The sequence below is a fragment of the Bacillus sp. 0209A genome, from assembly GCF_036765095.1.
GTDB lineage: Bacteria > Bacillota > Bacilli > Bacillales > Bacillaceae > Bacillus > Bacillus subtilis_G.
Genome location: NZ_JBAIZV010000005.1, coordinates 1 through 57,671 on the forward strand (window position 1 = coordinate 1; position 57,671 = coordinate 57,671).

General features: G+C 41.9%; 58 protein-coding genes, 2 tRNA genes, 3 pseudogenes and 1 riboswitch. Of the genes and pseudogenes, 20 read left to right on the top strand and 43 right to left on the bottom strand.

Annotation, left to right across the window (positions count from 1 at the left end; genetic code table 11):
* Positions 1–140 precede the first annotated feature (140 nt).
* The 10 genes from V6D44_RS16820 to V6D44_RS16865 all read right to left on the bottom strand — a co-directional run bounded on the left by V6D44_RS16820 (position 141) and on the right by V6D44_RS16865 (position 7,916).
* Positions 141–214 (bottom strand) — tRNA-Gly (locus V6D44_RS16820).
* Positions 215–228: 14 nt separating this feature from the next.
* Positions 229–305, bottom strand: a tRNA-Arg gene (locus V6D44_RS16825).
* A 375-nt stretch (positions 306–680) separates the two neighbouring features.
* On the bottom strand, positions 681–1,769 hold the full coding sequence (gmuG, locus tag V6D44_RS16830; protein ID WP_253268862.1) for a mannan endo-1,4-beta-mannosidase: 1,089 nt from the start codon (positions 1,767–1,769) through the stop codon (positions 681–683).
* Positions 1,770–1,786: 17 nt separating this feature from the next.
* Positions 1,787–2,734, bottom strand: coding sequence for a mannose-6-phosphate isomerase, class I (gene manA, locus V6D44_RS16835; RefSeq protein WP_202329048.1), 948 nt, complete (start codon positions 2,732–2,734; stop codon positions 1,787–1,789).
* Entirely contained in the window at positions 2,731–3,630 is a 900-nt protein-coding gene (locus V6D44_RS16840; RefSeq protein WP_253268861.1) for an ROK family protein, read from the bottom strand. The genes manA and V6D44_RS16840 overlap by 4 nt, the downstream gene beginning before the upstream one ends.
* Before the next feature lie 28 nt (positions 3,631–3,658).
* Positions 3,659–4,372 carry a transcriptional regulator GmuR gene (gene gmuR / locus V6D44_RS16845; RefSeq protein WP_148964486.1) on the bottom strand — a complete coding sequence of 238 codons (714 nt, stop codon included), beginning with the start codon at positions 4,370–4,372 and terminating at the stop codon, positions 3,659–3,661.
* Positions 4,373–4,510: 138 nt separating this feature from the next.
* Positions 4,511–5,908, bottom strand: coding sequence for a glycoside hydrolase family 1 protein (locus tag V6D44_RS16850; RefSeq protein ID WP_333516752.1), 1,398 nt, complete (start codon positions 5,906–5,908; stop codon positions 4,511–4,513).
* 17 nt (positions 5,909–5,925) lie between these two features.
* Positions 5,926–7,254: a PTS cellobiose transporter subunit IIC gene (gene celB, locus V6D44_RS16855; protein ID WP_202329034.1), complete on the bottom strand. Its 1,329-nt coding sequence runs from the start codon at positions 7,252–7,254 to the stop codon at positions 5,926–5,928.
* 18 nt (positions 7,255–7,272) lie between these two features.
* A complete protein-coding gene (locus V6D44_RS16860; protein ID WP_087993592.1) occupies positions 7,273–7,605 on the bottom strand; it encodes a PTS lactose/cellobiose transporter subunit IIA in 333 nt (110 codons plus the stop codon).
* On the bottom strand, positions 7,605–7,916 hold the full coding sequence (locus V6D44_RS16865) for a PTS sugar transporter subunit IIB (RefSeq protein ID WP_087993591.1): 312 nt from the start codon (positions 7,914–7,916) through the stop codon (positions 7,605–7,607). The genes V6D44_RS16860 and V6D44_RS16865 overlap by 1 nt, the downstream gene beginning before the upstream one ends.
* A gap of 175 nt (positions 7,917–8,091) precedes the next feature.
* A riboswitch (purine riboswitch) is annotated at positions 8,092–8,191 on the top strand.
* Positions 8,192–8,245: 54 nt separating this feature from the next.
* Between V6D44_RS16865 and pbuE the strand changes: the two genes are divergently transcribed.
* Positions 8,246–9,412 (top strand): purine transporter PbuE, encoded by a 1,167-nt coding sequence (pbuE, locus tag V6D44_RS16870; RefSeq protein WP_087993601.1) that lies wholly within the window; start codon positions 8,246–8,248, stop codon positions 9,410–9,412.
* A 214-nt stretch (positions 9,413–9,626) separates the two neighbouring features.
* On the opposite strand, the pseudogene V6D44_RS16875 reads toward pbuE, so the two are convergent.
* Positions 9,627–10,246 (bottom strand): annotated as a pseudogene (locus V6D44_RS16875) (YdhK family protein).
* A 158-nt stretch (positions 10,247–10,404) separates the two neighbouring features.
* Positions 10,405–11,382, bottom strand: a complete 978-nt coding sequence (locus V6D44_RS16880) for an HD domain-containing protein (RefSeq protein WP_087993589.1) — start codon at positions 11,380–11,382, stop codon at positions 10,405–10,407.
* Between the two features lie 36 nt (positions 11,383–11,418).
* Between V6D44_RS16880 and V6D44_RS16885 the strand changes: the two are divergent.
* From V6D44_RS16885 to V6D44_RS16900, 4 genes and pseudogenes are all read left to right on the top strand, one after another.
* A pseudogene (locus V6D44_RS16885) lies at positions 11,419–11,662 on the top strand (GNAT family N-acetyltransferase); the annotation flags it as partial.
* A gap of 17 nt (positions 11,663–11,679) precedes the next feature.
* Positions 11,680–12,168: a DUF4944 domain-containing protein gene (locus V6D44_RS16890; RefSeq protein WP_087993588.1), complete on the top strand. Its 489-nt coding sequence runs from the start codon at positions 11,680–11,682 to the stop codon at positions 12,166–12,168.
* 254 nt (positions 12,169–12,422) lie between these two features.
* On the top strand, positions 12,423–13,811 hold the full coding sequence (phoB, locus tag V6D44_RS16895) for an alkaline phosphatase PhoB (protein WP_087993587.1): 1,389 nt from the start codon (positions 12,423–12,425) through the stop codon (positions 13,809–13,811).
* Positions 13,812–13,876: 65 nt separating this feature from the next.
* The gene (locus V6D44_RS16900) at positions 13,877–14,587 is read left to right on the top strand and encodes a DUF4352 domain-containing protein (protein ID WP_087993586.1); all 711 of its coding nucleotides are present in this window, start codon (positions 13,877–13,879) and stop codon (positions 14,585–14,587) included.
* Positions 14,588–14,624: 37 nt separating this feature from the next.
* On the opposite strand, the gene V6D44_RS16905 is transcribed toward V6D44_RS16900, so the two are convergent.
* The 3 genes from V6D44_RS16905 to V6D44_RS16915 form a co-directional block, all read right to left on the bottom strand.
* The gene (locus V6D44_RS16905) at positions 14,625–15,812 is read right to left on the bottom strand and encodes a macrolide family glycosyltransferase (protein ID WP_087993585.1); all 1,188 of its coding nucleotides are present in this window, start codon (positions 15,810–15,812) and stop codon (positions 14,625–14,627) included.
* A 148-nt stretch (positions 15,813–15,960) separates the two neighbouring features.
* Positions 15,961–17,223 (bottom strand): glycoside hydrolase family 18 protein, encoded by a 1,263-nt coding sequence (locus tag V6D44_RS16910; RefSeq protein ID WP_087993584.1) that lies wholly within the window; start codon positions 17,221–17,223, stop codon positions 15,961–15,963.
* Positions 17,224–17,347: 124 nt separating this feature from the next.
* Entirely contained in the window at positions 17,348–18,022 is a 675-nt protein-coding gene (locus V6D44_RS16915) for a GntR family transcriptional regulator (RefSeq protein WP_087993583.1), read from the bottom strand.
* Between the two features lie 248 nt (positions 18,023–18,270).
* On the opposite strand from V6D44_RS16915, the gene V6D44_RS16920 reads away from it, so the two are divergent.
* On the top strand, positions 18,271–19,008 hold the full coding sequence (locus V6D44_RS16920) for a sulfite exporter TauE/SafE family protein (RefSeq protein WP_087993582.1): 738 nt from the start codon (positions 18,271–18,273) through the stop codon (positions 19,006–19,008).
* A gap of 25 nt (positions 19,009–19,033) precedes the next feature.
* Here V6D44_RS16920 and V6D44_RS16925 read toward each other — a convergent pair whose 3' ends face one another.
* The 3 genes from V6D44_RS16925 to V6D44_RS16935 all read right to left on the bottom strand — a co-directional run bounded on the left by V6D44_RS16925 (position 19,034) and on the right by V6D44_RS16935 (position 21,477).
* A complete protein-coding gene (locus tag V6D44_RS16925; protein ID WP_087993581.1) occupies positions 19,034–20,242 on the bottom strand; it encodes an MFS transporter in 1,209 nt (402 codons plus the stop codon).
* Positions 20,243–20,431: 189 nt separating this feature from the next.
* Complete coding sequence (locus V6D44_RS16930) at positions 20,432–20,755, bottom strand: AzlD domain-containing protein (protein WP_087993580.1); 324 nt, start codon at positions 20,753–20,755, stop codon at positions 20,432–20,434.
* On the bottom strand, positions 20,752–21,477 hold the full coding sequence (locus V6D44_RS16935) for an AzlC family ABC transporter permease (protein ID WP_087993579.1): 726 nt from the start codon (positions 21,475–21,477) through the stop codon (positions 20,752–20,754). Before V6D44_RS16935 ends, V6D44_RS16930 begins: the two co-directional genes overlap by 4 nt.
* A 119-nt stretch (positions 21,478–21,596) precedes the next feature.
* Here V6D44_RS16935 and V6D44_RS16940 point away from each other — a divergent pair, with 119 nt between their 5' ends.
* The 3 genes from V6D44_RS16940 (at position 21,597) to V6D44_RS16950 (ending at position 23,374) form a co-directional block, all read left to right on the top strand.
* Positions 21,597–22,154, top strand: a complete 558-nt coding sequence (locus V6D44_RS16940; protein ID WP_289346560.1) for a helix-turn-helix domain-containing protein — start codon at positions 21,597–21,599, stop codon at positions 22,152–22,154.
* Positions 22,155–22,234: 80 nt separating this feature from the next.
* Positions 22,235–22,729, top strand: a complete 495-nt coding sequence (locus V6D44_RS16945; protein WP_333516753.1) for a MarR family transcriptional regulator — start codon at positions 22,235–22,237, stop codon at positions 22,727–22,729.
* Between the two features lie 15 nt (positions 22,730–22,744).
* Positions 22,745–23,374, top strand: coding sequence for a nitroreductase family protein (locus V6D44_RS16950; RefSeq protein ID WP_087993576.1), 630 nt, complete (start codon positions 22,745–22,747; stop codon positions 23,372–23,374).
* Between the two features lie 96 nt (positions 23,375–23,470).
* On the opposite strand, the gene V6D44_RS16955 is transcribed toward V6D44_RS16950, so the two are convergent.
* Positions 23,471–26,128, bottom strand: a complete 2,658-nt coding sequence (locus V6D44_RS16955; protein ID WP_333516754.1) for an MMPL family transporter — start codon at positions 26,126–26,128, stop codon at positions 23,471–23,473.
* Complete coding sequence (locus V6D44_RS16960; protein WP_087993600.1) at positions 26,125–26,583, bottom strand: MarR family transcriptional regulator; 459 nt, start codon at positions 26,581–26,583, stop codon at positions 26,125–26,127. The genes V6D44_RS16955 and V6D44_RS16960 overlap by 4 nt, the downstream gene beginning before the upstream one ends.
* Before the next feature lie 165 nt (positions 26,584–26,748).
* Between V6D44_RS16960 and dinB the strand changes: the two genes are divergently transcribed.
* The 3 genes from dinB to vmlR all read left to right on the top strand — a co-directional run bounded on the left by dinB (position 26,749) and on the right by vmlR (position 30,781).
* The gene (gene dinB / locus V6D44_RS16965; RefSeq protein ID WP_087993574.1) at positions 26,749–27,267 is read left to right on the top strand and encodes a damage-inducible protein DinB; all 519 of its coding nucleotides are present in this window, start codon (positions 26,749–26,751) and stop codon (positions 27,265–27,267) included.
* Positions 27,268–27,439: 172 nt separating this feature from the next.
* Complete coding sequence (locus V6D44_RS16970) at positions 27,440–28,816, top strand: amino acid permease (protein WP_087993573.1); 1,377 nt, start codon at positions 27,440–27,442, stop codon at positions 28,814–28,816.
* 330 nt (positions 28,817–29,146) lie between these two features.
* The gene (vmlR, locus tag V6D44_RS16975; protein WP_253268855.1) at positions 29,147–30,781 is read left to right on the top strand and encodes an ABC-F type ribosomal protection protein VmlR; all 1,635 of its coding nucleotides are present in this window, start codon (positions 29,147–29,149) and stop codon (positions 30,779–30,781) included.
* A gap of 39 nt (positions 30,782–30,820) precedes the next feature.
* Here the strand turns inward: vmlR and V6D44_RS16980 are convergent, their stop codons facing one another.
* The gene (locus V6D44_RS16980) at positions 30,821–31,387 is read right to left on the bottom strand and encodes a TetR/AcrR family transcriptional regulator (RefSeq protein ID WP_087993571.1); all 567 of its coding nucleotides are present in this window, start codon (positions 31,385–31,387) and stop codon (positions 30,821–30,823) included.
* A gap of 14 nt (positions 31,388–31,401) precedes the next feature.
* Complete coding sequence (locus V6D44_RS16985; protein ID WP_333516755.1) at positions 31,402–32,595, bottom strand: MFS transporter; 1,194 nt, start codon at positions 32,593–32,595, stop codon at positions 31,402–31,404.
* Between the two features lie 382 nt (positions 32,596–32,977).
* Between V6D44_RS16985 and V6D44_RS16990 the strand changes: the two genes are divergently transcribed.
* Positions 32,978–33,307, top strand: coding sequence for an HIT family protein (locus V6D44_RS16990; RefSeq protein ID WP_087993599.1), 330 nt, complete (start codon positions 32,978–32,980; stop codon positions 33,305–33,307).
* A 10-nt stretch (positions 33,308–33,317) separates the two neighbouring features.
* On the opposite strand, the gene V6D44_RS16995 is transcribed toward V6D44_RS16990, so the two are convergent.
* The 7 genes from V6D44_RS16995 to V6D44_RS17025 all read right to left on the bottom strand — a co-directional run bounded on the left by V6D44_RS16995 (position 33,318) and on the right by V6D44_RS17025 (position 37,894).
* Entirely contained in the window at positions 33,318–33,791 is a 474-nt protein-coding gene (locus tag V6D44_RS16995; RefSeq protein ID WP_333516756.1) for a GNAT family N-acetyltransferase, read from the bottom strand.
* A 163-nt stretch (positions 33,792–33,954) separates the two neighbouring features.
* Positions 33,955–34,299: a DoxX family protein gene (locus tag V6D44_RS17000; protein ID WP_333516757.1), complete on the bottom strand. Its 345-nt coding sequence runs from the start codon at positions 34,297–34,299 to the stop codon at positions 33,955–33,957.
* Positions 34,296–34,895: a TetR/AcrR family transcriptional regulator gene (locus V6D44_RS17005; protein ID WP_333516758.1), complete on the bottom strand. Its 600-nt coding sequence runs from the start codon at positions 34,893–34,895 to the stop codon at positions 34,296–34,298. The genes V6D44_RS17000 and V6D44_RS17005 overlap by 4 nt, the downstream gene beginning before the upstream one ends.
* Positions 34,896–35,252: 357 nt before the next feature.
* Positions 35,253–35,591 carry a thioredoxin family protein gene (locus V6D44_RS17010; protein WP_333516759.1) on the bottom strand — a complete coding sequence of 113 codons (339 nt, stop codon included), beginning with the start codon at positions 35,589–35,591 and terminating at the stop codon, positions 35,253–35,255.
* 188 nt (positions 35,592–35,779) lie between these two features.
* Positions 35,780–36,169, bottom strand: a complete 390-nt coding sequence (locus tag V6D44_RS17015) for a DoxX family protein (RefSeq protein WP_087993565.1) — start codon at positions 36,167–36,169, stop codon at positions 35,780–35,782.
* 138 nt (positions 36,170–36,307) lie between these two features.
* Positions 36,308–37,246, bottom strand: a complete 939-nt coding sequence (locus V6D44_RS17020) for a ring-cleaving dioxygenase (RefSeq protein ID WP_333516760.1) — start codon at positions 37,244–37,246, stop codon at positions 36,308–36,310.
* Positions 37,247–37,273: 27 nt separating this feature from the next.
* Entirely contained in the window at positions 37,274–37,894 is a 621-nt protein-coding gene (locus tag V6D44_RS17025) for a nitroreductase family protein (protein ID WP_333516761.1), read from the bottom strand.
* Positions 37,895–38,381: 487 nt separating this feature from the next.
* Here V6D44_RS17025 and mneP point away from each other — a divergent pair, with 487 nt between their 5' ends.
* The 3 genes from mneP (at position 38,382) to V6D44_RS17040 (ending at position 41,074) form a co-directional block, all read left to right on the top strand.
* Positions 38,382–39,275, top strand: coding sequence for a manganese transporter MneP (gene mneP / locus V6D44_RS17030; RefSeq protein WP_333516762.1), 894 nt, complete (start codon positions 38,382–38,384; stop codon positions 39,273–39,275).
* A gap of 205 nt (positions 39,276–39,480) precedes the next feature.
* The gene (locus V6D44_RS17035; protein WP_333516763.1) at positions 39,481–40,302 is read left to right on the top strand and encodes a MerR family transcriptional regulator; all 822 of its coding nucleotides are present in this window, start codon (positions 39,481–39,483) and stop codon (positions 40,300–40,302) included.
* 82 nt (positions 40,303–40,384) lie between these two features.
* Complete coding sequence (locus V6D44_RS17040) at positions 40,385–41,074, top strand: DUF554 domain-containing protein (protein WP_333516764.1); 690 nt, start codon at positions 40,385–40,387, stop codon at positions 41,072–41,074.
* 55 nt (positions 41,075–41,129) lie between these two features.
* Here V6D44_RS17040 and V6D44_RS17045 read toward each other — a convergent pair.
* The 7 genes and pseudogenes from V6D44_RS17045 to V6D44_RS17075 all read right to left on the bottom strand — a co-directional run bounded on the left by V6D44_RS17045 (position 41,130) and on the right by V6D44_RS17075 (position 49,094).
* Positions 41,130–41,775, bottom strand: a pseudogene (locus V6D44_RS17045) (HAD hydrolase-like protein).
* A 196-nt stretch (positions 41,776–41,971) separates the two neighbouring features.
* The gene (locus V6D44_RS17050) at positions 41,972–44,347 is read right to left on the bottom strand and encodes a heavy metal translocating P-type ATPase (protein ID WP_333516784.1); all 2,376 of its coding nucleotides are present in this window, start codon (positions 44,345–44,347) and stop codon (positions 41,972–41,974) included.
* The gene (locus V6D44_RS17055) at positions 44,344–44,481 is read right to left on the bottom strand and encodes a hypothetical protein (RefSeq protein ID WP_333516787.1); all 138 of its coding nucleotides are present in this window, start codon (positions 44,479–44,481) and stop codon (positions 44,344–44,346) included. The genes V6D44_RS17050 and V6D44_RS17055 overlap by 4 nt, the downstream gene beginning before the upstream one ends.
* Positions 44,478–44,813 carry an ArsR/SmtB family transcription factor gene (locus tag V6D44_RS17060; protein ID WP_202329015.1) on the bottom strand — a complete coding sequence of 112 codons (336 nt, stop codon included), beginning with the start codon at positions 44,811–44,813 and terminating at the stop codon, positions 44,478–44,480. The genes V6D44_RS17055 and V6D44_RS17060 overlap by 4 nt, the downstream gene beginning before the upstream one ends.
* Before the next feature lie 138 nt (positions 44,814–44,951).
* Positions 44,952–47,123 (bottom strand): MMPL family transporter, encoded by a 2,172-nt coding sequence (locus V6D44_RS17065; protein ID WP_253268854.1) that lies wholly within the window; start codon positions 47,121–47,123, stop codon positions 44,952–44,954.
* A gap of 116 nt (positions 47,124–47,239) precedes the next feature.
* The gene (ydfI, locus tag V6D44_RS17070; RefSeq protein WP_087993558.1) at positions 47,240–47,881 is read right to left on the bottom strand and encodes a two-component system response regulator YdfI; all 642 of its coding nucleotides are present in this window, start codon (positions 47,879–47,881) and stop codon (positions 47,240–47,242) included.
* Positions 47,874–49,094, bottom strand: coding sequence for a sensor histidine kinase (locus V6D44_RS17075; protein ID WP_253268853.1), 1,221 nt, complete (start codon positions 49,092–49,094; stop codon positions 47,874–47,876). The genes ydfI and V6D44_RS17075 overlap by 8 nt, the downstream gene beginning before the upstream one ends.
* A 244-nt stretch (positions 49,095–49,338) precedes the next feature.
* On the opposite strand from V6D44_RS17075, the gene V6D44_RS17080 reads away from it, so the two are divergent.
* The 3 genes from V6D44_RS17080 (at position 49,339) to V6D44_RS17090 (ending at position 50,186) form a co-directional block, all read left to right on the top strand.
* Complete coding sequence (locus V6D44_RS17080) at positions 49,339–49,488, top strand: hypothetical protein (RefSeq protein ID WP_087993556.1); 150 nt, start codon at positions 49,339–49,341, stop codon at positions 49,486–49,488.
* Complete coding sequence (locus V6D44_RS17085) at positions 49,485–49,661, top strand: hypothetical protein (RefSeq protein ID WP_087993555.1); 177 nt, start codon at positions 49,485–49,487, stop codon at positions 49,659–49,661. The genes V6D44_RS17080 and V6D44_RS17085 overlap by 4 nt, the downstream gene beginning before the upstream one ends.
* Positions 49,662–49,742: 81 nt before the next feature.
* Positions 49,743–50,186: a carboxymuconolactone decarboxylase family protein gene (locus tag V6D44_RS17090; protein WP_087993554.1), complete on the top strand. Its 444-nt coding sequence runs from the start codon at positions 49,743–49,745 to the stop codon at positions 50,184–50,186.
* A gap of 65 nt (positions 50,187–50,251) precedes the next feature.
* On the opposite strand, the gene V6D44_RS17095 is transcribed toward V6D44_RS17090, so the two are convergent.
* On the bottom strand, positions 50,252–50,932 hold the full coding sequence (locus V6D44_RS17095; protein WP_087993553.1) for an ArsR/SmtB family transcription factor: 681 nt from the start codon (positions 50,930–50,932) through the stop codon (positions 50,252–50,254).
* A gap of 89 nt (positions 50,933–51,021) precedes the next feature.
* Between V6D44_RS17095 and V6D44_RS17100 the strand changes: the two genes are divergently transcribed.
* On the top strand, positions 51,022–51,645 hold the full coding sequence (locus tag V6D44_RS17100) for a flavin reductase family protein (protein WP_087993552.1): 624 nt from the start codon (positions 51,022–51,024) through the stop codon (positions 51,643–51,645).
* Positions 51,646–51,769: 124 nt separating this feature from the next.
* On the opposite strand, the gene V6D44_RS17105 is transcribed toward V6D44_RS17100, so the two are convergent.
* The 6 genes from V6D44_RS17105 to pdxR all read right to left on the bottom strand — a co-directional run bounded on the left by V6D44_RS17105 (position 51,770) and on the right by pdxR (position 57,561).
* The gene (locus V6D44_RS17105; protein WP_202329003.1) at positions 51,770–52,552 is read right to left on the bottom strand and encodes a GNAT family N-acetyltransferase; all 783 of its coding nucleotides are present in this window, start codon (positions 52,550–52,552) and stop codon (positions 51,770–51,772) included.
* A 194-nt stretch (positions 52,553–52,746) separates the two neighbouring features.
* Positions 52,747–53,166, bottom strand: coding sequence for an arsenate reductase (thioredoxin) (arsC, locus tag V6D44_RS17110; RefSeq protein WP_087993550.1), 420 nt, complete (start codon positions 53,164–53,166; stop codon positions 52,747–52,749).
* Positions 53,167–53,190: 24 nt separating this feature from the next.
* Positions 53,191–54,489 (bottom strand): arsenic transporter, encoded by a 1,299-nt coding sequence (locus tag V6D44_RS17115; RefSeq protein ID WP_087993549.1) that lies wholly within the window; start codon positions 54,487–54,489, stop codon positions 53,191–53,193.
* A 12-nt stretch (positions 54,490–54,501) separates the two neighbouring features.
* Positions 54,502–54,816 carry an ArsR/SmtB family transcription factor gene (locus V6D44_RS17120; RefSeq protein WP_414958363.1) on the bottom strand — a complete coding sequence of 105 codons (315 nt, stop codon included), beginning with the start codon at positions 54,814–54,816 and terminating at the stop codon, positions 54,502–54,504.
* 317 nt (positions 54,817–55,133) lie between these two features.
* Positions 55,134–56,006 (bottom strand): YitT family protein, encoded by an 873-nt coding sequence (locus tag V6D44_RS17125; protein ID WP_087993548.1) that lies wholly within the window; start codon positions 56,004–56,006, stop codon positions 55,134–55,136.
* A 163-nt stretch (positions 56,007–56,169) separates the two neighbouring features.
* Positions 56,170–57,561 carry a MocR-like pyridoxine biosynthesis transcription factor PdxR gene (pdxR, locus tag V6D44_RS17130; RefSeq protein ID WP_253268850.1) on the bottom strand — a complete coding sequence of 464 codons (1,392 nt, stop codon included), beginning with the start codon at positions 57,559–57,561 and terminating at the stop codon, positions 56,170–56,172.
* Between the last annotated feature and the right edge of the window lie 110 nt (positions 57,562–57,671).

Here is a 57,671-nt window from a genome sequence, read left to right on the forward strand (position 1 = left end):
TCGCATCCTGCGATGACACCTGCGTGACCTGCGTCGTGCAGGTCTAGTTTGACTGACTACGCACATCGCTGTGCGATTTATAAAAAAATGAATTAACAGGTACGTTTTGTCTTGTTTAGTTTTCAAAGATCATTCAATAATGGAGCGGGTGATGAGAATCGAACTCACGACATCAGCTTGGAAGGCTGAGGTTTTACCACTAAACTACACCCGCGTGGTATTTTATAATGGCGCGCCCGAGAGGAGTCGAACCCCTAACCTTTTGATCCGTAGTCAAACGCTCTATCCAATTGAGCTACGGGCGCTTATCAAGCGACTTAACTATCATACTATCATTTGATGTTGAAGTCAAGAAGTTTTTTAAGAATGTTTTTTCGTTAATCGAATCTTTTTTAATTCGACTTCACTTATTATACACGTTTTTTAAAACTTGTAAACACCTTAGAAAAACTTTTTTTGTTTTTCGTGTTGTTGTGTGCTGTTCATCAGCGACGTTTAATAATATACCATGTGTATTTTATTAGGTCAACACCTTTTCTACATTTTTTTATTTCATTCTTTCACGCTTTGTTAGATGTATACTTTATCTGATCTTACAAATAGATATGAATGCCTGATCAGGGTGTGAAGATGCTCAAGACATTCATGAGCACCTTCTTAAAGTGTACAATGCTTCCTATTCATTCAACAATAGGCGTTAAAGAATCACCGTTCCATATCTCTCCCTTATTAAGTGTCCAGCTGTCGTTATATAAAGCTGAAGCACCCTTGTTTGCAGCTGGGCTCCACTCATCATTCCATGCCAGAAAGTAAATGGTTTTAGGATATTTTTGTTTTATTGCATTGATCAACAGGCTGTAATCAAAGCTGCCGTTTGCTGTTTGAGGGCCAACTTCTGTAAAGGCGAATGGTTTGTTAAGCGCCGTTAGCTGATCGTATCCGTTAATCGAATAGGCATCTTGAAAATACGCATCTAATCCGACAATATCCACGTAAGACGCACCCGGGTAGAAATCGGTTTTAAAATCTCGGTTGGCATCGGGGGAGTAAACCCAAAGCAAATGGTCAAGTCCTCTTGTGTCGGTCATATAATGATAGATTTTTTTATAGAGCTGTTTATAGAGGGAGATTCTTTCATTATCCTTTTGATTATATGAAGTAAGTCCCCACCAAAACCATTCACCGTTCATTTCATGCAGCGGCCTGAACAGAACAGGCACGCCTTGGTTCTCCAGTTCTTGAAGTCCGTCAGCAATTTTGCTGAGCATGGCATTCAGCCGCTTCCCTTCCACTGTTGAAGAATCTAATATTTTTTTATACTGATCGTTTGTAATTGATGTTTTAAAATGTCCTGATTGAAAAGCCGGATTCGCCAGGTGCAGACTGATTTGCGGAATTCCCCCGCTTTTCCAATACGATAGCAGATCTCTGTTGCAGCTTACATCTATCGAATCTTCAATATTTGCAGTGTCAAGCCATCCTCTGGCATAATCACAGCCGTAAATAGCAGGTGATTGTCCCGAAGCGTTTCGAATTCTTTCAGCTTCAGTCATAGAGAATGTGTCATGACTATAGCCTCCAAACGCTCCGGAAAGGGCTCTGTTTTCTGTTCGATTCGGCAGATGCGCAAGCCAATTCATTACTTCTTTTGTTGTCTGCTGTGCATTAGGATTAACAGGCGGCACAGTATGCGCTTCAATTGGTTTTGCCAAAGCAGCAGACACAAGTAAAAATAAGATGAGCAAACAAATCGTATGTTTCTTAAACAATGCAATTCCCCCATTCATTAAGGATGAGATATTATCAACTCACACGTTCCTTCTATTGAAAACTCGCCAAAATGCGCAGGCAGAATAAAGTGTGAGCCTGCATTACACTCATACTGAATATCATTATTTACGATTCGGCCTGATCCATTCAGGACACTCCCCAGCAAATAGGTTTGATGAGAAAGAAAAACAGCTCGGCCGCTAATCTTCCATTTGTACACGGAGAAATCATCCGATTGTACATAAACAGTAATTACGGCATTACCGACTTCTTTCACTGCCGGTGTATGCACTGTATCAATATGCGGTATCGTTATGACTTCCATGGCTTTTTCTATATGGAGAGTTCTTTTTTGGCCTTTATCATCGCAGCGGTCATAATCGTAAACGCGATACGTTGTATCAGAGTTTTGCTGGATTTCAAGGATAAGGGTTCCCTCACATAAAGCATGGAGCGTACCGCTTGGGACATAAAAGAAATCTCCGGGCTTGATTTTGAGGCGTCTCAGCAGCCCGTTCCAATCGCCGCTTTCCATTCTTTGTCTGAACTCTTCCTTTGTGCTTGCGTGATGGCCCAAAATCATTTCGGCGTCATCTTTGCAATCAATAATATACCAGCACTCCGTTTTGCCGAGATCGCCGTTTTCGTGCAGTATCGCATAATCATCATCAGGATGTACTTGCACGGAGAGATCCATATTGGCGTCCAGCAGCTTTACCAACAGAGGAAAAACCCTTCCATCTGGAAAACCGAAAATCTCCGGATGATCCTGCCATACTTGGTCAAGTGTCTTTCCTGCCAGCGGGCCGTTTTTAACAGCCGACGAGCCATGGGCATGTGCAGAAACGGCCCAGCACTCACCTGTTTTTTCCGAGGGGATCGCGTAGCCGAAAGCGTCACGAAGCTTTGTTCCTCCCCATATTCTTTCTTTAAAGACAGGCTCCAAAAATAAAGGGTGCTTCATGACCGCACCTCCCCGGATGCTGATGCTTCTTGTAAGGCCTGATCCGCTAAAACAAACGTGCCGATGATTCCGGCGTTACCGCCTAAACATGGAGGTACAATATAATCACTTATACTTTCTGACAATTCAGAAAAATCAAGATAACTGTTCATGATTTTCGGTACGTATTGATAAATATAAGCAAACACCTGTCGCTGATTCATCACGCCGCCGCCAAGAATGATTTTTTCAGGCGCAAGGATCAAAATATATTGAGACAGCGCTTGGGCAATATAGTACCCTTCCAGTTCCCAAACTTGGGTTATATCTGATAAATCAGCAGCTTTTTTTCCCCAGCGCGCTTCTATGGCGGGACCAGAAGCCAGGCCTTCAAAGCAATCCTTATGATACGGGCACTTCCCTTGGTATACATCATCCGGGTGCCGCCGGATATAAATATGGCCCATCTCTGGATGTGACAGCCCCTGAAGGAGCCGGCCCTCTACAATTGCTCCTGCACCAATGCCAGTTCCAATCGTTATATACAGGCAGCTGTCTAGGCCCTTCGCTTCACCGAAAAGGAATTCACCCAGCGCCGCAGCGTTGACATCCGTATGAAATCCGACTGGGATTTTCATTTCATTTTTAACGGTTTGCAAAAAGGGATAGTGTCTCCATCCGTCTTTCGGCGTGGCCATAATGGTTCCGTATGTTTTACTGGTTTTATCGGTATCAACGGGACCAAAGGAACCGATGCCGATAGCCTGTAATGAGAATTGGCGAAAATATTGAATCACTTTCTCTATCGTTTCATCCGGCATCGTTGTAGGGATCTCAACTCGGTCAATGATCGTTCCATCTTCTTTACCGACGGCACAAATAAACTTTGTGCCGCCTGCTTCAATACCGCCAAGCATTCAGATGGCCTCCTTGTTATCTCCGCGATCAGCGCCGTATGTTTACCGAAGTGACGACAAATTTGTCATGACGATGACGGGAAAAGGAATATTCAAATGGAATGCCGTTATCTAAGAAGCCCACATGTTCGACTTCCAGAATTGGATCATCCTTTTTGCAGCCCAGATGCTGCTGGTCAATATGATCAGATTTGCAGGCTCTGATTTTCCGGTGTGTTCCGGCGATTTTGAGCTGCAGCTCGTTTGTGATGTGGTTGTAGATCGAATCATGAAGGACATCGTCATTAATGCCCGGTATTAAATGAGTCGGCATATATGTTTTTTCCAATACATAGGGCTCGCCCTCTACAATCCGCAGCCGTACGACATAATAAACAGGTGTTTTCTGATCAATAGACAAATGGGCGGCCACTTCCTCTGTGGGAAATTGCACTTCAAACTGAATGACCTTGCTTTTGATTTTCTTATCTTTCAGCAAGTTGGTCAATCCGAGGATTTCATTGCTGACCACATGGACATGGTCATCCTGTATCGCTGATTGAATAATAAACGTGCCATGCCCTCGTTTTCTGAACAGCAGCCCTTCGGCAACTAAATTATCCAAAGCTCTTTTCATCGTCATGCGGCTTGAGTTGAACTCTTTCGCAAGAGATACTTCATCGGGAATCGGCTGATCGATCGGATAGACGTTATTTTTGATTCTATTTCTCATTTCATTTGCAATGATTTCGTATTTATTCATTGGTCTCCTCCGGCAGCTGTTAGAGTTTGATATCACATAAGCTTTTACGGATATCATAAGTTCTTTTGCCTATTTCATCAATGTTGCGGCTGATCGTGGACTCTAATCATCATGATAATTGCCGGAAGATCTGTAAATTTAGAAACCGTTTTGCTCAACAATCTCCTTGAACCATTTTCCGCTTTTTTTGATGGTCCTTTCCCCGTCTTTCTCGAGATTGACTGATACAAACCCATATCGGTTTTTATAAGCATTGGTCCAAGACCAGTTGTCCATAAACGTCCATAGGTGATAGCCTTTTACGTTTGACCCTTCCTGTATGGCGCGGTGAATCCATTTAAGGTGTTCTTTTATAAATTCAATCCGGTAATTATCTTGAATGATGCCTTGCTCATCCTTGAAGCGTTCCTCGCCTTCGACCCCCATGCCGTTTTCAGAAATAAAGCACTCGATGTTCCCGTAGTTTTCTTTTAGATTGATCAAAATATCATAAACGCCTTTTTCGTAGATCTCCCAGCCGCGATGCGGATTCATTTTGCGGCCCGGCATGACGTAAGGGTCAAAATACCTGTCCGGCAAAAAAGGAGAGTCGGGGTTCGGAAGATGTTCTTTTGCTTTTACACGTCTCGGCTGGTAATAATTCACCCCCAACAGATCAACCGTATTGTGTTTGATGACCTCAAGATCTTCTTTCTTATAGTCAGGAACAAAGCCTTCGCTCTTTAAAATGTCAACCAGCTCTTTTGGAAATTCTCCTTTAACAGATGGGTCTAAAAAGGATCTGTTAAAAAACGCGTCTGCTATTTCTCCCGCTTTCACATCCGCCGGATGGCTGCTTCTCGGATAGGACGGTGTCAAATTTAAAATGATGCCGATTTTTCCGTCCTGCTTCATCCCCTTGTAAGCCTGAATCGCACGTGCACTCGATAGCATCGTATGAAAACCGACCTGGACAGCCTCTTTAAAATCGACCTTGTTTGGATAATGGAAATCATATAAGTATCCGCCTTCTACGGGGACGATCGGTTCATTATGCGTGAACCATTTTTTCACCCGGTCTCCAAATAAACGAAAACACGTTCTCGCATAGTTTTCATAAGCGTCAACCGTTTCTCTGTTTACCCAGCCGCCGATTTTTTGAAGCTCCATCGGCATATCGAAATGAAACAAATTGACAAAAGGCTCTATTCCGTTCGCGATCAGCTCATCAATGACTCTCTTATAGAAATCTTCAGCTTTGGCATTGACCTCTCCTGTTCCATCCGGTATTAAACGCGACCAGGAAATCGACATCCGGAACGAGTTGTGGCCAAGCTCCTTCATCAGCCTGATATCTTCTTTATAATTGTCGTAAAATTGAGATGTCGCTGCGGGCCCGACATGATCAAAAAAGCGATGCGGTTCTTTTTCAAACCAGTAATCCCATATATTCTGCCCTTTTCCGTCTCTATCGGCGGCACCCTCCGTTTGTGTTGCTGAAGCGGATGACCCCCACCAAAAATCTTTTGGAAAACGATATTGTTCTGTTTGTGCCAAGTCTCTCTCCCCTTATGTCACATTTTGATACTGTTATCATTTTGCTGAGCAGCTGTTTCCTGGACAGCCTGTTCTTTTTCTTTTGCCAGATTTAATTTATCCATTGCTTTTAGGAACGGAAACCAAATCACGAAGACAATCAGCAGATTGACAAGCTGCATCACGCCCCCCATGATCGAGTTCGTCGCCATGATGCCATTAATGAATAAAGGAACCGTCCACGGCACCGTAACACCAGTCGGAGGCGGAACGAGCCCCGCTGACATGGCCAGATAGGTGACGAGCGTAACAACCATCGGCGCCAAAACCCAAGGCACAATAATGATCGGATTCATGACAATCGGAAGCCCGAAGATAATTGGTTCGTTTACGTTAAAAATACCGGGAGCAAGGCCAAGTTTTGATACTTGTTTCATCTGCCTGCTTTTCATGAATATGAGAATGGTAAAGACAATCGCAAGCGTCATCCCGGTTCCGCCCATGCCTACTGTATAAATCTCCATAAACGGTTTTGAAATAATATGAGGGATTTCTTTTCCCGCCGTGTAAGCAGAAAGGTTTTCTACCTGCAGTGTATTCCAAATCGGGTCCATCACGGAGTTGATAATAATCTGTCCGTGCAGCCCGAAAAACCAAAGGATTTGAATGAAAAACACGGCAATCAGCGTCGGAATGATACCGCTTCCAAGTCCGACAAGCGGAGCCTGAATCGCATGATAAATGACGTCGTGCATATTTGTTTTAAATAGCTGCGTCACCAGAACGTTAATCAGCAAAAACACGGTCAATGTAATAAATGCCGGAATAAGTGCGGCGAATGATTTTGCCACAGCAGGCGGAACACCCGCAGGCATTTTGATCGTCAGGTTTTTTTGAACGATTCTTCTGTAGACTTCAGCAGAAAGAAATGCCGTAATCATACCAAGAAACATCCCTTTTGCACCGAGACGATCGACCGGGATAACCCCTGTAATGGCATCCCCTGTTTCCGGTTGAACGATAAAAGGCGTTAAGAGCAAAAAGGACACCAAAGCGATCGCGCCCCCAAATACGGCTTCGACTTGATAGCTTTTTGACAGGTAATAGCCTATCCCGAACACGACAAAGACAGACATAATGCCCATAGTCGCCGTGGAGGCAATGCCGAATTGAGACTGAAACGATGTAAGCATTGACGCATTCATAATTTTGTTTAAGAACGGCAAGTTCGTTAACACCACAAAAATGGATCCGAATATCGTAAGCGGGAAGGCCAGCATAAACGCATCTCGCAGCACTTGCAAATAGCGGTTATTGTTTAACCTCCCTGCAATTGGAACAAGGAATTGGCTGATTTTCTCGAACACCCTATCCACCCCGATTTTTTATAGATTCTTTGTTTGAAAGAGATCAAGCAGTTCTTTCACTAATTCTTTCATGGTCAATGTTGACATCAGGTGATCCTCCGAATGCATGAGCAGCAAGGAGAAATCCGCCGCTTCCCCGCCTGATTCTTTCTGTATCATTTGAAAGTGAATGTCATGGGCCGCGGATAAATCCCGCTCCGCCTTGGCAATGAGGGCATCCGCCTCTTCCTTGTTCCCTTCCTTGTAGGCGCGCAGTGATTGTATGATGCAGCTGCGGGCATTCCCGCTGTGCAGGATAAGCTGAAAACTGATTTGTTCGTCTGTTAAATCCGTGATTTTTATGTGCTCCATTATTGATTCTCCATTAATGACACTGCCTGCTCATACGCTTTTTTGCCATCTGCCATTCCGTAGGCCATCATGTCAATAACTTCAACTCGAATATTGTATTGATCCGCCTCTTTTTGCAGTTCGCTTTTCAGAAAGCTCATTTGCGGTCCGATCAAAACGGCATCCGCTTTTCTCATGTCTTCTTTCGCCTTATCTTGGCCGACAGCCCAAATCTCTGCTTCCTCTCCGATGGATTGTGCGTATTCCTTCATTTTTGTCACCAATAAACTGGTGGACATTCCTGAACTGCACGCAAGTAATATTTTTTTCAACTGCTATCCCCCCTTGTGATTAAAACGCTTACAATCATTATTATAGTCATTATTTTTTAAATGTCTATACTTTTAAAAAATAAATATAATCATATATTGGTACAGTTCATCGCTTGTACATTTTTCTATGGAAGATTCATTCATAATGTGTTACACTCATCAACAGAAACGAATCAATTGAATAGCTATGATCACTTGTATAACCTCAATAATATGGTTTGAGGGTGTCTACCAGGAACCGTAAAATCCTGATTACAAAAATTGTTTATGACATTTTTTGTAATCAGGATTTTTTTATTTGTCAAAACATTTTAGTAAAGGAGTTTGTTATGAATTTTAAAGTTTTCCTGCTTGCAGCTTCTACAATTGCAGTCGGATTGGTTGAGTTAATTGTGGGAGGAATTCTTCCTCAGATCGCAAATGATTTAGATATTTCCATTGTCTCAGCCGGGCAGCTGATCAGTGTGTTTGCGCTTGGCTATGCAGTGTCAGGGCCTCTGCTTTTGGCATTGACTGCGAAGATTGAGCGGAAGCGTTTATATTTAATTTCCTTATTTGTTTTCTTCCTTAGCAATCTTGTGGCCTATTTCAGCCCTAATTTTGCAACGCTGATGGTGTCAAGGGTATTGGCTGCGATGAGTACGGGGCTGATTGTTGTACTTTCCTTAACGATTGCCCCGAAAATTGTAGCGCCTGAATACAGAGCGCGCGCAATCGGCATTATTTTTATGGGATTCAGTTCTGCTATCGCATTAGGTGTGCCGCTCGGAATCTTAATCAGTGATTCCTTTGGATGGCGCATTTTATTCCTTGGCATTGGACTTTTGGCGCTAGTCTCCATGCTGGTTATTTCAATCTTCTTTGAAAAGATACCGACGGAAAAAATGATACCTTTCCGAGATCAACTCAAGACGATTGGCAATCTGAAAATCGCGAGTTCACACCTTGTCACGATGTTTACTTTAGCGGGGCACTACACGCTATACGCCTACTTTGCGCCGTTTTTGGAAGAAACTCTTCACCTGGGCTCTTTCTGGGTCAGCATTTGTTATTTCCTTTTCGGGATATCTGCTGTGTGCGGAGGTCCTTTCGGAGGAGCGCTTTCTGACCGGCTTGGTTCGTTTAAGAGCATTTTGCTGGTGACCGGTTCCTTCGCCATCATTATGTTCTTACTGCCGCTGTCAACGTCATCTATGATTTTCTTTTTGCCTGTCATGGTGATTTGGGGACTTCTGAGCTGGAGCCTCGCCCCGGCTCAGCAAAGCTATTTGATAGAAATTGCGCCAGATTCGTCTGACATTCAGCAAAGCTTTAATACGTCTGCTCTCCAAGTCGGAATTGCCCTTGGCTCAGCCATTGGCGGTGTTGTTTTGAATCAGACGGATAGTGTTGTCTCAACGGCCTGGTGCGGCGGATCGATTGTCATTATCGCTGTCCTGTTTGCCTTAATTTCTTTAACAAGACCTGTCCAGACAGCAAAAAAATCCTCCTTGTAAAAAGAGGATTTCAGATTGTTGACAAAATCCTAAAACGGTTTAGTTTTAGGATTTTGTCATCTTTTCAGCGTGGTTGAAAACCCTTGAAGTCTAGGAAAGGCGAGCATTGGAGCGGAGCGAATGTCCTAATTCGTGAGCACCAACGCACAGGCTTGACAACGAATGCTAGGGTTTGTCGACACGCTGAAAATCCTCCTTGTAAAAGGAGGATTTTTTATGATTTAGCTGAAAGCTCGTCTTCGGTGACCCATTTGTGGTTTTTCACTTTTTCACCGCTAGTTGTCGATGTATAGTCAACCATGTATACGGTTGTTTTTTCGGCGGAATCGATCTCGGCTGTTGCTCCCTTCATGCCTTTCATATGAGAAGCCTCTAAGATCACCTGATCTCCGGGGTTTAAAGTTTTCTCTCCCGCATCTTTGATTTCTTCTTGGATCACCCATTTGTGATGATCTACACGCTGTCCTCCGTTTGTCGGAGTGTAAGAGACAACATACGCCGTTGTGTCATAGGCGCCTGTCACTGTAGCTTCGGCACCTTTCATGCCTTTCATATGAGATGCATTGATGATCACTTGGCTGCCTACTTTATATTTCGGATTTTTAGATTCCTGTAATCCCTCTGGTACGTCAGCTGATCCGGAATGGTCCATTTCTTCATGTGATGATGAATCTGAATGATTTTCATGTTTATTTTCTTTTGTGCTATTGTTATTGCCGCATGCTGATAAAACAAAAACAAGAGATAACATCAGGATTCCCAGTGCTTTTTTAGAGAGTTTCATGTTCATTCTCCTTTGCTTCATTTTTTACTGTTATTTTTGCCAGCAGACAATAAAACGAATAACTGCAAGCAAATATGTCCTTTCGATAATACTATACCCCCGAACGGTATGTAAATACGCTGATATTCTCATAAAACGATCCCACAGTTTGTCCTATTCCCCTTGATTTACATAGCCAAACATGAAAAAAGCCGCTGTCACGCGGCAACTAGTGATGCAACACTTTTATATACACACCTTTTTTTGCTTTTTGATAAGCCGCCTTCCCCATCTTTCTCACCTTTTCAGAAACGTCTGAGGCTTTGATCCATTCATCTTCATGAAAAATGGATGGATCGATGAGACGCATTTTCTTCTTTTGATGGAAATCGTACTGGATGTCATCTTCTTTTACTTGGATGCCGGGATGAATATGTTTAAGCAAGCTGATTACTTCTTCATGTTTTGATGCATGCAGAATGTGGAGTACCTCTTGATCCGTTTTTAGCAGATCTTCTGCGGATATGATATTGTGCCGCAGCGCAGCCTTCAACGTTCTTGCTAAGTATTCATAGCCATATACATTCACAGGATTCAAAAAGAAATCAATCACTTCCATGTAATACACCCCGACAAACCATTCGGCGGCTTCGATACCATCCGGAAACGTCTTTCCGTTTCTCACAATAAGATGATCTAAAAAGCTTTGCGCTTCGAGCAGGCTAATGTGTCCATATCGGTACATGTCGCGCAGCGTATAGTCTATCCGATCGGCACAAAGCTCCGGAGCGGGCTGTTCCAGCAATGTCCATCTCGTATCGTCTGATAAAAGTTCTTCGGCTTCATAACCGTGTTTTTTTAGAATACCCGGGATCTCAGAGTGAACAATGACTTGTTGAAAGATGTTTTCATGATAATCTTCCTCTTCATTTTCAAAGACAACATCGATTACATGAGAAAAAGCGGTGTGTGACACATCGTGGAGCAGGCCTGCAATCTGTTCCTCTATTGTTCCTCCAAGCTTTTTGATGAGGAGCATCACGCCGATGGAGTGCTCATACCGGGTCACATTCCACTTTTGATTGACTAAAAAGCTTGCTCCGCCTTGATAGATTCCTTTTAATCGTTGCACCGGCGAGCTTTTGATAAGCTCTTCCAGCACTCCGTCTATATGATGCCGCCCGTAAATGACATCGTTGATTTCCATACCGTCACCTCAATATTTATTTTCTTATCGTTATATATTGTATATTTAGATAATATTATTGAAAAGAATGGGATCGGCTCAGCTTTACTGCTGCAGGTTGAAAAGATGGCTAAAGCTTATCACAACGAACGATAATGTACCCGATGGCGTTTTATCAAAAGAGGGGCTATCAATTTGCCGCATTGTTTCCAAACGCAGTTGAAAAAGCGAGGCGGCTCAAACCGAAGAAAACGGCATTTTGATCCGGGATGAAATTCTTTTTTCAAAGGTAATTAATTAAACGAATAGGAGTTTATTATGTCCAGTCTTTATAAATACCCTCTCATTTTCACGGCATCCCTATTATTGGTTTTCTGCTTGATCTTTTTTTCGTATCAGCTTATTCATCATCTGCGATTGGAATATCCGAATTGGCGGGGAGAAAGCAAAGATCGGAATTGGGAAGCTGTTTTTACCAAAAATGAAGATGCCCTTAACGAATACAGCGGCAATCTTTATTGGATCGGTGATACGGCTAAAGCTGACAACACTTATGTGGAATCTCTGATTGTAAAAAAAGATGATGAGGTTCTGCTGAATTCTGATACAGAAATCCCCATCCGAGATTATTCCGGCGGCACTTCCCGCGATGGAAGCGCAAAAGAGAAGTCCGTTTCTTTTTTGGAGCGATTAGATGAACATGAGCTTGAAGGCCATGATATTACGGTTGAAGTGAAATGGAAGCAAGGTGATCATTATACTGCGAGTCAGTTTTCCCTTAATGAAAAGACCTTGTTTGATCATTAAATAAAAGCAGGGATTTTTATAGAGGTCCCTGCTTTCTTTTTGTAAATTGTCATATCTCCCAGTCTCTTGATCCCCCTTGTCCCCGGCATCCAGCTTTTCTATATGCTCATCCTCACTCAGCCTGAAGGCCCCCCATTGTCCCCCACTCTCTTATTCTTGTAAATCTAATCTTTATAATCGATTAATACTTGCTTAACACTTAAAAAATATAATGGGGTTGTCATTGAGATCATATATTATAGGAGGTTATCCAGTTGAAAAAATTCCCGAAGAAATTACTGCCTATCGCGGTTTTATCATGTATTGCGTTCAGCAGCTTAGCCGGAGGCAGTGTGCCTGAAGCCAGCGCCAAGGAAAAGAAAAAGGGGAATCAAGACGAAATTAAGAATGTGATCGTACTGATTGGTGATGGTATGGGTGTGTCGTATACGTCCGCTTATCGTTACTTAAAGGATAATAAAAAGACAAAGTTTGTAGAGCCTACCGCTTTTGATCAATACCTTGTCGGCCAGCAAACGACTTACCCTGAAGATCCAGAACAAAACGTAACAGATTCTGCAGCTGCGGCAACGGCTATGTCAGCTGGAGTGAAAACATATAACAATGCGATTGCGGTGGATAACGACGGGTCAGAGGTCAAGACGGTTCTTGAAGCAGCGAAAGAAAAAGGAAAATCAACAGGCCTTGTGGCTACTTCAGAAATTACACACGCCACTCCCGCCTCTTTCGGTTCCCACGATCACAGCCGGAAAAACATGAATTCGATTGCCGATGATTATTTTGATGAAATGGTAAACGGCAAGCACAAAATTGATGTGCTTCTTGGCGGAGGAAAAAGCAATTTTGACCGCAAGGACCGCGATTTAATCAAGGAATTCAAAAAAGCGGGTTACAGCTATGTGGATGACCGCAAGAGCATGCTTAGAAATAAAGACAGCCAAGTTCTCGGCCTATTCGCTGACGGCGGCCTGCCTAAAATGATGGACCGTACGAAGGATATCCCTTCATTAAAAGATATGACAAACACTGCGATTAAAAAATTAAGCAAGGATAAAGACGGTTTCTTCCTCATGGTCGAAGGCAGCCAGATTGACTGGGCGGGACATGACAATGATATCGTCGCCGCCATGAGTGAGATGGAAGACTTTGAACAAGCTTTTAAGGCGGCTATTGATTTCGCCAAAAAAGACAAACACACATTGGTTGTCGCAACGGCTGACCACTCCACAGGCGGATACTCAATCGGTGCGGACGGCATCTACAACTGGTTCAGTGAACCTATTAAAGCCGCAAAGCGCACACCCGATTTTATGGCAGAAAAAATCGCTGACGGCGCAGGTGTTGAAAAAACATTAAAAACGTATATTGACCAAAAGAAATTGGCTTTAACTAAATCAGAAATTCAATCTGTTGAAAAAGCCGCAAAAACGAAAGAAGTACTTGAAATCGATAACGCGATTGAGGAGATTTTCAATAAACGCTCCCACACTGGATGGACAACAGGCGGACATACTGGTGAAGATGTTCCCGTCTACGCGTACGGGCCGTCAAGCGATGATTTTGCAGGCCAAATTGATAATACTGAAATCGCGAAAAAAGTTTTCAGCGCTTTACAATACAAGATTAAGATTAACGATAAGTAAAAGAATACAAGGTGCCCCGTTGCTTGTATGAAGTAACGGGCTCTCTTTTTAATGGAGGAATCATGATGAGAGGAATTATTTCGATTGCTGTTTTTATCGTCATGCTTGCGGGCTGCTCATCAAACGTCAATACAGAAAAACAAAATGCGGGCGAGGAGCAAGCGGTAAAAGCCACACCGCAAAGCACGTCATCTCAAAAAGACAGCAGAGATGATTATCAGCCCAATTCACAAGTCACCGATGACCGATCTTTGATGAAGGCGGGCCAAACGTTTTCTGATGACAAGGGAAAAGCTGTTTTAAAGAATATCAAGCAAGTGAATCAAACCTATAAGATTGGCGACGTGGAGTTAACAGTAAAAGAAATGAAGCTGATCCACTTGCGCCCGGACTACAGCATGATTGATTATTTTCATGTATTAACACACGATGAAGAGTTTGATTTCGTTAAGGTCTTCGTTGACATCAAGAACACATCTTCAAAAAAAGTAAATGTTGCGCCGGTTGCCTTGATGAAAACAAATACAGGGGAAACCTTTGATTGGAACAAAGATATTTATCTTGAAGAGTTGAATGGCGAATTGGAAGGCGGAGCAGAAAAGTCCGGAAATCTCGGATTTATTGTAAATGCATCAAGCGGCCATGCTCATGATGAAGATGCTGATGATAAGAAGAAAGAAAAAGAGATCAAGTGGATCGAAATCACAACAAGTGACGTCTTTGACCACAACCATCAGAAAATCAGTGATGCTCAAAAGATCAAAATCGAGTTTTAAATGACGAACTCCCGTACCAGGTACGGGAGTTTGTTGTTTATTTGTTTTTTTGACCAATCAATTCATCAATCCGCTCCATCACTTCATCCATGTCCATACACTCTTGGAAGCTTTGATTGATTTTTTGAATGCCTTCCGTATATTGATCGTGATGCATAACCTCATCTACGCCCTGTTTTAATTTTTGTACATCGACGTCATCTTTAGAAATGACATAGCCTGCATGGAGTTCCGAGAGACGCTGCGCCACCATCGGCTGATCCTTGTCATGGGGCATTACAACCAGAGGCACATTGAAATGAATGCCTTCATTTACGCTGTTCATTCCGCCGTGTGTAATAAAAACATCAGCTTGCTCCAGCACTTCAAGCTGAGGGACATACGGGGCGATGATAAAGTTTTCCGGCGCCTGCTTTAGTTTGGTCAGATCCGCTTTTTCCCCGGCAGCGATGACGACTTTTCCGTTGAAGCCGGAAAATGCATCTATACAGTGATTGAAGAATTCTTCCGTATTGTCCAGAACAGTTCCCATTGAGATATAAATGACCTTTTCATCTTTTAACTGTTCAATCGGGAAATCTGTTTTTTCCGCTCTCTTTGGAAAGCTGGGACCGATAAACAGACAGTCATCCCCAAAGCGATCGCTTTCCGGCTGAAAATAACGGCTTGTATACACTACATTTAATTCCCCTTTATTGTTCATGAATTGCACCATGTTTTTCGGGGCAACACCGTACGTTTCTTTCATTTTTGCCAAAAGGTCTTCGCACTCTTGATCCAATTCAAGCGGCGCTCCGGATTCCGGATGCAGAGGCAGGATTTTCAGATGCTCTTCGCCAAACAGGAAGGACGCCGATGAAGAGACTCCAGGAATATCTAAGAAATCCCTCACCAATTCCCCCGCGCCGAATTTATCATAATAAACAAAATCAAATTGAATACTCTTAGATAAGTCTTTCACAATATGTAAAATATCCAGCGAGGTTTTGATATGGATTTTAAGAAACTCAAGAATTCCATTGGGTGAAGCGATTTGAATAGGTGTTGTTCGCAGCAGATCCTGATGTAGATGGACAGTTGCTCCCGCCGCTTCTAATCGTTTTTTATATTTTTCAGTTGAAATATAATGGACGTCATACCCCTTTTCGGAAAATGCTTTTGTGATGCCTAAAGTAGGGTTCACATGGCCTTCCGCGGGGAAATTTAAAATCAATACTGTTTTCATTTTGACTACTCCCTCTCACACGCTTTGTTTGATCAGACTACTACTAATCGTAAAATGGGGACGGAACGCCATGCAAGGGACAAATGATTGAATTATTCTGCGTCTCTTGTCTAAAACCTGAAAAGACACCTGGCTTTGGTGTCTTTTTTTATACCTTTCTGATCGTAAAAAATTTCCGCAAGAGCCATGGGCCTGGCGTGAAACCCAAGGTTAACTGCCAAGCGCCTATAGCTTGCAATCCGTATTCCCGGACGATCAGCATTTTCCGGCTCATGCTTCTGACATCTTCAAACCATACCTCATGCGTCCGCCCTTCTTGATCACTGTACCGGTAAAAAGGTGATTGATATTCGGCTGAATATTGGATCGGCGTTTGGTACCTCATCGCTCTTTCGATTGCGTTTTGATTTGAAATGGCTGAAGCAACAGTTCCCGGCTGGTACGGGATGATCCAGTCGTACCCATAAAGAGGGACTCCGATGATGATTTTTCTGCGCGGCACCTGCGCAATCGCAAACTCAATGGTTCTCCTGATCTCAGTAATCGGCGCTACCGGGCCCGGCTCACTTCCTGCATGATGCCAATCATAAGCCATAATAAACATATAATCGACAACTGCTCCAATCCCTCCGTAATCGTAGCCTCTCAGCCATGGGATCTGATCGCTTGTTTTTGCCGGAACAGCTATCGTCAGCACATACCCTCCTGCCTGAAGGCGGTCTCTCAGCTGACGTAAAAACCCGGTAAATAGATCACGATCCGCGGCGCTTACCTGTTCAAAATCGATTGTCACCCCCCCATATCCTCTTGTGGAAACTAAATAATAAATATTGTTAACCAGATTGGTTCTCGCTGTCGGGTTGTTCAGGACTTGGTGAACGATCTCCGTACTGAAGCCTTCTGATGTGAGATTCGTGATCGTTGCCAGCGGTGTGACTCGTCTTTGCCATGTTGTCTCAATCGCGGCCTTATCATTTAATTGGTTTGCAATGTCGCCATTAGGTGCAATATGGTATTCGAAAATCGAAATCGAAGACGAGTATGGCGCAAAGTCATTAATTAACTCCCGATCGAGATCAGGATTTCGGAGCACATAAAAACTCAGCGTCCCCGCAATGTAATTTGAGATAGAAGGGATCGTTATTTTTGCTCCGACTTGCAAAGCATTTGGGCTGATGCCCGGGTTTGCGGCCCGCAGTCGCTCTAATGGAACAAACGCTTTTTCCGCAATGGCGGTCAGCGTGTCTCCCGGCTGCACTGTATATACATAAAGAGGGATTAGCAGAGCCTGCCCCGGCACGATATTCGTTTCGTCTAACCCATTCACACCCCGGATTTGATCAACAGCAGCATCGTATCTTCTGCCTATGGAAAACAAAGAATCACCAGGCCGGACGATATGGATAAACATGTGTAACCCCCATTATTCGTTAGTCAATCTATCATAAAATCTTATTACCATAATCCCTTATATATGTTAGTGAGCGCAAAAAAACCAAGGGGCAAGATTCCCCTTGGGACGGATCACACAATAATCAATTCTCTTTTCTTTCTTCAAGCACATGCTTCAAGTGCTCACAGTCATGATTGAAATGAGCCTCCACATACTGTTTGGCTGCTTTTTTGTTTTTCTTTTTCACTTCTTCAAATATTTTGCGGTGTTCACTCAGTATCGTTTCTGCACGGTGGTCGCCAGTATAATTAAGGATTCTGCAAAAGTGAATCAGATCATTTACATGCTCAAGCAAATTGTTCAAATGTTTGTTATGGCTAAAATCGACAAGCAGCTCATGAAACTTTTGGTTTAAACTGATGATTTCCGTATCTTCCATTCCGTTGTGAATGGCTTTTTCTGTTTCTTCAAGCTGTTTTTCAAGAATGGCAAGCTCTTCCTCATCCGCTTCGTCTATGACTAACTCAACTGCCAGCTGCTCCAGCGGAATTCTGATTTTATAAATCTCATCTACATCTTTTGCCGTTAACGACGTAATAGAAAATCCATTTCGGTCATCTGCTTTTAACAAACCGTCTTTTTCAAGCAGCCGCATGGCTTCCCTTATTGGAGAGCGGCTGACACCAAAGCTTTTCGCCAGCTGGGTTTCGTTTATCCGTTCCCCCGGCTTAAAAGTTCCGTTGAAGATCATTTTTTTCAGTTGGTTATAAAATTGCAGGTAGTAAGGAGTCGGTTTGTCTAATTTAAAATCGTCCATATATAATACCTCTTTTGAATATATTCATGGGCTTTTCTTCATGAAAATCATATAACAGATGGTAATGGGAAGCAATAAACTGCCTTGTCAAATCTCAGAATTCGGGGTACGATATGTTTGCTGAACGACGGTCGACGGACTACTGACAACTGAAAAATCGGCATGTTTTTTCATCGTCAATAGAACACCATACCTCCGCCAGAATAGCACTTATTACATTTTTAGACCTTTTCAATGGAGGAAAAAATATGCTCATTATTCTTGTTATGTTTCTTCTCGGGATTATTTTAGGCTTTATAGGTGCCGGGGGTGCAGGCTTTGTCATTGCACTTTTAACTCTTCTTTTCCATGTTCCTATTCATACGGCTTTAGGCACTTCCCTCGCCGGGATGGCTTTCACCAGCTTATCAGGGGCATACAGCCACTATCGTGAAGGCAACATTCAAATGAAAATCGGCTTAATAGTCGGATGCTTTGCTGCGGTCGGCTCATTTTTCGGCGCCAAACTGACATCGTTCATTCCGGCTGATTTGCTTCATTATTTGACGGCGGGAATGTTGTTTTTATCAGCGATTCTCATTTTAATCAGATTGTTTCTTTTAAAAGAGAAGGCTCAAATGAATCAGAGCCATCTTTCAACGTATACGAGAGCGGTCATCTTAGGAATTGTTTCCGGCGTTCTTTCCGGCACATTCGGCATAGGGTCGGCGCCTTTTATTCAAATCGGTTTAATGATCATGCTGAACCTGTCTATTCGCCATTCTGTCGGAACGACGATGCTTGTGATCATTCCCCTCGCTGTAGGTGGAGGAATCGGATACATTACAGAAGGTTTTGTCGATTATATACTGCTGATCAAAGTCTTGGTCGGCACGATGTGCGGTGCCTATGTAGGTGCGAAATTCACCAACCTTATGCCAAAGGTGGTTCTGAAATCGGCCATCTTCTTGACTCCGGCGATTGCGGGCCTGCTGTTATTATTCTAACTAAAACAAAAAACCTGACGCCATGTCAGGTTTTTTGCTCCGCTCGTTCTTTCGTTAATCCAAAAAACGCCAGCGAGCCGATGACCGCTGTCACAAACATGATCGCTCCCATTGGAATGGCAGTCGTTTCATTAATGCCTACAAACGGGGAGACGATCGATCCGAGGAGAAGCGGCAGCATGCCGAGCAGCGCGCTTGCGCTTCCGGCTCGGTGCCCCTGCTTCTCCATGGCCAGCGTAAACGTGCTGGTCAAAACCATGCCAATTGTAATCATGTAAATGAAGATGGATATGACTAGTGTGGCCAGAGGGCCGTGAATCATGGTCATAGTCAAAAGCACAGCCGTCGCAATCATAGCTGTAATGACCGCTATGCGAAGCAGTTTTTTTTCATGGATGATTCCGCCAAAGCGCCCGATCATAAAGCTGCCCGATATAATCGCCAGGCCGTTAATGCCAAACAGAATACTAAACACCTGCGGCGACACCCCGTAAATACCCTGGTATACAAATGGGGTACCGGACACATATGCAAAGCTTCCTCCATGTATAAACCCAACAGTTAACGCGTACCCCATAAAGGACCGATCCTTCAGCAGACTGCCCATCGTTTTGACAGATGTTCCGATTGAGCTTGGAATCCTTTTTTCCGGCGGCAGCGTTTCTTTTAGTCTAAATGCAATCAAAAGAACAAGTAAAAATCCGATGATCGTTAACAAGTGAAAAATCGTATGCCACGTTGCAAATGGCAAAAGCAAAATGGCGCCGCCTGTCATAGGTGCTACCATTGGCGCAACTGCTGTAATGACCATTAACAGTGAGAAAAATTTAGAAAGCTCTCTTCCGGTAAACACATCGCGGACGATGGCGCGAGACAGCACAAGCCCTGCTGAAGCTGTGAACCCCTGTAAAAAACGCGCAGCCACTAATGTTGTAATATTGGGCGACAGCGCACAAAACAGAGAAGATAGCGCAAATAAAAAAATACAGATTAATAGCGGCTTCCGTCTTCCCTGCGCATCACTGACCGGCCCGACAATCAGCTGGCCGATGGTAAGCCCGACCAGACAGGCTGTTAAACTTAACTGTACAAGTGAAGCGCTTGCTGATAAATCATTCGCGATTTCAGGAAAACTTGGCAAATACATATCGATATTAAGCGGGCCCAATATAGCAAGCATGCCGAGCAGAAACGCCAATGCCAAGCGTTCTTTTCCAGTTGGGTTTTGCAGCATGTTATCAAACCTTCCCTTCAACCTAGTCCCTTATGTAAGATGTCAACTTCAACGATAGATTGAAGCTATAAAAACATTTGTATATTGTATCATAACTTTCAGTCTGTGAAAGCCGCTTAAAGCTTGAACGAAAGACACAAAAAAATCAGGGTCTTCTGCCCTGATCAAGTAAGTGCCGATCCTCTTGTTTTATGCCCATAATCGCAAACCCGCCATAAGAAGAACGCCGGTGATCACAGTAATGGATAAACTTTTCGTTTTCATCGCAATCAAGAGAGTCGGGATCAAGATAACGGCTGCGGGCCAATTCAATTGAAGAGTATCATTTGACTGAATCATACAATCCTTTACGACAAGTGCTGTCAATATACAGACCGGCACATAGGAAAGCCACTTGAGCACGGGCTTCGGCAAAGTGATATTTCGAACAACTAAAAAGGGAATGACGCGGGGAATCATCGTGACCAGCGCACAGCCGATAATCACCATCAAGATGTATATATTGACACTCATTTATCCGTCACCACCCCGATTGTGGCTACGATAACCGTTGATATGATGACCGCAAGATGAGACGGCATAAAGAAAGAAAAAACAACCATGGCAATCACCATATAGATCATGAGTGATACATAATGTTTAAGCTTCGCCGGCACAACATGTTCCAGTTGAAGAACCAGCAGCGCTAAAAACATAGCCGTCACCGCAAAATCCAGTCCGAACGATTCCGGATCGGTAATCCACTTGCCAAAAACAGCCCCCGCCACACAAGACAGCACCCAGCACGCATATGCTGTAAGATTTAAACCGAACATCCAGCGATCGTTAATGGGCTCGTTTTTGACAATCTTATTTGAAGCAACACCGAACGATTCATCTGTCACCATCATACCGATACCTACATTTTTCGCCAGTGAATACTTTGAAAAATGAGGAGCAAGCGCGGCGCTTAATAGAAAATTCCGCAAATTCACAATAAACGTAGTCAGAATAATGGCGGACATCGGGCTGTTCGCCGCTAACAACGCACACATAATGAACTGGGCGCCGCCTGCAAAAACCAATCCTGACATTAACACAATTTCCATTACGCTTAAATGCGACGCAACCCCCACGATTCCGAGAGCCAAGCCTACACTGATGTAACCGATCAGCGTCGGAACACAATCTTGAAATCCTTGCAAGAATGTTGGCTCGTCAGTTTTTGTATGAGTCATTTCTTTTTCAGATATCATTCTGTCCTCCTCCTCGTCTAACATATTATACACACGTATGTTATAACTGACAACAGAATGTGATAACAGACTTCCATATGTTATAATAAAAGCGAATATGGACGTAAGGAGATACATGTATGGATGATATCCAAGCCATTATTGCAATGAATCTGGTCAAACTTAGAAAAAACAGAAACCTGACTCTTGATCAAGTTTCTGAATTAACGGGTGTCAGCAAAGCGATGCTCGGACAAATCGAAAAAGGAAAGTCCACCCCGACTGTCACTACACTATGGAAGATCGCAAACGGGCTTCAAGTCTCCTTTTCTGTATTTCTGAAAGAAGACAAACCGATAGTTAGAAAAATTAATCTGAGGGATATTGAACCTGTTACAGATAATGAAGAAAACTACAGCGTCTACCCTTTTTTCCCCTACAATCCTGAAACAAAGTTTGAAATTTACGTTGTTGATCTGAAACCTGGATGTATTCATGAAGCAAAAACACATTTAGGAGAAGAATATCTTTTCATTAAAGAAGGCGAATTAACGGTTAATCTGCAGGGCCAGGAGCACATGCTCGCTTCAGGAGACGCCCTGCAGTTTACAGGGTCAACCCCGCACAGCTACATCAATTCTTCTGAAGACACGGCCAGCTTTTTTCTGCTGATGTTTTATCCTGAACCGCAAGAATAACCCAAAACCTCCCTTCACATCTGGGGGGTTTTTCAAATATGCAAATGGCTTGCAAGTTGAAATCAATCATTGTATATTAATTGATGAGTCAATCATTGATATATCAATTAATTATGTTGACAAGAAAGAAGGGATGGGTTTTGGCGTCATTTTGTTCAGAGGAAGCCGAGATTTTATATCAGCTGCAAGGCGTGAACAAGGTGATTGGCGTGAAGTTCGAGGCATGCACGGGTATCAGCCAATCTCGTTTGGAATTGCTGTCATTGCTTTATCATGCAGATGAGATCAGTCAAAGCGACCTTCAAAAGAAAGTAAATATTGATAGCGCCGCCGTCACTAGACACCTAAAACAGCTGGAAGCCAAAGGCATGGTCTCAAGACGGCGCAAACCCGAGGACAACCGCATCACCCTTGTTCAGTTAACAGATCGAGGAAGAGAGCGGATCGAGTCTTCTAAGCAAGAAAAGGAGCGTTTCATGAAGGAAATGCTCGCAAATGTAAGTGCAGACGAGCGCCGCCTGCTCATTGATGTGCTGGCGCGTATGCGTAACAACATAGACAATATCGAAGCTTAAGAGGAGTGTATCAACATGATCAAAACAAACGATTTTATGGAGATTATGAAAGGCCGCCGTTCTATTCGCAACTATGATCCGACGGTGAAAATCAGCAAAGAAGAGATGACAGCAATCTTAGAAGAATCAACAACGGCGCCATCTTCTGTCAACGCTCAGCCATGGCGTTTTCTCGTCATCGACAGCCCGGAAGGAAAAGAAAAGCTCGCACCGCTTGCAAGCTTCAACCAAACGCAAGTCACAACATCATCTGCTGTCATCGCTGTATTTGCAGACATGAACAATGCTGACTATCTAGAAGAAATCTATTCAAAAGCGGTGGAACTCGGTTATATGCCGCAGGAGGTAAAAGACAGACAAATCGCCGCGCTGACAGCTCATTTTGAAAAGCTTCCGGCGCAGGTGAACCGCGAAACGATCCTGATTGACGGCGGTCTCGTTTCAATGCAGCTGATGCTGACTGCACGCGCGCACGGCTATGATACAAATCCGATCGGCGGATACGATAAAGAAAACATCGCGGAAACGTTCGGGTTAGATAAAGAACGTTATGTACCTGTCATGCTTCTTTCTATCGGAAAAGCAGCGGACGAAGGCTATGCCTCCTACCGTCTGCCAATTGATACAATTGCAGAATGGAAGTAAAACAAAGAGCCCAGACGTATGTTCTGGGCTCTGTTTTCATTTTGTTGCTGTCAACAATCAGACAAGAGAGATGGAAATTCCCACCTCTTGTCTCTATTATTCTTTGATTTTCTTCCTGCCAAACGGCCACCAGTTTCCTTCTCCAAAGGTCACGATGATTGCCGGCATAAAGAGCGGAAGAATGACGAGGCCGTAAAGCAGCAGTCCGATAATGATAACACTTGCCACCTGCATCAGCGTATTGACGCCCGAGGGCATCATCGCCGCGAACGTGCCGGCCAAAATAATGGCCGCCGTAATAATGACTGATCCCATTTTGCTCATTGATCTGATGACACCTTGTTCAATGCCAAGGTGCACCTCTTCCTTAAATCGGTCAAGCAAGAAGATCGAATAATCTACGCCTAACGCGATCAAGATGACAAAGCTGAAGAATGGTACTGCCCAGCTGACGCCGGCATTTCCCAGGCCGTTCACAAAAATCAATTCTGTTATGGAGATCGACGTATAGTATGTCAGCAGCAATGACGCGATCATATAAATCGGCATGATCATCGAGCGGAACAAAATGGTTAACACAATAAACAAGCCTATAATCATGATCACCATTGTTCTGGAGAAGTCCGTTGTGGACAGTTCTTTTAAGTCCGCATTCACACTTGTGACTCCGCCGTATACGATCTGGGCATCCTCCAGTGGAGTGCCGTCAACTTCGTTTGCTACGGCTTTTTTGATTTGATTGATTGTTGTAATGGCCTGTTCTGAATAAGGATTAGAGTCCAGAACGACGCTTAATTTCACGCCTTTGCCATCCGCAAAGGAATATTGGTCAATTGACTTCTTAAAGCCTTTATCCTTCATGACTTGATCAGGAATGAATATGCCTGTATCTCTTACGCTTGAGCTTTTGCTCATGTTCTCTAACATATCACTGGAAGCTGACATGCCGTCAGAGATTTTCGTCAAACCGTCATTTGCGCTCTTCACGCCTTCGGCCAGCTTCTTTAGGCTTTCTGTCAGCGTCCCGGCTTGTGCCTGCTGGCCTGAGAGCTGCTGGTCCGCTTGTTCAAGGCCGGTTTGAATCTGTCCAAGCTGTCCGCTGATTGCCGTAAGCTGCTGTACGGTCTGTGCGGTATTGCCGGTTTGGGTAATCTGTTTGCTCACAAGCTGCAGCTGCTGATTGATTTTGCCCAATCCGTCTGCCGCATCGCCTAGTGAACCGCCGGAGCTGCTATTTGAGGCTGAGCCCGTTTGCCCCGCCATTTGATTCATTCCGTTTTCTATATCCGTTAAACCGCTCTGGACATCGGCAATTCCTTTACCCGTCTTATCCAGCCCGTCTGAAACCAAGCCTAGCTGTTTATCAATATATAAATCTTTGATTTTTTCTCCAGTCGGCTGCGTGATGGTCATGACAGAGTCCACATGATCGACTTTCTCAATCGCTTTGCTGACATTTCCGAGATAAGGGATTGTATCAGCTGTTGTGAGTTCTTTGTCTCCTTTCACGACAACATTGATCGGGAACGCTTTCCCTTCACCGAATCCATCTTTGATAGCCTCAAGAGCTTTTATTGATTTATAATCGCTGCTGATCTCTGCAGTCGAATCGAATGAAATCTGGTCATCATAGGTCAAGATGAACGGAAGCGTGATGATCACCGTAATGACAATAAACAGAAACGGACGCACAACCGAATGTCTGCCGAGAAACGCCCATAATTTATTATCACTGTGCGACAGCACTTTCTTAGAAGGCCAGAATAACTTTTCACCCAGTGTCACCATAAATAATGGCAGCAGTGTATAGAGGATGATCATTAAAATTCCCACACCGACTGCGACTCCTACTGCTGATTGGAAAATCGCAAACTTCGCAAAGCCTAACGCAGAAAACCCGATCAATACCGCAAATCCGCTGATAAATAAGGTTTTTCCCCCTGTACGATAAGCGATTAACGCCGCTTCTTTTTTTTCATGTCCATTTGCCAATTCTTCACGGAATCGGGTCAGAAGCAGTATGCAGTAATCTGTTCCGATGCCGAACAGGATGGCGACTAAGAAGGTTTGCGTAAACGTCGAGATAGGAAAATCAACATTGTACACGAGAATGCCCAATATGGATTGACTGATCAGATATGAAAACCCGACAACCACAATCGGGATAAAAGGCGTCACAACAGAGCGGAACACAATCAGCAGTAAACCGATGATCAAGCAGACTGTGATCACTTCCGTTTTCTTGAGCCCTTCCTCTGAACTGTGGGCGAAATCCTGATTGATGAGGGAGGCTCCCGTTATATATGCCGTCAAATTATCAGGAACGATTTTATACATGTCATCCGCGATTTTTTCCGCCTTTTTATCAGAACCTGTAATCGTGACAGGAACGAGGATGGTTTTCTTGTCTTTCGAGATTAATTGGTCTTTGACTTCTTTTTCCGCTGTAAGAGGAGACGTTACATCTTCTACACCGTCGATCTTTTTGATTTTATCGATCATTGTGCGGAGCTGATCTTCTGTCTCTTTTTTCAAAGCGTGGTCTAATGTAAAGACCATACTGATCGAATTATTGTCTTCTCCCGCTTGTTTTAAAATGGCATTTGCTTTTTCTGAAACAGCATCAGCGGGAAGCTGGGCCTGCCCCTTTTGATTCGCCAGCTCCGTTACGTTCGGAGAAAACAAACTCAGTATCACGGTAAGTGCTAATATAAAGGCTGCAATCGCCCACTTGAATTTGATGATCGCTCTCATTCGGCAGGATCTCCTCCTTTAAATTTGCTTTTTAGAATGGTGAATATCTCTATGATAGAGTGTAAGTGTTCCTCATCTATATCATCGATTAGCTCTTTAAGAGCGTTAAAGATGGCTGAATCTAATTTTCCCAGGATGTTTTCACCGCTGGCTGTGATGTGAATAAGCTTAGAGCGCTTATCACTTTTTGCCGGACAGTCATCCCATTCAACCAATCCTTTTTCAAGCAGCTTTTTCAGTCTGTTCGAAATCGCGCTCTTATGTACATTTTGATACATGGCCAGGCTGCCGGGAGAGGTTGGTCCTTTGACTTTTAAAATTTTTAACAGGTCCGCCTGTTCTCTGGAGATATGCTTGAAGACATCCTGATTGATTTCACGATGCACAAACTCTGTCCCTTCTAGTAATACTTCCACAAACAGGTTTATCGCCTGACATAGCTTTTGTTCATTCAACATCTTCCCCTCCTCATTATAGTTTATCCCCCTAAACTATATGATCAATGTCAATTAGTTTATTCCTCTAAACTAGGTCTGTCAACCTATTTTATTCACAAACACTCCACAAAGAACACCTGTTCGTGTACAATAGAATTATAAACACGAAGGGAGAAAATCCACATGCCAGATTTTCCACTACATTTTTATGAATATAACGTATGGGCTAATCAGCAAATATTCAACCGGTTAAAAGAGCTTCCAAAAGAGGTCTATCGCCAAGACATTCAAAGTGTGTTTCCGTCGATAGCCCATGTGTTGTCTCATATTTACCTCTCCGACCTCGGCTGGATTGAAGTGTTTTCCGGCAAAAGTATGAACGATGCTCTGGCATTAGCTGAACAGCTTAAAGAACAGACAGAGGCAAAAGAAATGGAGGAGATGGAAGCTCTGTTTCTGGAGTTATCCGAGCGCTACACATTATGTTTACAGCAAAACGAACAGATCGATAAACCCCTCCAGATTCAAAACCCCTCAGCCGGAATCATGCAAACGACTGTTTCCGAGCTGGTTCCTCACGTTGTTAATCACGGGACATACCACCGCGGCAATATCACAGCAATGCTGCGGCAGGCAGGATATGCATCCGCTCCGACAGATTATGGGCTCTACCTGTATTTGAAAAAAACAGAAATGGCATAAAACGACTGCGGCTCACTAAATGGAGCCGCTTTTTATAATGAATTTTTTCAAAAAACATTAAAATTTCTTTTCATTTACCTTTATAGTAAAAAAGATAGAAATTTTAGTGTTATAATAATCATTAAAAACGTATTGCTGACTCAAAACAATTTTCAATGGAGGAACACACAAAGTGACAGACGATATGACGAAAGATAATATAAATCAGCAAACCTTGGAGAGAGGCTTAAAAAACAGGCACATCCAGCTCATCGCCATCGGCGGTGCTATTGGGACGGGGTTATTTCTCGGCTCAGGAAAATCAATTCATTTTGCCGGCCCGTCCATTTTATTTGCCTACTTGATCACAGGAATCATTTGCTTTTTAATTATGAGATCTCTTGGTGAACTGCTGTTATCGAATTTGAACTATCACTCTTTTGTTGATTTTGTACAAGACTATTTAGGCGATATGGCAGCCTTTATCACCGGCTGGACATACTGGTTCTGCTGGATTTCCATTGCGATGGCAGATCTGACAGCCGTCGGGCTTTACACTCAATATTGGCTTCCGGGTGTGCCGCAATGGGTGCCCGGCTTAATCGCTCTGATTGTTTTAATGATTATGAACCTGGCAACTGTTAAGCTTTTTGGAGAATTAGAATTTTGGTTTGCTTTAATTAAAGTCATTGCCATTTTGGCGCTGATCGCCATCGGTCTTGTGATGATCTTCAAAGGGTTTCCCACTAGCTCAGGAGCCTCCAGTTTCACAAATCTCTGGAGCCACGGAGGTATGTTCCCGAATGGAATGCACGGGTTTATCCTCTCGTTCCAGATGGTTGTGTTTGCCTTTGTCGGCATTGAGCTGGTCGGACTTACAGCCGGTGAAACAGAGAACCCTGAAAAAGTCATCCCTAAGGCGATCAACAATATCCCTATCCGGGTGCTGCTTTTCTATATTGGTGCTCTTCTTGTCATTATGAGCATCTATCCTTGGAATGTTATCAATCCCAGCGAAAGCCCATTCGTACAAGTATTTGTCGCGGTCGGCATCGTCGCGGCAGCAAGTATTATTAACTTTGTTGTGTTGACATCCGCTGCTTCAGCATGCAACAGCGCTGTGTTCAGTACAAGCCGTATGATCTATTCCCTGGCGAAAGATAATAATGCGCCTGAATCAATGGCGAAACTGACTCCGCGTAAAGTACCCAGAAATGCGTTGTTCTTTTCAGCTATCGTGATTTTAATCGGTGTCACGCTAAACTACATCATGCCAGAAGGCGTATTCACCCTGATCACAAGCATTTCAACCGTCTGCTTTATCTACATTTGGGGTATTACGGTCATCTGCCATATGAAATACCGGAAAACAAGACCTGAATTAGCGAAAACAAATAAGTTTAAGCTTCCGCTTTATCCGTTTTCAAACTACCTGATTCTTGCGTTTCTGGCGTTTATCATTGTTGTTTTAGCATTAGCTCAGGATACTCGAATTTCCTTATTTATCACGCCGGTTTGGTTTATTTTGCTGATTGTGGTTTATAAAGTGAGAAAAGCAAAGCATCAATAAGACTCGCAGCTCCTGCCTCAAAAATGAGAGCAGGAGTTTTTTGATGAAAAATATCCCAAATGGCCTTTGCTTTCGAATTTGAAGTTATGCTATAGTGTGTGTAATCAAAACAAGAAGGGATGATGGGTGGACAATGATTAACTAATCTTATTTTTACCGTTTGAAATCAATATTTCAAATCAGAAAAAATAGGATTAGTCTGCCCATTTTCTATATAGATGACACTGCTATTTATGAACAATAGCTTATTTGATCATGCACAGGCGCGGCTAATCCTTCCAACACATTTGGGAGGATTTTTTGATTCTCCCTTTAAAGCGAGGGATATGAATGAAAGAGATCGTAACATTAACAAATGTCAGCTATGAAGTGATGAATCTGACTGTTTTTAAAAACGTAAATGCCAGTGTTCATCAAGGAGATGTCATTGGGATTATCGGCAAAAATGGCGCTGGGAAATCGACGCTGCTTCACCTCATTCACAATGACTTAACCCCTGCACAAGGACAAATCCGAAGACTTCGGCAAGATTTAAAAATGACGCTGGTAGAACAGGAAACCGCGTCGTATTCCTTTGCGGATCAGACGCCTGCCGAAAAGAAATTACTGAAGAAATGGTGTGTGCCCGTTCGAAATTTCCATCAATTAAGCGGCGGTGAAAAACTGAAAGCACGGCTGGCAAAAGGATTTTCAGAGGATGCAGATCTTTTACTGTTAGATGAACCGACAAACCACCTTGATGAAAAAAGCCTGCAATTTCTCATTCAACAGCTGAAAAGCTATAGAGGCACTGTGATTCTTGTTTCTCACGATCGTTATTTTTTAGACGAATCCGCAACAAAAATATGGTCTCTCGAAGCTCAATCGCTGATTGAATTCAAAGGAAATTACTCTGGGTATATGAAGTTCCGGGAAAAGAAAAGACTCACCCAGCAGCGTGAATATGAAAAGCAGCAAAAAATGGTTGAACGAATTGAAGCACAAATGAATGAGCTGGCTTCATGGTCGGAAAAAGCGCACGCCCAATCGACGAAAAAGGAAGGATTTAAAGAATATCACCGTGTAAAAGCGAAGCGTACGGATGCCCAAATGAAATCCAAGCGGAAGCGGCTTGAACAAGAGCTGGAAAAAGCAAAAGCGGAATCCGTTAAGCCAGAATATCATGTACACTTTTCAATTGATACAACCCATAAAACGGGAAAACATTTTTTAGAAGTTCGGCATGTAACGAAGGCTTTTGGCGAAAGGCTACTCTTTAAAAACGCACATTTTACGATTCAACACGGTGAAAAGGTTGCGATCATAGGTCCTAATGGCAGCGGAAAAACGACATTACTGAAAATCATTCTGGGAAAGGAAACAGCTGAGGGAAGTGTATGGGTATCGCCGTCTGCAAACATCGGCTATTTAACGCAGGAGGTGTTTGATTTGCCTTTAGAACAAACACCGGAAGAGTTATTTGAAAATGAAACATACGAAGCAAGGGGACACGTTCAAAATCTGATGAAGCACTTAGGTTTTACAGCTTCCCAATGGACTGAGCCAATCAAGCATATGAGTATGGGCGAGCGTGTAAAGATTAAACTGATGGCTTATATCCTGGAGGAAAAAGACGTGCTGATTTTAGATGAGCCGACAAACCATCTCGACCTGCCGTCACGCGAACAGCTGGAAGAAACATTGTCACACTACAGCGGCACATTGCTGGCAGTGTCACATGACCGATACTTTCTCGAAAAAACAACCAACAGTAAACTCGTCATCTCGGACAGTGGCATCGAAAAGCAATTGAATGACGCTCCATCAGAAAGAAATGACCGAGAAGAACTTCGTTTAAAGCTTGAGACAGAAAGACAAGAAGTGCTGGGAAAGATCAGTTTTATGGCGCCAAATGATAAAGGATACAAAGAGCTTGATCAGGCTTTCAATGAACTTACGAAACGAATGAAAGAGCTGGATCAATAACGTTAAGGGATACCAAGGGCTGTTCGCTCTTGGTATTTTTCAAGTTTTCGCCTTCAGCCCTTGCCAAAAAATATCGAAGGAAATCTCTAAAGATCGCTCAAATGATTGTTTATTCTCGTAAACCAGCTGAATGTTCAGCCCATCGAAAAGAGTGATAAAGGCTATCGCACACTTTTCGGGCGGACAGGTGATGCCCGCTTCTTTAAAAACAAGTGCAACTCGGCTTTTCAAAGCATGCAGAAACAGCAGATACTGGGCTGAAATAAAATCACTTACTTCAACAGGAGCCTTAAACGACATCGCCTGCAAAAAGGCTACATTGGGCATGGCATGAAAGCGCGCCTGTGTTTCTTTTAAAAAAGCATATATAAGATTTTTGGCTGGCATATGCATTCGGGATTCAAAAAAATCATTGATAAACGCTACTTCTTCTTCAACAATCTCGGGGTATACTTCCATCAACAGATCCTTTTTTGACGAGAAATGGTAGGACAGAGATTGTTTCCGAATCCCCAGTTCTTTTGCAATATGCGCCATTTTGACTCCCTCGTAGCCAAGCTCATTAAATTGGCGAACGGCTGTGCGTTTTATATTCTCACGGGTCACTATTCTGCCCTCCCCTAATTATTTAAATCCGTTTTCTCTTTTCTCTTGGAATAGATAAATAAAATATATAATAAAAGAAACAGCAGGTACACCAAAATGGAAACGATATAAATCTCCCGATAAGAATAGATCGTTGCCACTACACCTAATAACAACGAGCCTCCGCCAATTCCCATATCAAAAAAATTAAAGAATTTCCCCATAGCATCCTCATGTTCATGCTCTTCAACTAGATTAATACACCATGTCTGGATAGCCGGAAATATAGAACCAAATCCAAACCCGTAACATATCGCCGCAGCAAAAAACATAGCATCGGTTTGGGCAAGATACAGTATGGATAGCCCTGCTAAAGAGAATATTGAGGCGGGGATAAGGACAGCAGCCGCCCCAAACCGGTCAAACATTTTCCCAGAGATCAAACGTATAAAAAAACTGGCTGCCGCAATCAGAAAGAAAAACATTCCGACACTTCGGAAACCCTTTTCCAGCGCATAGAGTGAAAAGAAGGACATGATCGCAGATGCAGCAATTCCGACTAGTAATATGAGAAACGAAGGAAACAGCACACGTTTTTCTAACACCTTGACCTTTACCATTCCCTTTTCAGCCGTGTCTTTTCCTTCAGACCGCCTCCGGACAAATACAGCCATTAGCACAGCCAGTAATAGAAAAGACATCCCGCCTAGAAAAAGTCTCTGAAAATCATAAAGCTCCAGTGCCACGATACCAATCATCGGTCCAATCGAAACCGCAATTGTTTCGCCTATCCCAAAATATCCAATCCCCTCACCTCGGCGCTCCTTCGGAATAATTTCTGCGGCAATCGTCGCAAAATAAGTAGTTGCTAACCCAAAACCGGCTCCATGTATGAAACGAATGAGCAATAGGACGCCTACGTCTGACGCAAGATAATAGGCACCGGTTGAGCAGGCACTGATCACAATCCCACATATAAGTAAATATTTTTTGTTAAATCGTTTAGCCAAAACCCCTGCAAAAGGACGTATGGCAATGGCAGATATCATAAAAATACCTGTAACCAATCCAACTTGCTTTGCCCCACCCCCTAAAGCAGTAACAAACAAAGGCAATGTCGGCAGTAACATTTCAAACACCATAAATAAAAATGCATTTGAAAGCGTGACAAAAATAAATGATAACGACCACATTTTTGCAGTGTGTATTTTTTTCGCCTGTAACTCCATCAGTTCTTCTCCTTTTCTTTTGATCTATCACACTCACTTTATCTGACCATAGTCAGATTGTAAACTTTAAATCTTAAAAAATTCGTGATAAACATCTGTTTTTAATTATTTATCTCTAATAAGACTGACAATAGTCAGATTCGTTGAATGGACTAAAATAAGTCGTTACAGCCGAAGAGCTCCATAGAATGTTGACAATTTCACCTTATTACATAAAAAAGAACAGCACACGCTGTCCTTTTTTCTTATTATTTTCAAACATCTAAACCCTTGATCTAACGAACCGAAATCCCCAATTCATGTAAAATGAATACAAAAAAGAAGGTAAATAACAGAAGGAGACAGAAGAATCAATCAAACAACCAAAGTGAGGATGGATCATATGACTGAAGACTTTTATTGTGATGAAGTATTTAGCGGCAAAACGAAAGTACATAAGGTTCTAGAGACAGATAACGTATTGGCTTACTACCATACAAAGCCTTTTTATCCAGTCCATATTGTGGCTGTCCCCAAGAAGCATATCTCCTCGTTGATCACCCTGGAAGACCACGATCATGGCTTGCTTCTTGAATTAATGGATGTCATTCAAAAGGTCGCTTCCATGGTGACGGAAGAAAAAGGCGCATGCCGTGTGATCACCAACTTAGGCGCTTACCAGGACTCTAAACATTTACATTGGCATATTGTGTTTGGAGAACCGCTTAAGTAAGCGGCTGGAGTCAGTACAGCTGTTTCCGCATACGTATATTGGTCATGGCATAGCCCATCTTCTGATAAAGATGGACGGCTGTCTCGTTGTGTGCAAACACATGAAGAGCAAGTCTTTCCGCGCCAAGCTTTCTTGCTCTTTCATCCAGCGTTTGAAGCGCCGATTGAGCCAGCCCTTTTCCGCGAAATGCTTCATACAATCCAAAGGAATAGATAAACGCTTCCTTCTGCGGATGGTGCGGATCAGCATACAGCCAGAGCCAGCCCACCTCTTCCCCTTGTTCATTTGTGATGTTCCAAAAGAAATGATTACTGCTGTTTCGTCCATTCGGAATCATTTTCTCATATGCCTGCTCCGATTTCTCAAACGCCTCTTTTTCCGTCCAAGTTCCCGATTGTATGTTTTGTTTCGCATAATTTTGCACGGACATCCCGCGAAATGCTTCGAACTCTTCCACAGTCATGTCTTCCAAGGTTAACGTCATTCTGTATTCCTCCTTATAAAAAAAGTCCAGCTGGTGCCGGACGAATAACGTACAAATGAAGATCTGTTTCTATTATTCGGTTTATACCTGTAACTTTTTATTATTCGATAAGAGAAGGAGATCTCCTGCAAATTGGTTTGTTATAAAAACATAAGTGAATAGCTTACGTGAACTCCCAAATGATTATAATGATAGAAGCAATCAAACAAATCATCGCAGGTATCGTCATGAGAACCGATTGACGCGCCCGAACAATGTGCGCATGAACCGCTCCCGCCATGAGAACGAGAAACAGTGCGCCTGCCCCCAACGCTGCATACCGATTCCAAATTCCCGCTGTCATAGCAAGTGCACCGGCTATTTCAAGAATGCCAGTAACAGTCAGAAACCATAATGGATATTGATAATGCCGCCAGTGCTCAACTTGAAAGGGAACGCGGAACACCTTGATGATGCCTCCCGCGAGCATAAAAACTGCCAAACTGGCTTTCATAATCATAGATATCATCTTACGTCACGCCCGTTCGGAAGCATCCCGTATATTAAAAGATTCACAACCTGTGCGGCGAGACTTGCCGGATCTTTGATACCGGTTAACAAAAATGAATCGGTTAAATGTACAATCATGCCGATCAAACACTCAGCCACCGTTTCCATGTCGAGTTCGGAGTGAAAATAACCCAACCGTTGTTCTGCTTCTAAGTTTTCTTTCAAAACCATCGCCAAGTCTTTTTTCATTTGTTTCGCTTCTGGGTTCAGAAAAACGCCAATCTTGGTTACATTCTTATCTTCAGCAAGACATTGAAAAACAGTTTCCACAGCGGACAGCACCCGTTTCGACACATCTTTCGTATTTAATCCGTTTTCTAGAAGAAGTGACTCTGTCAGCTTTTTTACACGAGAGTGAAAATCGGTGATTAACTCCTCAAAAATGGCTTCTTTGCTTTGAAAGTACAGATAAAAGGAAGGCTGCGTCAGTCCGGCTCTTTTCACAATGTCACTTACTTTCGTCTCATGAAATCCCCGAATCGCAAAATCATTGGCAGCTGCTTTAAGTAATCGTTTCCGGCTTTCTTCCCCTTTACGTCCTTTTTTGCTTTTCAACTAGGATCATCCTCCACAAAAAGATACTCAAAAGTAATATTATTTATGAGTATTATTTCATGCCATTGGATTTTATGTCAATGAATTTCAAACTGCCAACTTTCTTTATTAAGGGTTTTGCTTGCAATGCACGATTTCTTTATCTTTGAAACAGCCATCCCGTTACCGATCGAAATCAGCAGGAATCTAGCTGAGGATCTGAGCAAATTGCCGTTTCGCTGATTGTCTCTGATCAATTGCTGTTGAAATTAAGTTTTGATGACATAACACATGTGTCCAGCTTTTAAAACAAGCATGGACGGATGGTTGTTCCCTTTCAAAAAACAAAAACCCCCTTAAAGGGGGCTTGCGTAAACTTTATTCATCTTCATATAACCGATAAACCCTTTTCAGCCTTTCTTCAAGCTGTTCAAATTGAACAAAACGGGCTTCTCTCAAAAACTCAGTCCCATCGATGAACAAAAGAAGCACAGGGACAGTGAAGACTGAAAATCTGCCGGCGACCTCTTCTACATCGTCAGCATTGATATGCCCCAATTTGATGTTTGGAAACTGCTCCAATAATATTCTGAGCTGCGGCAGAACTGCGTGACATACTGTACAGCCGGGCCTTGAAATGTAGAGAAAACTGAAATGGTGCTGTTTAATAAAATTCTCTATAGCATCCAATGAATGTAATTTTGTCATCTCTTTCATCAAATTCCCCCTTCAAATTGGTCTGCCTTTCATGACCAAGCTCATCGATACGCGTATCATTCACTATACACATTTATCGTTATAATATCCGCTTTTTCGCTTTACGGTGTACCCGCAAGTTTGCTTGAAAATCCCAAAACAAAAGAACAGTTACCGCTTGCCAGTAACTGTTCTTACATACTTTCGTATTAAAAATGCAAGGCGTAAGCCCCTGAACCGATGAGTGCAACCCCGATAGAGACTGCAATCAGTACCAAGTTATATTCAAAACCGCCTGCACCATTCGCAAATCCTTTCGCTCCATGGACTTTTACGATGGCACCTAACATAATAATCGTGATGATAGCAGCTCCAAGCGGGAGGAATACACCTAAAATAAATAGAATTCCGCTTACTAATTCCCCAAGACCTGATAAAGCGGCCGCGACGTTACCTGGTTTAACCCCAATTGACTCGAACCATTGCCCGGTTCCTTTAATCCCGTATCCGCCAAACCAGCCGAATAATTTTTGTGATCCATAAAACAGAAACACCACACCAATCATAATACGAATAAGCAAAAGTCCTGCATCTTCCATTTTTATCTCTCCTTATTTTTGATGTAACATGATATGCTGAAAGGCAGCAGTCTGATTTCTTGCCTTCAGTACCGTCCAGCAATCATCTATTGACTATATGTCTTTTTATTTTTCTTCATGCGCCAGCATTCATTAAAATCAATCTAACTCTCTCACTTCAAACGGCAGCAGCCCTTGTTCAATTTGTGTTCGATGCGGTTCATATTGCACAGGCAGCATCAATTTTCTGCCCATTGTTTCTTGTGATTCATCATGTGCAAAGCCCGGAGGATCAGTTGCGATTTCAAACAGGATTTCTCCATGTTCTCTGAAGTAAATGGCATTAAAATAGTTTCTATCCCGAACAGGAGTTACACCATATCCGTGAGACGCAATATATCTTTGCCAATCTAATTGATCTTCGTCATCGTTAGCCCGCCAAGCAATGTGATGCACCGTTCCTGCTCCCATTTGTCCGCGGCCAATAGGCGTTAACTTAAGGTCAATCACATTTCCGATATCACCGGCAGAACGATAACGAATGAAGTCTCCTTCCTTGCCGACTCGTTCCAGCCCCATAATGTTTTCTAGCAGTTCACCTGTTTTTTCAGGCTGTGCTGATAACAGGGTTGCACCTCCGAAACCTTTAATAGCAACCTCAGGTGTTACATCTCCGAAAGTCCAAGTATTGGCTTCTCCTTCTTCTCTTTCCACAATTTCTAAATGCAGGCCATGCGGATCATCAAATTCTACATACTGTTCTCCAAAACGCTCGATTTTTGTGTATGGAACGTTGAATTTTTCAAGTCTCTTTTCCCAAAAAGCCATAGCCCCCTTCGGCACGACATAAGAAGTTACGCCTACTTGACCGTCTCCAATGATGCCTTGGCGGGCCCCCGCCCACGGGAAGAAGGTGATGATGGTTCCCGGCTTCCCGCCTTCATTCCCAAAATAAAGATGATACGTACCTGGATCATCAAAATTGACGGTTTTCTTGACCAATCGAAGCCCCAGCACTCCTGCGTAGAAATCTGCGTTCTCTTGAGGGTGACCGACGATTGCTGTAATATGATGGATTCCCATCGTTTTTTTAGCCATATTTATCCGCTCCTTTACGTTTATTATTTAGATATACTCAACAAACTCATTCACAGGCTTCCGGTATCCGCGCGGCCTCCTGCTCTCTGTTTTTTCTTTCCCAATTGTGATCATCATGACCACTTCAAATTGGTCATCTATATCCAAAATCCGTTTCACGGCTTCAGCATCAAACCCAATCATAGGACAGGTATCCCAGCCCTTTTCCTTAGCACTCAGCATAAACATCATCGCAGAAAGTGAAGCATTCCTTATCGCCTCGTCTCTCTTAAATGGTTCTCCCCTGTTTTCATAAAACGAAACGGTATCTTGAACCATGTGATCATACTCTTGCTTATTTAATACCCCCAACACCTTTAATCCTTCATAGATATCAGCCGCTTGCTGATATGCCTGCTTATCCCCCAATACCAAAAGAACCGCAGATGAGCTAAACACTTTATATTGTCCGTTTGCCGCCTGCTTCAGCTTTTCTTTTACATCCGGGTCAAGCACCGTCACATATTTTGTGTGCTGCAAATTAAAAGCTGATGGAGCCAATGAAACCAATTCAAACATCTCATTGAGTTCTTCTTTTGTGATTGGATGATCTGAAAGGAAGTTGCTTGCAGATCTTCTTTCATGGACTAGCTGTGAAAACTCAGCCATTTACGATACACCTCTCTTTATCTCGAATTCGAGATATTATTTTATAAAAAAACACATTGCATATCATTTAAAAGAACAGACAATGCTTGTGACATCTCTTCATTATTCAACAACACTCAGGTTTGCACTTGATCGTTAATTATTTATCTTGAATTAAAATATCTTGAATATGAGATAATAATAAAATACAGATGGTCTAATGTCAACAGGTTTTTAAAAATCAGGTGGAAATTTTTCACTGAAGCAAAATTTTAATTGATGCTAATCACAGCTTGTTACACAATAACGCATTGGTTTGCTCTGTTAGCTTTTAGCCCGGCTCCAACTTTTTTTCTGCCACCTTATTTATTAGTAAATAGGAAACAACGTTGCTATAGACCCACTCGAAATTCAGTTGGTATGATAAGCAAAGTGATTTCACAAGAAAGGGTACGTTGAGTGAATAACAAGCACTCCTATTTTTTGTGCAGTTTTACAGGAGGAAAAAATGGCAAGTGAAAGAGAACAAATAAGCAAAAAAGTTGCTTTGATTGCATTAATAGCCAATCTGATCTTAATGGCCGGAAAGGTCTTTTTTGGCCTTATAGGCGATAGTGATGCCGTTTTTGCAGACGGTATACATTCCGCAGCGGATGTCGTGGCTTCGATTGCTGTTCTGGCAGTGATCGGTATTTCCAATAAACCGCCTGATCAAGACCATCCGTTTGGTCATGGAAAAGCTGAAGTCATTAGTGAGGCGATTGTAGGAATTATCTTAGTGATCGTATCCGTTTATATCCTAATAGAAGCGATTCTGTCCTTTGTTGAAGGGCCAAGCGTTCCACAATACAGCGCATTGTTTGCAGCTCTGATTTCGTACGCAGCTAAGCAGATCTTATATCGTTATTCCATCAAGCAGGGGGAAAAATGGAACAGTAAAGCGATTATAGCGATTGCATACGATCATAAAGGCGATATCGTTGCCTCTCTCGCCGCTTTTATCGGCGTCCTATTGGCGATTATCGGGAACACCTGCGGATGGACTTATCTGTTGTACGCCGATGCAATTGCCAGTGCGATCGTGGCTTACCTCATTTTTAAAATTTCAATGGAATTAATCAGGCCGTCTGTTGATGTTCTCATGGAGAAAAGTGTTGATCCCAAGCTGATAGCGGAATATAAAGCGGTTATTTTTGAATGTGATCAAGTAAAACGAATCGATAGAATCCGCGCGAGAGAACATGGCCACTATAAATTGCTTGATGTGCGTTTATCTTTAGATCATGATTTGACGATTAAGCAGGGACACGATATTGCCCGCGAAATCCGAAATGAAATCAAAAGACAGTTTCCAGATGTGGAAGAAGTGCTCATCCATGTGAATCCCTATTTTGAAGAGTAGAAAAGCTTCTTTCATAAAGGAGCCAGGCTGGCGAGGTTTTCTCGACAGCCTTTTTTGAATTTCAACCATACAATATATCGGATTGAAATCTATCCTCAGCCCCTAACCTGATTTTGCCGCAAACTTTACCTTTAGGCCTCTGCCATCATATATAATGTGGAATATATAGAGAGTTCACCAATCAAAGAACAGAAAGGTTGATAGAATGAAGAAATTTTTTTCGATTGGAGAAGTGTCAAAGTTATTCAATGTGAAAATCTCTGCTCTTAGGTATTATGATGAAATCGGCCTTTTGAAACCGGAATATAAAGACGAGCAAACAAACTATAGATACTATTCCACCCAACAGTTTGAGCGGCTGGATACCATCAAGTATTTGAGGGATTTAGGCCTGCCAATCAATAAACTTCTTGACTTTTATAATTCTCAAAATACAAACACTCTGATTCATATACTGAAAAGCCAGCAGACTGAAATTGATCGCAAAAAGAGAGAATTGGAACGCATTGAGAAAAAGATCTCCCGCCGCATCATCCAAATAGAAGATGCCGTTCACACGCCGTTAGATCACATTTCAAAAATCAAACTTCCCGCCTTACGTGTGGCTTATTTAGAGCATGAATATATTCTCGGCCATGATATCGAACATTCATTAGCAGAATTGAGAACCCGCCTGAATGTAAACGAGGATATCTTTATAGGCAAGATCGGTTTATCCATTTCAGCAGCACATGTAAAAGCAAATCAGTTTGACAAATATTCCAGTATATTCATGATTCTTGAAGATGAAAGTGAAAACACTTTATCAGAAACCATTTTCCCTTCAAGAGAATATCTGCAAATCAGGTTTAAAGGATCACATCCAGAAGCCGAACCCTATTACAAAAAGTTGCTGGCATACATGAAAGAACATCATTATGAGGTAGCAGCCGACTCAATTGAAATTACACTCATTGATTATGGAATTACGAATAATCTAGACAACTATGTGACTGAAATCCTCTTGCCAATCAAATCAATCTCATGAATATGTTTTCAATCTCCCTTGACTCTCTACTAACTTGAGGGTTTATTTTTTATACAGGAATCGTTATTGGAGGAGAAAACGTATGTTTGGAACCATTTTTAACACAGTTATGATCATTGCAGGAAGCGTCATCGGAGGGATATTTAAAAAAGGCATTAAAGGCGAATACCAGGATATCCTGATGCAGGCAATGGGGTTCGCTGCTGTCGGACTGGGGATTAATGCCCTTACACAGCATTTGCCTGATAGTAAATACCCCATTCTTTTTATCGTGAGTTTGGCCCTTGGAGGATTAATTGGCCAGAGCATCAATCTGGAGTTGCGATTCAACAAGCTGGTGAACAAATTCTCTAAAAGCAATTTAGCGGAAGGTTTATCAACTGCGATCTTATTATTTTGTATCGGTTCGCTGTCAATATTGGGCCCTATTGAAGCCGCGCTGAATGAAAATTATACGTATCTCTTGACAAACGGTATGTTAGATGGGATTACCTCCATTGTGCTCGCTTCGACATTTGGTTTTGGAATCGCAGCGGCTGCCATTGTGCTATTTGCCTGGCAAGGCTCCATCTATTTATTTGCTAAAGTGATGGAGAGTGCGCTTAATACAGACCTTATCAACGAAATCACAATTGTAGGAGGCATCCTCATCCTCAGTTCAGGGTTAAGCATTCTGGGAATTAAGAAGTTTAAAACCCTGAATCTGCTGCCCTCCCTGTTGATTCCGCCAATTGTTATTTTCGTGATTCATACATTTGGGCTGCGGTTTTAATGTTCGGAAAGAAAGTCATACTGAAAGGAAGGAGACGCTTGTTGTTCTCTTTCCTTTACGTTTGACTGCTGAATAAAACTGAATCTCCTTTTTTCAGCTCTGGCAGCAATGTTTTCAGCTCAAGTAAGTCATGGATGACAAAGTCAGCTTGAGCAAGTTCCTCTTCCTGCGCAAAATCAAAATGGCATCCTATGGCCATCAAACCATTATCTTTAGCCGCATTTATGTCAACTGCCGCCTGCTGAATGCCGTATTTTTTCAGGATAGTGTTTACTAAATCGCCTTTATTCAGTGTATGTATTTGTTGAATACTAAACGTTTCAGTCACCCACCTGTCCAACTGATAAAAACTCACAATTGCTTTGAGGTATTCTATTAAGCCATTACTTGCTATAAAAATTGAATAATTGTTGTCTCTCAAATAACTGAATATCTCTTCAACGTGAGGATATAATGCGCCTTTCCCTTGGTTGATATTAGCTATTGACCTTTCTAAAAAATAAGCATCTATCTTTTCTCTTATTCGTTGGATGATGCGGCAACAACATCTTCCACACTTTAGGAAAAGGAACACCCATGATCTCCCTGTATTTCTCAATAGGGGTTGCTGTATCCCATTGGCCAAGTGACCTTAAATAATCGAAAGCATCATCTAATGATCATTCTAAAATTGTATTAGTTTGAAACAACGTTCCATCCATATCGAAAAAGAGTGATTCCACCAGATTGACTTCTCCTTTTTCTCACGACTTTATCTTCTAAATCTTACCACGAAATAGGATCATTTTAGCTTTTAAAAAAAGAAAGGTAAAATCACAGTTTATATGTAAAAAAACAGCCATATCACATAACATCAGCAATATGTGATATGGCGATCATCAAATCATTTCTTAAGGTCTATTCTTTATAATTCAGCAATCTTAGCGCATTTAAAATCACAATCAAAGCGGCACCTGTATCACTCAATACAGCAAGCCAAAGTGTTAGCCAGCCAGGAAAGATGAAAATCAATGCTATGACTTTAATCATGATGGAGAACCAAATATTTTGTTTAATGATAGCTAAAGCCTTTTTGCTTACCTTCATCGTATGGGAAAGTTTATCAAGGTGATCGGCCATTAAAATAATATCTGCTGTCTCCATTGCAGTGTCGGTTCCCGCACCGCCCATAGCAATACCCAAATCTGCTGCTGCGAGTGCCGGCGCATCATTTATACCGTCTCCCACCATTGCTGCCTTATGGCCTTCTTTTTGTAATGTCTTGATAGCCTCTACTTTTTCTTCCGGCATTAATTCTGCAAAATAACGATCGACATTAGCTTCTGAAGCAATCACTTTTGCGGTTCCTTCATTATCTCCGGTCAACATGACTGTCTGTTTGACTCCGCTTTGTTTTAACGCTTGTAAAGCTGAAGCTGACGTTTTCCGTATTGTGTCAGAAACAGCGATCATCCCGATGATTTGATTTTGGGTTCCGATTATAACGGCTGTCCTGCCTTTGTTCTGCTGTTCTTGAATATATTTTTTCGCATCCTTTACATCCGCATTCATTTGTTCAAATAGCTTTAAATTGCCTGCGTAAAAAATCTCTCCTTGGATGGCCGCTTGAACGCCTTTTCCTACGATATTCTTGAATAACTCGCCCTGTTGAGGCTGGATTCCTTTTTCATTGGCGTAATCAACGATTGATTTAGCAATAGGATGTGCAGAGTAATCCTCTAATGTAAAAGCGATCGATAGCAATTCTTCCTCAGATAGGTGTAAAGCCTTAATGTCAGATACGTTAGGCTTTCCCTCGGTTAATGTTCCTGTTTTATCAAATGCCACAGCAGAAATGGCCCCAGCGGTTTCCAAAAATGTTCCGCCTTTTATTAAAACGCCATGCTTTGCAGCGTTACCGATAGCTGATACGATGGCAACAGGCGTAGAAATCACTAAAGCACAAGGACAAGCTACAACGAGAAGTTCAAGCCCTTTGTAAAACCACCCGTCCCAAGTGCCAAATCCAATGAGTGGAGGAAACACCATAATCGCCAATGCAAGAATAAACACAACTGGTGTATAAATACTTGCGAATTTATCTATAAAGGCTTCTGTTGGCGCTTTTTGTTCTTGCGCTTCTTCAACCAAGTGTATAATATTGGAAATGGTTGTATCCTCAATCAACTTCGTGACCTTGATTTCAAGGGAACCATGTTCATTGATAGTCCCAGCATATACCGCATCTCCAATTTGCTTATCTACGGGGATGGATTCTCCTGTTATCGGAGCCTGGTTGACACTGGATTCGCCCCGGGTGATTTCACCATCTAATGGAATCTTATCACCTGGTTTAACAACGATAATATCACCGATGGTTATGTCTTCAACTGGTTTTTTCATCAGCTCTGAACCAACTTGGACCCAGGCTTCTGATGGTGCCAATTCCATAAGATGGTGAATGGAATTTCTTGTTCGTTCAATTGACTTCGTTTGCAGGTAATTGCCAAGGGCAAATAGCCAAACAACTGTAGCGCCTTCAAGCCATTCCCCGATGAAAGCCGCTCCAATCGCCGCTGCTGACATTAAAACATTCATATCGAGTGAACGGCTTTTGATCGCATAGTATGCACTTTTCACGGGCTTGTACCCGCTTACCGCCATAGCGATAAAGTAAAGCGCCGCTGACATCATGGCAGGCATTCCATAAAAGGAACCGATAAAACCAAGGGCGATGAGTACACCAGATAAGATGACTACACGCTGTTCATTTTTGTTTTTCTGTATCGATTTCTTACCTGATTGCAGGGAAGCTTGATAGCCAATTTTTGAAACCTCATTGATAACATCTTTGACACTGCCCGAATGTTCAATTTTCATTTTTCCAGTGGAGAAATGGACAGTGACATGTTTAACGGAAGGAAGACCATTTAAATGGTTTTCAATACTCTTAGCACAACTGCTGCAGTCCATTCCCTCAATATCAAACGTTTTGGTGTCCCCTTGATGTAAAGCTTCAATAGAAAACCCTAGTTTTTTTATTTCACTGGCAATTGGGTTAAATGCTTCTTGGCTGCTTGCTGCCACTTGCATTTTCGCAGTACTGTAATGAACCTTTACATCAGCTATATCCTTTAATGTACGCAACCCTTTTTCAATTGTTTTTGCACATGCAGGACAATCCATCCCATGAATCCTGTATGACCTCTTCTCCCCGGAAGGAAGAGGGTCCAGGAGTGTTTCTGTTTTTTCTGCTGTGTGCTGCTCTTTACTGCCGCAGCAACTTGTTTTCACTGAATGATTCTCTGCGGGTGATTTGCTCTGGCAACAACTTGATTTACCTGTTTCTTTCGATGAATGGCTGCTGCAATTTTTCTCTTTATATTCAGTTTCTTTAGTAGAACGACAACATTTGTCAGCCAACTCAATCCTCCTCATCTATGTGACGTTCACAACAGGCAACATCATGTTGAACATCTTGGAGAACAACATCGAACATGGTTAATAAATCCCGAATATGATGGTTTTTCACACTGTAATAGCAGTATTTTCCTTCATTTCTTCCCACAATAATTCCGCACCCTTTTAAACACGCAAGATGCTGTGAGATGTTCGACTGGTTTCCTTTTATTTCTTCTACAATTTGAGAAACCGTTTTTTCCTGTTTTTTTATACTTTCAAGAATTTGAATTCTTGTTTTATTAGAAAAACCATGAATGAGCTTCACTTTCATATCTAAATCGATATTTTGCAATTGCATGTATTCTCCTCCTCACATTAGAAAATCCTAATATGTTTATTATCATATTAGCAATCCCTAATATGTGTGTCAATTAGGCAATCATCGTTACCTCTTTTCATCACAAAAAAGCAGATCTCGCAAAAGATCTGCTTTCTATTACATGATTTGTTTCTTTTGTTCCTGATCGATCTCCGGCTGAATTTCCTTCGTGAGTTGATGCCCTTCTATATCTACATTCGGAATAATCTTGTCTAACCATTTTGGCAAATACCAGGCTGCATTCCCCATCAGCTTCATGACACTTGGAATCAGTGTCATTCGTACAATAAATGCATCAAAGAGCACACCAAAGGAAAGAGCCAACCCGTTGGCTTTAATAGAAGCTTCACCAGCAAAGATAAATCCTGCGAAAACGAATATCATGATCAGACCGGCTGCGGTGACAACAGGACCGCTGTGTTTTAATCCAGCTTGAATCGCTTGGACTGGATTCTTTGTTTTCACATATTCTTCACGCATTCTGCTTACAAGGAATACTTGATAATCCATCGCTAATCCAAACAGAATCCCAATGGATAAAATCGGCAGGAACGCGAGTATCGGCCCTTTTTCAGGTATTTTGAAAAAGTCGATCAGATTCCCGTCTTGTAAGACAAATACACAGATTCCAAGAGTGGCTGTCATCGTCAATATAAATCCTGCAACAGCAACAAGAGGCACAAGCAACGAACGGAATACGATTGTCAGTAATACAAACGCAAAACCAACAATGAGTACAGCAAACACCGGTATCGCATCATTAAGGCGGTCTGAAATATCAATATTCACTGCAGTCGATCCAGTAACGAGCAAATCTACCCCGTTTTTATCTGATAAGCTGCGTACATCCTTTACCAAATCCTTCGTTGTTACATCATTTGGACCTGTTGTAGGAACTACCGTAATGATGGCAAAGCTCCCTTCTTTATTAGGCCTTGCAGGAGTGACACTTGATACATGGTCTAGTTCCTTTATTTCTTTCACTGCATCAGTGAATGCTTCCGCCTTATTTCCTGTCACACTTGTGGCGTCCGCTACGATTGTTAACTGGCCATTGAATCCTTTTCCAAATCCATCGGCAAGTAAGTCATAAGCCCGGCGATCTGGATTATCCTTCGCTTTCATCCCTGCATCAGGCAAGCCCAGCTCCAAATGCATAGATGGGCTACTAATGACGAGCAAAATGAGAATGCTACATACACTTAACATGATAGGATTTTTTGTGACAAAGCGTCCCCAGACATTTGTTTCAGAGCTCTGTTTTTCTTTTTTCTTGTTTGCTTTCGGAACCATCCGTTTCCCCGCTATCGACAAGACGGCAGGCACAAGCGTGATTGAAGCGAGAACAGCCATCAGTACACTAAGTCCTGCTGTCAGCCCCATTGCGGACATAAAAGGAATGTTAACAACCGTCAATCCGCAAAGTGCGACGATAACAGTAAGTCCGGCAAAAACAACTGCACTCCCAGCTGTTCCTGTAGCTCTCGCAATTGATGCATTTTTTTGTATACCTTCGCCTAAAAACTGGCGGTGTTTCGTAAAAATAAATAAAGCATAATCAATCCCAACCGCAAGACCAATCATTCCGGCTAATGAAAGACTGACGGAAGCAATATCGAATACCTGTGTCCCAATCAAAACCAGTCCAATGCTTACACCTAATCCAATGAGCGCAGTTAAAATCGGCAAACCAGCTATTAATAAAGACCCGAATGTAATGGCTAAAACGACAAAAGCCAAGATAATGCCGACAATTTCAGACACTCCGCCTATCTCCATTTCGGCTCCCGGTACATCTCCGCTAAGTTCAGTTTGTAGTCCCTCATCATCAGCCATTTTCAAACTGTCTTTTAAGTGTTTGATAGAGTAATCTTTTATATCATCTGCTGAAGATTTATACTTAATATCAGCATAGGCAACCGTGCCGTCTTTCGCGATTGTTCCTGTCACAAAAGGACTTGCGATCGAGTCAACGGAATCATCTTTATTGATTTCCTTGAACGTATTTTCGATTGCTTTTTTCGCTGTCTTTGCAGTAAGTTTCTCTCCATCTTCAGCACCGAAAATCACCCTTATGCTCCCTTTATCAGGGCCGCGAGGAAATTCTTTTTGAATCACATCCAGCGCTTTTTCCGAAGGTGTGTCAGGTATGGACATATCCTCAGAAAAACTTGGTTTTAACGTGATTGCAAGGCCTATCGACGCAACTAACACAACGATCCACGCACATATTACTTTTACGCGATGGCGAGCAACCCATCCTCCTAATTTATATAACATTCTTGACATGATAATCCCCTTTCAACACATTGCTTGATCATATTCCTTCTCATTGTAGTGGACAATGAAATAAAAAAAACGTACATTCGGGCATGTACGTTTGGGCAAATTTCTAATATAGGATGTTAGTTGTCTAGTGTCAGAATGCCTCTTTGCATGGCAATCGTCACTGCTTCAGTTCTGGAATTCGCGCCTAATTTATTGTAAATGGACGTTAACCTGGACTTTACGGTTCTCTCAGAGACGCCCAAATCAAAGGCGATCGCTTTGCTTTTAAAACCTTTAGCAATTGCTTTTAGGACAATGACTTCCTTTTCTGTCAGCTGGGTATGACTGTTCTGCTTCTTCATCCGCTCCACTTGAATTTCTTGCAGACGTTTTAAGATATCAGGCTGCAACAGCACGTTTCCTCTTATTGCTGCATCCATTGTATGAAAAAGGGTTTCTGAACTCGTATCCTTCAATAGATATCCTTTCGCCCCTAATTCAATTCCTTCGATCATTAAGTGATCTTCATTATACGTAGTTAAAATAATGATAGGGATGTCGTGTTTTTCTTTGATTTGTTTAATGGCTTCTAACCCGCTCATCTCAGGCATATACAAATCCATGAGAATAATATCCGGTTTTAATTCATCTGCAAGGCGGACTGCTGATTTGCCGTTTTCCGCCTCTCCTATGATGGTGTAGTGATCATTCGTTTCAATTAAAAGCTTCAGACCTTCCCTCACGACAAGGTGGTCATCAACGATTAAAACCTTATTCATCTTGCATCTCTCCCTGAATTGGTACGGTGATCTCAATTTGTGTTCCTTTAGATTTTGTACTCTTTATATTGAAATGGCCTTTCATTGCTCTGACGCGTTCTTGTATGCCGAGAAGCCCATAATGTCCTCTCTTTTTCTTGCCCTTTTCAACATCAAAGCCTTTGCCATTGTCTTTGACCGTTAAATGGAGCCCCCCGTTATCATCCCAAATGGATACCGAGATCGTATCTGCTTCAGCATGCTTTGCTGCATTCGTTATACATTCCCCAATGATGGAATAACAGTTTTCAGCTGTACGAACGTCTAACACCTGATGTAATCTGTAGTCTAAAAAACCGCCCATGCCTGTCGACTCTTGAAAATGATCCATCAGTGAGGTAATTCTTTCTTTTAAAAAACCGATTTCTTCTGATTTGCTGCGCAGATCATCAATCGCTGAACGTGCATCCGCTAATGTGCCTCTCACTCTTTTCATCGATTGTTGAATGATTTCTTTTGCTCTCTCTGTATTGCCTTTCGTAAGATGAACATGAATAGCATCCAGCTGCATATTTAAACTGACCAGCCCTTGAGCAAGCGTATCATGTAAGTCCCGGGCCATACGCTGCCTTTCATTTTGCAGTGTCAGCTGTTCGACCTGCTGATGAGCCAGCTCCAGCCTTTCAAGGGTCAGCTGCGCTTTTATCTTTTCATCAACTTGGGCAAATAATGTAGCTGCATAAGTAATAATCACGATCATAATAGGTACGGCAATGACAAGAAAATGCAAATATTCACCTTTGTGAATCTGATGTAGTACATTGATTGACAGCAGAAAGAATAAATAAAGTATGAGGAAAGCCCTTCTTCTGTCTGCCATTCCTGCAATCTGTCCAATCAAAAATGCATAAAGGCCAATGATGATCAGCACTAAGAAGCCAGTCATGACATTAGCCAGTATAAAAGTGATCAAACCTTGCAGCACAAAATATAGAATGACCCTTTTCTTAACCCAGCGATATGAATGCCAATGCAGCAAAGCAAAAATGGCGGTCAATACTGTGAACACATGAAGCAATAAAATGGACCAGCTCCCATTAAGAAATTGCAGCACGATAGAGGCTACATAGATCATGAGAATAAAAGCCAGTCCCGGAACTCTGAGTGCAAGCATATTTAATGCCTGTCTATCATGTGAATAGTATTTTTCTTCGAAAGGATTCCTTATACGCAAACCTCATCCACTTCCTTTCCATTGATAGAAGCGATACACACTTGAACCAGACATACATTTATCCCATCATTTTATAGGAAGAGAGGGAACTCAACAATACAAAGATGCAGTGAACCGTTAGATGTTCCCAACATATGATCATTGCCCAAACGTACATAAGCGTTCTGCCTTTATGTACGTTTTATCTTTCCGAATTTCCATTTACAATAATGGAGAAGTCACTATATTGAAGGAATGATCATCATTGAAATCGATTGATCTTACAATTTTATCATTAAAAAGAAAAGGAATCTGGACTGAAAAAGTGTTGAAAAATCAGCGCCCTGATAGGTTAAGCAATGAAAAAGACGAAAATACTCAATCACAGATCACCTGCAAGGAAAAAGAGAAATGAATATGTATTGGTTTTTAGGTGTTTTATTATATTTTCTCATCGGTACTTGTATATTCATTGGAGTCATTAGAGACAGTCACTCAGGCTCATGGATCCTGCTTGCATTAGCAGCTCCGCTCATCATTGTTGGCTATCCCTATTTTTATTCAAAGCAGCTTCTTGCCAAAAGATAGTGAAATAGACGCCATACTATTGGTAAAATGATCAATATCGGAATACAATCTAATGTATCTTGAGGAAAGGAGTCTTGCCTTATGAGCCAAAGAGTGTCCTACTATGATGTTGCACCTGAAGGTATGAAGATGATGATGGATATGGAGAAATACACGAAACAATCTTCAATTAACCGAACGACGAGAGAACTAATCAAAATCAGAGTTTCTCAAATAAATGGCTGTGCTTTCTGCATAGATATGCATACTTCCGATGCCCGCAAAATGGGTGAAACGGAACAGCGAATTTACTGTTTACACGCTTGGAATGAATGTGATTTTTATTCACCTGAAGAGAAAGCAGCGCTCGAACTCTCTGAACACATTACGCTTATTCCAACGAAAAGGGTTCCCGATGCGCTGTATCATCAAGTGCGTGAACATTATGATGAAAAACAATACGTTGACCTTGTTTTCATCATCAATCAAATAAACAGTTGGAATCGCATTTCTATTGCAATGGGGAACCAAGCAACTTCAAGATAATAAGAAGGAGTAAGATTCTTAACGAATCTTACTCCTTCTTTCTCATTCCCTTAATAAAAAATTCCCTAAATATTCATTTTAAAGTATTTCTCAAATGCCGCTCTCCCGCTTTGTGTCATCTTAATCGCTCTTGTTTTAGGCATACGAACGATCCATTCTTCCTCTAACATTCGCACCAATAGGGCGTTTCCTAACGCTCCTGCAATATGATGCTGCCGCTCACTCCAATCCAAACAGCAGCGGGCAAATGCTCTCCGCTTATTTCGCTGCTGCTCTTCGTTGATGCCTAAATTCGAAAAGAACAAAGAACCCTCTGAAGTTACCTCAAAGTCTAAATCGGCTTTTTTTAACATTCCCTGCTCAACCAGTGAATGAGTGATTTGCACGCCCACATAACCTGCCAAATGATCATAACAGGTGCGGGCGAAATGCAAGTCACTTTTCTCTTTTGAATCTTTTAAAGATGTGACTTTGGCTTTAGGGGCAATCAGAAGCAATTGCTCAATCACGTTTGCTGCATCTGAGTCAGACAATCTGTAATACCTATGTCTTCCATGCTTCTCTACGCTGATCAGCTCTTCTTCAAGCAATTTTTTCAGGTGAAAACTTGCGGTTTGAGGTTTAATGTTAGCGAGATATGCAAGCTCTCCCGCAGGGTGTATCCTTCCATCCATTAGGGTGAGAAGAATGGAAGAACGCGAGGGATCAGATAACAATGCAGAGATTTTTGCGATATTAGGATTCATGTTTTTCCTCCTTACATTCATATTTCGATGATAGTTGAAATGTTAAACCTTTACAATATGAATGTCATGATGACAAGGAGGAATAAGCATTGGACATTGAAAAACAAGACACTCTTCGTTTTAAAGAAATTAAACCAAGAATCATGTATTATGGTACCTCAGCATTTCTTCTTACGACATTGAATGAGGATGGTACCACTAATATTAGTCCTATGTCTTCTTCTTGGGCTCTTGGAAACTATATTGTCCTTGGAGTAGGCCTAGGGGGAAAAGCCATTGAAAATTTAGATAGACACAAAGAATGTGTCATAAACTTGCCTGGCCCGGAATTATGGGAAAATGTTGAAAGAATTTCATCTTATAGCGGAAAAAAGGATATACCGCATTTGAAGAAACAGCTCGGATTTACATATCAAAAAGAAAAATACGAGTCAGCAGGGTTAACACCTTTACAATCAAAGACAGTTTCACCAACACGCATTAAAGAATGCCCGATTCACATTGAAGCTGAAGTCAAGCATATTCGGATTCCTGAATATGAACCATCATTTGCGATTGTAGAGACGCAGGCATTACATTTTCACGCCGAGGAAAGCATCATATTGAACGAAAACCACATAAATCCTTCAAAATGGAGTCCACTTATCTATAATTTTAGACATTATTTTGGCTTGGGAAGAGAAATAGGCAAGACCTTTCGTTCAGAAACATGACCATTTTTAACGTTTATAGACCAAGCTGTAACTTGGTCTATTTTAGTATCCATGGAATTATCCATTTTTCCGTACAACGCATTCATAGACCCTCATGACATGCACTCATTTTAGCTCTTTTTCATCACGATTTTCCAGAATAAAAAATAGAGTATTCGGTTATTGACTTAAATCCTAGTTTATTTGCTAATGTGATGGACGACGTATTCCAAACATCACAATCCCAATTAGGATTAATTCCATGTTTCAGACCATATTTTATAAACTCATTTCCCACACAGTAAGCTAAACCCATACCTCTATATTCTTCAAGTGTATAGATATCCATTTCCGCACGATTACGCCCTGAAAATATCGAGGTACACTCACTCACAACATGATTGCCATGTAATACGGCAAACCCAAAGCCTTTTGATGAAAAATGTGAGACAGAATCCCAATACTCCTCATAATAAGCTCTGTTAAATTCCGTGCTGTTTGAGATGATGTCTTCGTCTATCCTTTTTAAAACAAACCCCTTTGGAAGTTGTAATCCCGTTATAGAAGGTTTTTGCTGAAAAGAAAATGCGACTCTTTTCATTTGATTCAATTCGTCTTTCAGGATTGTTTTCATTACTCTGTCCCATGTATCGCTAGAACTAAACAAGGTAAATCTTTTTGTTGATTTCGCTTGTTTTTCATAATATTTAGCAATGAAATCATTAAAATCTTGATTCCCCTCTTCTCCCGCAATAAAGTAAATTCCTGATTCAGTCCCTATCAAAAATGATTTAGGGAAGGTGTGGTCATCTACATAAACAACGCCCGGAATCGTTTGTTCTAATATTGAATAGACAAATGTTGGGCAAACTTTTTCATGAAACCTTGTTTTTATGCCGTTATATTTTTCTTTTGTTAACTCCTGCAAACTGACAACTCCTTTAAAACAGCGTCTCCTTCATGATTCTGTTTACAAAATCAATTTTCCTCTGTCACAAGCTAAATAACTTTCCTTTTAAAGCGGACAGTTCACGGATCACAGTCAAGTTAAACCAAAAAACAGGTGTCTGCACTTAGCTCGCAGACACCTGTTGAACAATACACGCTGAGTATATCTATTACTTATTCCCCAGTTTCAGCAAACTGTTTTAAGCGCTCGCCAATTTCATCACGCACTCTTTGGAAAAACGCCCATTTTTCTTCGTCTGTTCCTTGTGCTTTTGCCGGATCATCAAATCCCCAATGCTCACGTTTTACATGCGGAGGCGTCATTGGACATTTGTCAGCTGCATCACCACAGAGAGTCACAACCAAATCAGCATTGTTTAAAATGTTCGGATCAATCATATCCGAGGTTTGATTGGAGATATCAATCCCTGCTTCTTTCATCGCTTTCACAGCATTAGGATTTAATCCATGAGCCTCGATTCCTGCGCTGTACACGTTCCACTTGTCTCCAAGGTATTTTTTTCCCCATCCTTCAGCCATTTGACTGCGGCAGGAATTTCCAGTGCATAAAAAGTAAATGGTTTTCTTTGACATATTAATCTGCTCCTTTTTGAAACATTAATGGATGATCATCAGCCAGATATACAGGCCGACAAGTGTAATAAATAATGTCGGGATTGTCAGAATGATTCCTGTTTTAAAATAAGTGCCCCAAGAAATCTTCACACCTTTTTGTGAAAGGACATGGAGCCATAATAGTGTCGCCAAGGAACCAATCGGCGTGATTTTAGGTCCTAAATCTGAACCGATAACATTTGCATATATAAGCGCTTCTCTCATCATTCCATGTGTGTCTGTACCGGCAATAGCCAATGCATCAATCATGACAGTCGGCATGTTATTCATAACGGAAGAAAGAATCGCCGCGATAAAGCCCATTCCAATCGTACCCGCAAACAACCCTTGATCAGCCAAGGCTTGAATCACATCTGAAAGGATATCTGTCAATCCAGCATTACGGACACCGTACACAACAACGTACATGCCGATCGAAAAGAACACGATAGCCCAAGGCGCTCCTTTCAGCACTTGCTTTGTATGAATGGCTGGGCTCTTTTGTGCAGCAATTAAGAAAAAGATGGCAATGATGCCCGCTACCACTGATACGGGAATAGAGAAAAATTCACTTGCAAAATATCCAATTAAAAGCAGTCCTAAGATATACCATGATAGTTTGAACATATTTTGATCTTTTATTGCTTCTGCAGGTCTTTTAACCTCAGTCAAATCATAACGTTTTGGTATGCTTTTTCTGAAGAAAAGGTAAAGTACAATGATACTCGCCAGTAATGAGAACAAGTTAGGGACAATCATTCTGGATGCATAATCAATAAACGTAATATCAAAATAGTCCGCTGAAACGATGTTGACCAAATTGCTCACAACTAACGGAAGCGAAGTCGTATCTGCAATAAACCCGCTGGCAATGATAAAAGGAAAAACTAATTTTTCATTGAAGTTTAAAGCTCTGACCATCGCTAATACAATTGGCGTCAATATAAGGGCCGCGCCGTCGTTTGCAAATAATGCTGCGACGATAGCTCCTAATATAGATACATAAATGAACATGCGCACACCGTTTCCTTTTGCAGCCTTAGCCATATGAAGCGCTGCCCATTCAAAGAAACCAATATTATCAAGGATTAACGAGATAATAATAATGGCCACAAAAGCCAATGTCGCATTCCAAACAATCCCTGTCACAGTTAACACATCTTGAAAATCGACAACTCCGGCTATTAAAGCCAAAGCAGCTCCTCCACAGGCTGACCATCCAATAGATAAGTTTCTCGGCTGCCATATGACCAATACTAAAGTGAATAAAAATATAGCTAAAGCCAAAATGACTGAAGTCAATCTAATACCTCCTTACTGGCAAGACGCTTGAGTTTCCCTTTGTTTGATGTGCAGTAACAATTCGTCTTCCTGATCGATTTGATGCAAAATCAATTGCAATGTATCAAACTCGGGGCATGATTGATTGATTGAATAATAACGCCATTGCCCTCTTCTGTCCTCGTTCACAAATCCTGCGTTTTTTAATTTCCGCAAATGCTGGCTTATGGCTGGCTGACTCATGTCGAACATATCAACCAATTGACACACACAATATTCTTTTTCAAAAAATAATGTCATCATCATGAGCCTTGTTTGATCACTAAGTATTTTTAAACAGCTAGTCATTGCTGCAACTCCTATTTTTGAATCAACAGTCAAATGAACTCCTCCTTTAACCCAATATATAATGAAATCATGATATATTGGCCCAGTGATCAGACACCCCAATAAAAAAGAGGCACTGTGCGTACATAAAAATGAACATTAATTTTTTCACAACGTCATTATATAAGTTTTCAATTATATAATCAATTGTTTATATTAACCTAAACAAGAAAAAATCCTGCTTGATGGGAACAGGATTTCAACAAATCATGAGCAAACAGCTTCATAAGGCTCGTCAAAACATATGATGGCTGTTTTGCCATTCGTCACTCTTTTTTCTAATGATGATTGACCCTTCTAAAATTGCTGCCCTTCACTTCAGCTACATCATATACGGTAACGAAGGCGGTTTTATCAATTTCATTAATAATTTCCTTTAGTTTGGTTTCTTCTAAGCGGTTGATGACACATGTGATTTCTTTGAATTTCTCATGGGAAAAACCCCCGTAAGCTTCTTTATATGTGGCGCTTCGGCCTAATTGATCACGTATGGTCTCTACCATCAATTCAGGTTGGGTTGTAATAATTTGAAACATTTTAGAACCGCTTAAGCCTTCCTCCACGACATGAATGACTTTGGATGCAATGTAGTAAGCAATGACTGAAAGCAATGCCCCTTGCAAACCAAATACGGTGGAAACAAAAATAAACACAAAAAGGTTTAAGAATAAAATGAGATCGCTCGTTCCGAATGGCAGTTTTCGGGACAGCAGCACTGCAAGCATATCAATTCCATCTAATGCGCCGCCATTACGCAGCGCCAGCCCCATTCCAAACCCAAGGATAATCCCGCCGACAACGGTTATCAACAAAGTATCCCCTTCGATGATGGCTGGAGTGTGGTGCATAAAACTTGTACCCGCGGCAAGTGATGCGATTCCGATAATTGATAATAACGCAAAGCGTTTTCCAATTTGCTTATATCCTAACCAGACAAACGGAATGTTAATAGCAACAATCAGAATCCCCAGCGGCAAATGGAACAGCTGTGACCCAACAATGCTGAGGCCTGTCACCCCTCCATCAGATACGCTGTTTGGAATGAGCACCGTTTCCAGTCCATATGCCGCTATGATTCCTCCGATTATGACCATGATGACTTGCAGGATGATTTTCGCTTTAAATTTCTTATGTTTTTCGTTTGTATTCATGCCATTCCTCATTTCAAATATTTTTTATATTTAAACTATACCATAATAGATTTTTCCGGCTAAAAACATGCTTTTTATTAAAAGGATTTGTCAATCATTTCTGTAAGCAGGCTGCTGCTGATATCACTCTATTTCATACTTAATAAAATAGCTGAAAGTTTCCTTATATCTTCCAGGCAGCTTTCAGTTTTTTTATACCTTCTCGTATGTTAAATTCAGGAACCCCTGCAAATCCAAGCGACACTCTTTTAGCAGGGGGATGGTTTTGATAAGAAGGAGCAACAGGATAAATTTTCACTCCATGTTCCTTCGCCTTCTCAATTAACTCTTTTTCGCTAAATGGCAAATAAACGTCGAGTAAGATGCGAAGTCCAGAGTTTTCTCCGCGAATCCTGACATGCTCTCCTAATTCTCTTTGCACAGTCTCTAGTAAAATGGCTCTTTTTTTACGGTAAAGCTTTCTCATTCTGTTGATGTGTTTTTGCCACTCTCCATTTTTTATAAAGTCAGCTAGCGTGAGCTGACTGTGGCAGGACACCGTTTGCTTATATAAAGACGCGATTTCATGGCCTTTTTTTAAAAGAGACGAAGGAAGAATCATATAGCTGATACGCAGCGAGGGAAGAAGAGACTTAGAAAAAGTGCCCATATAAATGACACGGTTATCCTGGTCCAGCCCTTGTAAGGATGGGACCGGCTGTCCGGTGTATCTAAACTCCCCATCATAATCATCCTCTATGATAAATGACTGATTCTCAGCAGCCCATTTAAGCAGCTGAATTCTTCTGTTAATCGTCATAATGGTTCCTAGCGTAAATTGGTGAGAAGGCGTGACATACACAAGATTTGGCTGCTGTTCTTTGATCTTCTGTATACAGATTCCTTCATCATCGACTGGTATAGGAAGAATATTCATACGATTGGCTTCAAAAATCTCGCGTGCTCTCGGATAACCCGGATCCTCATATCCTATGAAAATATTCTGATCAAAAACTTGACACAAGATTTGGAGAAGGATAGGGTTCCCGGCACCTATAATCACTTGTTCAGGGACACAATGAACACCCCGTGATTGATACAGATACTCTGCAATGAGCGTCCTCAGCTCAAACTCTCCTAAAACATGTCCCGGCCGATAAAGCTCGTGTCCATATTGGTCTAAACTATTGACCATGCTTTTTCGCCATGCGGAAAAAGGAAAGTAAGAAGAATCTACATTTCCATAGTGAAAATCAATCCACTCTTTATGTTCCTGCTCTTTTTGTTGAATGGGTAATGTGCGCGGCATTTTACGATAGGCAAAATCAGAATCGTCATAATCAGCAAACCACCCGCTTCTTGGCTTGCTCACGATATAGCCCTCAGCAGCAAGTTGTTCATAGGCACGTTCTACAGTCGTTTGGCTGATGGATAGCTGACTCGCCAAGAGTCTTTTTGAAGGGAGCTTCATTCCTTTTTGAATACGCCCCTGATGCATGTTTTCTTTGAAATCCTGATAAAGCTGCTGGTAAAGCGGAATATCCAAATTTCTATTTAAAAAAGGCGTGATATCCATTTACACATTGTTCTCCTAACTGGTATGCATTTTTTTATGAAAACTGGCTGTTTATGAAAGGTCAATTCCAGTTTATAGTCATTGTAATCCTTAGATGCTGGTTTTGTTAA

What these genes read in the sequence shown, in the direction of transcription:
- manA (WP_202329048.1), bottom strand. Translation starts at nt 2,734, where the DNA reads ATGAAGCACCCTTTATTTTTGGAGCCTGTCTTTAAAGAAAGAATATGG.
- V6D44_RS16840 (WP_253268861.1), bottom strand. Translation starts at nt 3,630, where the DNA reads ATGCTTGGCGGTATTGAAGCAGGCGGCACAAAGTTTATTTGTGCCGTC.
- gmuR (WP_148964486.1), bottom strand. Translation starts at nt 4,372, where the DNA reads ATGAATAAATACGAAATCATTGCAAATGAAATGAGAAATAGAATCAAA.
- V6D44_RS16860 (WP_087993592.1), bottom strand. Translation starts at nt 7,605, where the DNA reads ATGGAGCACATAAAAATCACGGATTTAACAGACGAACAAATCAGTTTT.
- pbuE (WP_087993601.1), top strand. Translation starts at nt 8,246, where the DNA reads ATGAATTTTAAAGTTTTCCTGCTTGCAGCTTCTACAATTGCAGTCGGA.
- V6D44_RS16880 (WP_087993589.1), bottom strand. Translation starts at nt 11,382, where the DNA reads ATGGAAATCAACGATGTCATTTACGGGCGGCATCATATAGACGGAGTG.
- V6D44_RS16890 (WP_087993588.1), top strand. Translation starts at nt 11,680, where the DNA reads ATGTCCAGTCTTTATAAATACCCTCTCATTTTCACGGCATCCCTATTA.
- V6D44_RS16900 (WP_087993586.1), top strand. Translation starts at nt 13,877, where the DNA reads ATGAGAGGAATTATTTCGATTGCTGTTTTTATCGTCATGCTTGCGGGC.
- V6D44_RS16905 (WP_087993585.1), bottom strand. Translation starts at nt 15,812, where the DNA reads ATGAAAACAGTATTGATTTTAAATTTCCCCGCGGAAGGCCATGTGAAC.
- V6D44_RS16910 (WP_087993584.1), bottom strand. Translation starts at nt 17,223, where the DNA reads ATGTTTATCCATATCGTCCGGCCTGGTGATTCTTTGTTTTCCATAGGC.
- V6D44_RS16915 (WP_087993583.1), bottom strand. Translation starts at nt 18,022, where the DNA reads ATGGACGATTTTAAATTAGACAAACCGACTCCTTACTACCTGCAATTT.
- V6D44_RS16920 (WP_087993582.1), top strand. Translation starts at nt 18,271, where the DNA reads ATGCTCATTATTCTTGTTATGTTTCTTCTCGGGATTATTTTAGGCTTT.
- V6D44_RS16925 (WP_087993581.1), bottom strand. Translation starts at nt 20,242, where the DNA reads ATGCTGCAAAACCCAACTGGAAAAGAACGCTTGGCATTGGCGTTTCTG.
- V6D44_RS16930 (WP_087993580.1), bottom strand. Translation starts at nt 20,755, where the DNA reads ATGAGTGTCAATATATACATCTTGATGGTGATTATCGGCTGTGCGCTG.
- V6D44_RS16935 (WP_087993579.1), bottom strand. Translation starts at nt 21,477, where the DNA reads ATGATATCTGAAAAAGAAATGACTCATACAAAAACTGACGAGCCAACA.
- V6D44_RS16940 (WP_289346560.1), top strand. Translation starts at nt 21,597, where the DNA reads ATGGATGATATCCAAGCCATTATTGCAATGAATCTGGTCAAACTTAGA.
- V6D44_RS16950 (WP_087993576.1), top strand. Translation starts at nt 22,745, where the DNA reads ATGATCAAAACAAACGATTTTATGGAGATTATGAAAGGCCGCCGTTCT.
- V6D44_RS16955 (WP_333516754.1), bottom strand. Translation starts at nt 26,128, where the DNA reads ATGAGAGCGATCATCAAATTCAAGTGGGCGATTGCAGCCTTTATATTA.
- dinB (WP_087993574.1), top strand. Translation starts at nt 26,749, where the DNA reads ATGCCAGATTTTCCACTACATTTTTATGAATATAACGTATGGGCTAAT.
- vmlR (WP_253268855.1), top strand. Translation starts at nt 29,147, where the DNA reads ATGAAAGAGATCGTAACATTAACAAATGTCAGCTATGAAGTGATGAAT.
- V6D44_RS16985 (WP_333516755.1), bottom strand. Translation starts at nt 32,595, where the DNA reads ATGGAGTTACAGGCGAAAAAAATACACACTGCAAAAATGTGGTCGTTA.
- V6D44_RS16990 (WP_087993599.1), top strand. Translation starts at nt 32,978, where the DNA reads ATGACTGAAGACTTTTATTGTGATGAAGTATTTAGCGGCAAAACGAAA.
- V6D44_RS16995 (WP_333516756.1), bottom strand. Translation starts at nt 33,791, where the DNA reads ATGACGTTAACCTTGGAAGACATGACTGTGGAAGAGTTCGAAGCATTT.
- V6D44_RS17000 (WP_333516757.1), bottom strand. Translation starts at nt 34,299, where the DNA reads ATGATATCTATGATTATGAAAGCCAGTTTGGCAGTTTTTATGCTCGCG.
- V6D44_RS17010 (WP_333516759.1), bottom strand. Translation starts at nt 35,591, where the DNA reads ATGAAAGAGATGACAAAATTACATTCATTGGATGCTATAGAGAATTTT.
- V6D44_RS17015 (WP_087993565.1), bottom strand. Translation starts at nt 36,169, where the DNA reads ATGGAAGATGCAGGACTTTTGCTTATTCGTATTATGATTGGTGTGGTG.
- V6D44_RS17020 (WP_333516760.1), bottom strand. Translation starts at nt 37,246, where the DNA reads ATGGCTAAAAAAACGATGGGAATCCATCATATTACAGCAATCGTCGGT.
- V6D44_RS17025 (WP_333516761.1), bottom strand. Translation starts at nt 37,894, where the DNA reads ATGGCTGAGTTTTCACAGCTAGTCCATGAAAGAAGATCTGCAAGCAAC.
- mneP (WP_333516762.1), top strand. Translation starts at nt 38,382, where the DNA reads ATGGCAAGTGAAAGAGAACAAATAAGCAAAAAAGTTGCTTTGATTGCA.
- V6D44_RS17035 (WP_333516763.1), top strand. Translation starts at nt 39,481, where the DNA reads ATGAAGAAATTTTTTTCGATTGGAGAAGTGTCAAAGTTATTCAATGTG.
- V6D44_RS17040 (WP_333516764.1), top strand. Translation starts at nt 40,385, where the DNA reads ATGTTTGGAACCATTTTTAACACAGTTATGATCATTGCAGGAAGCGTC.
- V6D44_RS17060 (WP_202329015.1), bottom strand. Translation starts at nt 44,813, where the DNA reads ATGCAATTGCAAAATATCGATTTAGATATGAAAGTGAAGCTCATTCAT.
- V6D44_RS17065 (WP_253268854.1), bottom strand. Translation starts at nt 47,123, where the DNA reads ATGTCAAGAATGTTATATAAATTAGGAGGATGGGTTGCTCGCCATCGC.
- ydfI (WP_087993558.1), bottom strand. Translation starts at nt 47,881, where the DNA reads ATGAATAAGGTTTTAATCGTTGATGACCACCTTGTCGTGAGGGAAGGT.
- V6D44_RS17085 (WP_087993555.1), top strand. Translation starts at nt 49,485, where the DNA reads ATGAATATGTATTGGTTTTTAGGTGTTTTATTATATTTTCTCATCGGT.
- V6D44_RS17090 (WP_087993554.1), top strand. Translation starts at nt 49,743, where the DNA reads ATGAGCCAAAGAGTGTCCTACTATGATGTTGCACCTGAAGGTATGAAG.
- V6D44_RS17095 (WP_087993553.1), bottom strand. Translation starts at nt 50,932, where the DNA reads ATGAATCCTAATATCGCAAAAATCTCTGCATTGTTATCTGATCCCTCG.
- arsC (WP_087993550.1), bottom strand. Translation starts at nt 53,166, where the DNA reads ATGTCAAAGAAAACCATTTACTTTTTATGCACTGGAAATTCCTGCCGC.
- V6D44_RS17120 (WP_414958363.1), bottom strand. Translation starts at nt 54,816, where the DNA reads ATGACTAGCTGTTTAAAAATACTTAGTGATCAAACAAGGCTCATGATG.
- V6D44_RS17125 (WP_087993548.1), bottom strand. Translation starts at nt 56,006, where the DNA reads ATGAATACAAACGAAAAACATAAGAAATTTAAAGCGAAAATCATCCTG.
- pdxR (WP_253268850.1), bottom strand. Translation starts at nt 57,561, where the DNA reads ATGGATATCACGCCTTTTTTAAATAGAAATTTGGATATTCCGCTTTAC.